49 protein-coding genes and 6 tRNA genes (1 of these 55 only partly in view) are annotated in these 57671 nt (G+C 48.4%); 29 read left to right on the top strand and 26 right to left on the bottom strand.

Going from position 1 to position 57671, the window contains the following annotated elements; genetic code table 11:
- Window positions 1-37 precede the first annotated feature (37 nt).
- On the top strand, window positions 38-943 hold the full coding sequence (locus tag NW199_RS01320) for a DMT family transporter (RefSeq protein WP_258333375.1): 906 nt from the start codon (window positions 38-40) through the stop codon (window positions 941-943).
- 61 nt (window positions 944-1004) lie between these two features.
- Here the strand turns inward: NW199_RS01320 and NW199_RS01315 are convergent, their stop codons facing one another.
- The gene (locus tag NW199_RS01315; protein ID WP_258333374.1) at window positions 1005-2303 is read right to left on the bottom strand and encodes a M20/M25/M40 family metallo-hydrolase; all 1299 of its coding nucleotides are present in this window, start codon (window positions 2301-2303) and stop codon (window positions 1005-1007) included.
- A 198-nt stretch (window positions 2304-2501) separates the two neighbouring features.
- On the opposite strand from NW199_RS01315, the gene NW199_RS01310 reads away from it, so the two are divergent.
- The 6 genes from NW199_RS01310 (at window position 2502) to gltX (ending at window position 8905) form a co-directional block, all read left to right on the top strand.
- On the top strand, window positions 2502-3644 hold the full coding sequence (locus NW199_RS01310; protein WP_258333373.1) for an iron-containing alcohol dehydrogenase: 1143 nt from the start codon (window positions 2502-2504) through the stop codon (window positions 3642-3644).
- Between the two features lie 242 nt (window positions 3645-3886).
- Window positions 3887-5800 carry a threonine--tRNA ligase gene (thrS, locus tag NW199_RS01305; protein ID WP_249091868.1) on the top strand — a complete coding sequence of 638 codons (1914 nt, stop codon included), beginning with the start codon at window positions 3887-3889 and terminating at the stop codon, window positions 5798-5800.
- 199 nt (window positions 5801-5999) lie between these two features.
- Window positions 6000-6521 carry a translation initiation factor IF-3 gene (infC, locus tag NW199_RS01300; protein WP_249092002.1) on the top strand — a complete coding sequence of 174 codons (522 nt, stop codon included), beginning with the start codon at window positions 6000-6002 and terminating at the stop codon, window positions 6519-6521.
- A 176-nt stretch (window positions 6522-6697) separates the two neighbouring features.
- A complete protein-coding gene (gene rpmI, locus NW199_RS01295) occupies window positions 6698-6895 on the top strand; it encodes a 50S ribosomal protein L35 (protein WP_022473627.1) in 198 nt (65 codons plus the stop codon).
- Window positions 6896-6911: 16 nt separating this feature from the next.
- Window positions 6912-7262, top strand: a complete 351-nt coding sequence (gene rplT, locus NW199_RS01290; RefSeq protein WP_022473626.1) for a 50S ribosomal protein L20 — start codon at window positions 6912-6914, stop codon at window positions 7260-7262.
- Window positions 7263-7495: 233 nt separating this feature from the next.
- A complete protein-coding gene (gene gltX, locus NW199_RS01285; RefSeq protein ID WP_022473625.1) occupies window positions 7496-8905 on the top strand; it encodes a glutamate--tRNA ligase in 1410 nt (469 codons plus the stop codon).
- Between the two features lie 57 nt (window positions 8906-8962).
- Here gltX and NW199_RS01280 read toward each other — a convergent pair whose 3' ends face one another.
- From NW199_RS01280 to NW199_RS01260, 5 genes are all read right to left on the bottom strand, one after another.
- The gene (locus tag NW199_RS01280; protein ID WP_258333372.1) at window positions 8963-9727 is read right to left on the bottom strand and encodes a DNA translocase FtsK; all 765 of its coding nucleotides are present in this window, start codon (window positions 9725-9727) and stop codon (window positions 8963-8965) included.
- Window positions 9728-9729: 2 nt separating this feature from the next.
- On the bottom strand, window positions 9730-13983 hold the full coding sequence (locus NW199_RS01275) for an acyl-CoA dehydratase activase-related protein (protein ID WP_258333371.1): 4254 nt from the start codon (window positions 13981-13983) through the stop codon (window positions 9730-9732).
- A gap of 246 nt (window positions 13984-14229) precedes the next feature.
- Window positions 14230-14727 carry a peptidylprolyl isomerase gene (locus NW199_RS01270; RefSeq protein WP_022472306.1) on the bottom strand — a complete coding sequence of 166 codons (498 nt, stop codon included), beginning with the start codon at window positions 14725-14727 and terminating at the stop codon, window positions 14230-14232.
- Window positions 14728-14729: 2 nt separating this feature from the next.
- Entirely contained in the window at window positions 14730-15311 is a 582-nt protein-coding gene (locus NW199_RS01265; RefSeq protein WP_258333370.1) for a peptidylprolyl isomerase, read from the bottom strand.
- 10 nt (window positions 15312-15321) lie between these two features.
- Window positions 15322-15900 carry a tetratricopeptide repeat protein gene (locus tag NW199_RS01260; RefSeq protein WP_258333369.1) on the bottom strand — a complete coding sequence of 193 codons (579 nt, stop codon included), beginning with the start codon at window positions 15898-15900 and terminating at the stop codon, window positions 15322-15324.
- A gap of 195 nt (window positions 15901-16095) precedes the next feature.
- Here NW199_RS01260 and cysS point away from each other — a divergent pair, with 195 nt between their 5' ends.
- Genes cysS through tilS form a run of 4 tightly spaced genes read left to right on the top strand, consistent with a single transcriptional unit; the run spans window position 16096 to window position 20773 of the window.
- Window positions 16096-17520 carry a cysteine--tRNA ligase gene (cysS, locus tag NW199_RS01255; protein ID WP_258333368.1) on the top strand — a complete coding sequence of 475 codons (1425 nt, stop codon included), beginning with the start codon at window positions 16096-16098 and terminating at the stop codon, window positions 17518-17520.
- A 4-nt stretch (window positions 17521-17524) separates the two neighbouring features.
- Window positions 17525-18199, top strand: coding sequence for a DNA-3-methyladenine glycosylase family protein (locus NW199_RS01250; RefSeq protein WP_258333367.1), 675 nt, complete (start codon window positions 17525-17527; stop codon window positions 18197-18199).
- Entirely contained in the window at window positions 18199-19305 is a 1107-nt protein-coding gene (locus NW199_RS01245) for an acetyl-CoA carboxylase carboxyltransferase subunit alpha (protein WP_249091859.1), read from the top strand. The genes NW199_RS01250 and NW199_RS01245 overlap by 1 nt, the downstream gene beginning before the upstream one ends.
- Complete coding sequence (gene tilS / locus NW199_RS01240; protein ID WP_258333366.1) at window positions 19271-20773, top strand: tRNA lysidine(34) synthetase TilS; 1503 nt, start codon at window positions 19271-19273, stop codon at window positions 20771-20773. Before NW199_RS01245 ends, tilS begins: the two co-directional genes overlap by 35 nt.
- Before the next feature lie 33 nt (window positions 20774-20806).
- Here the strand turns inward: tilS and NW199_RS01235 are convergent, their stop codons facing one another.
- From NW199_RS01235 to pepT, 6 genes are all read right to left on the bottom strand, one after another.
- Window positions 20807-21910, bottom strand: coding sequence for an amidohydrolase (locus NW199_RS01235; protein WP_258333365.1), 1104 nt, complete (start codon window positions 21908-21910; stop codon window positions 20807-20809).
- 127 nt (window positions 21911-22037) lie between these two features.
- Window positions 22038-22114 (bottom strand) — tRNA-Arg (locus NW199_RS01230).
- A 51-nt stretch (window positions 22115-22165) separates the two neighbouring features.
- Window positions 22166-22960 (bottom strand): SDR family NAD(P)-dependent oxidoreductase, encoded by a 795-nt coding sequence (locus NW199_RS01225; RefSeq protein ID WP_258333364.1) that lies wholly within the window; start codon window positions 22958-22960, stop codon window positions 22166-22168.
- Window positions 22951-23673, bottom strand: coding sequence for a hypothetical protein (locus NW199_RS01220; protein ID WP_258333363.1), 723 nt, complete (start codon window positions 23671-23673; stop codon window positions 22951-22953). Before NW199_RS01220 ends, NW199_RS01225 begins: the two co-directional genes overlap by 10 nt.
- Window positions 23674-23713: 40 nt before the next feature.
- The gene (locus NW199_RS01215) at window positions 23714-24490 is read right to left on the bottom strand and encodes a UDP-2,3-diacylglucosamine diphosphatase (protein ID WP_022472830.1); all 777 of its coding nucleotides are present in this window, start codon (window positions 24488-24490) and stop codon (window positions 23714-23716) included.
- A gap of 107 nt (window positions 24491-24597) precedes the next feature.
- A complete protein-coding gene (gene pepT, locus NW199_RS01210; protein WP_258333362.1) occupies window positions 24598-25884 on the bottom strand; it encodes a peptidase T in 1287 nt (428 codons plus the stop codon).
- Window positions 25885-26156: 272 nt separating this feature from the next.
- Here pepT and dcuC point away from each other — a divergent pair, with 272 nt between their 5' ends.
- Entirely contained in the window at window positions 26157-27422 is a 1266-nt protein-coding gene (gene dcuC, locus NW199_RS01205; RefSeq protein ID WP_022472828.1) for a C4-dicarboxylate transporter DcuC, read from the top strand.
- A gap of 88 nt (window positions 27423-27510) precedes the next feature.
- Here dcuC and thiC read toward each other — a convergent pair whose 3' ends face one another.
- From thiC to earP, 10 genes are all read right to left on the bottom strand, one after another.
- On the bottom strand, window positions 27511-29082 hold the full coding sequence (thiC, locus tag NW199_RS01200) for a phosphomethylpyrimidine synthase ThiC (RefSeq protein ID WP_258333361.1): 1572 nt from the start codon (window positions 29080-29082) through the stop codon (window positions 27511-27513).
- Between the two features lie 216 nt (window positions 29083-29298).
- Window positions 29299-31050, bottom strand: a complete 1752-nt coding sequence (locus NW199_RS01195; RefSeq protein ID WP_258333360.1) for a C69 family dipeptidase — start codon at window positions 31048-31050, stop codon at window positions 29299-29301.
- A gap of 157 nt (window positions 31051-31207) precedes the next feature.
- Window positions 31208-31561, bottom strand: a complete 354-nt coding sequence (locus NW199_RS01190; RefSeq protein WP_249091849.1) for a DMT family protein — start codon at window positions 31559-31561, stop codon at window positions 31208-31210.
- Window positions 31562-31671: 110 nt separating this feature from the next.
- Window positions 31672-31748, bottom strand: a tRNA-Arg gene (locus tag NW199_RS01185).
- Window positions 31749-31784: 36 nt separating this feature from the next.
- Window positions 31785-32723, bottom strand: coding sequence for a nitroreductase family protein (locus tag NW199_RS01180; RefSeq protein ID WP_249091848.1), 939 nt, complete (start codon window positions 32721-32723; stop codon window positions 31785-31787).
- Window positions 32724-32737: 14 nt separating this feature from the next.
- Window positions 32738-33136, bottom strand: coding sequence for a nitrous oxide-stimulated promoter family protein (locus tag NW199_RS01175; RefSeq protein WP_258333359.1), 399 nt, complete (start codon window positions 33134-33136; stop codon window positions 32738-32740).
- Between the two features lie 7 nt (window positions 33137-33143).
- On the bottom strand, window positions 33144-34082 hold the full coding sequence (gene uriH, locus NW199_RS01170; RefSeq protein WP_258333358.1) for a uridine-preferring nucleoside hydrolase UriH: 939 nt from the start codon (window positions 34080-34082) through the stop codon (window positions 33144-33146).
- 2 nt (window positions 34083-34084) lie between these two features.
- A complete protein-coding gene (locus tag NW199_RS01165; protein ID WP_258333357.1) occupies window positions 34085-35017 on the bottom strand; it encodes a ribokinase in 933 nt (310 codons plus the stop codon).
- 154 nt (window positions 35018-35171) lie between these two features.
- Window positions 35172-35729: an elongation factor P gene (gene efp, locus NW199_RS01160; RefSeq protein WP_022472813.1), complete on the bottom strand. Its 558-nt coding sequence runs from the start codon at window positions 35727-35729 to the stop codon at window positions 35172-35174.
- 149 nt (window positions 35730-35878) lie between these two features.
- Window positions 35879-36988, bottom strand: a complete 1110-nt coding sequence (gene earP / locus NW199_RS01155; protein WP_258333356.1) for an elongation factor P maturation arginine rhamnosyltransferase EarP — start codon at window positions 36986-36988, stop codon at window positions 35879-35881.
- 56 nt (window positions 36989-37044) lie between these two features.
- Between earP and uvrC the strand changes: the two genes are divergently transcribed.
- The 3 genes from uvrC (at window position 37045) to NW199_RS01140 (ending at window position 41231) form a co-directional block, all read left to right on the top strand.
- The gene (uvrC, locus tag NW199_RS01150) at window positions 37045-38913 is read left to right on the top strand and encodes an excinuclease ABC subunit UvrC (protein ID WP_258333355.1); all 1869 of its coding nucleotides are present in this window, start codon (window positions 37045-37047) and stop codon (window positions 38911-38913) included.
- Window positions 38903-39505 (top strand): CDP-diacylglycerol--glycerol-3-phosphate 3-phosphatidyltransferase, encoded by a 603-nt coding sequence (gene pgsA / locus NW199_RS01145; protein WP_258333354.1) that lies wholly within the window; start codon window positions 38903-38905, stop codon window positions 39503-39505. Before uvrC ends, pgsA begins: the two co-directional genes overlap by 11 nt.
- A gap of 187 nt (window positions 39506-39692) precedes the next feature.
- Window positions 39693-41231: a Na+/H+ antiporter NhaC family protein gene (locus tag NW199_RS01140; protein ID WP_258333353.1), complete on the top strand. Its 1539-nt coding sequence runs from the start codon at window positions 39693-39695 to the stop codon at window positions 41229-41231.
- A 75-nt stretch (window positions 41232-41306) separates the two neighbouring features.
- Here the strand turns inward: NW199_RS01140 and NW199_RS01135 are convergent, their stop codons facing one another.
- On the bottom strand, window positions 41307-41696 hold the full coding sequence (locus tag NW199_RS01135) for a NirD/YgiW/YdeI family stress tolerance protein (RefSeq protein ID WP_258333352.1): 390 nt from the start codon (window positions 41694-41696) through the stop codon (window positions 41307-41309).
- A gap of 417 nt (window positions 41697-42113) precedes the next feature.
- On the opposite strand from NW199_RS01135, the gene NW199_RS01130 reads away from it, so the two are divergent.
- The 4 genes from NW199_RS01130 (at window position 42114) to NW199_RS01115 (ending at window position 42527) form a co-directional block, all read left to right on the top strand.
- Window positions 42114-42189 (top strand) — tRNA-Gly (locus NW199_RS01130).
- Window positions 42190-42209: 20 nt separating this feature from the next.
- Window positions 42210-42283 (top strand) — tRNA-Cys (locus NW199_RS01125).
- A gap of 23 nt (window positions 42284-42306) precedes the next feature.
- Window positions 42307-42382: transfer RNA gene (locus tag NW199_RS01120), tRNA-Gly, on the top strand.
- 55 nt (window positions 42383-42437) lie between these two features.
- A tRNA-Leu gene (locus tag NW199_RS01115) sits at window positions 42438-42527 on the top strand.
- A gap of 77 nt (window positions 42528-42604) precedes the next feature.
- On the opposite strand, the gene NW199_RS01110 is transcribed toward NW199_RS01115, so the two are convergent.
- Window positions 42605-45196: an autotransporter outer membrane beta-barrel domain-containing protein gene (locus tag NW199_RS01110; protein ID WP_258333351.1), complete on the bottom strand. Its 2592-nt coding sequence runs from the start codon at window positions 45194-45196 to the stop codon at window positions 42605-42607.
- Between the two features lie 264 nt (window positions 45197-45460).
- Here NW199_RS01110 and NW199_RS01105 point away from each other — a divergent pair, with 264 nt between their 5' ends.
- Window positions 45461-46690, top strand: a complete 1230-nt coding sequence (locus NW199_RS01105; protein ID WP_258333350.1) for a DUF401 family protein — start codon at window positions 45461-45463, stop codon at window positions 46688-46690.
- A gap of 79 nt (window positions 46691-46769) precedes the next feature.
- Here NW199_RS01105 and ppsR read toward each other — a convergent pair whose 3' ends face one another.
- Window positions 46770-47639, bottom strand: coding sequence for a posphoenolpyruvate synthetase regulatory kinase/phosphorylase PpsR (gene ppsR / locus NW199_RS01100; RefSeq protein ID WP_249091837.1), 870 nt, complete (start codon window positions 47637-47639; stop codon window positions 46770-46772).
- A gap of 92 nt (window positions 47640-47731) precedes the next feature.
- Here ppsR and ppsA point away from each other — a divergent pair, with 92 nt between their 5' ends.
- From ppsA to NW199_RS01055, 9 genes are all read left to right on the top strand, one after another.
- Window positions 47732-50107: a phosphoenolpyruvate synthase gene (gene ppsA, locus NW199_RS01095; protein WP_258333349.1), complete on the top strand. Its 2376-nt coding sequence runs from the start codon at window positions 47732-47734 to the stop codon at window positions 50105-50107.
- A 118-nt stretch (window positions 50108-50225) separates the two neighbouring features.
- On the top strand, window positions 50226-51950 hold the full coding sequence (locus NW199_RS01090) for a cation:proton antiporter (protein ID WP_258333348.1): 1725 nt from the start codon (window positions 50226-50228) through the stop codon (window positions 51948-51950).
- A 100-nt stretch (window positions 51951-52050) separates the two neighbouring features.
- On the top strand, window positions 52051-53832 hold the full coding sequence (locus NW199_RS01085) for a cation:proton antiporter (protein WP_258333347.1): 1782 nt from the start codon (window positions 52051-52053) through the stop codon (window positions 53830-53832).
- A gap of 25 nt (window positions 53833-53857) precedes the next feature.
- On the top strand, window positions 53858-54289 hold the full coding sequence (locus tag NW199_RS01080) for an NfeD family protein (protein ID WP_258333346.1): 432 nt from the start codon (window positions 53858-53860) through the stop codon (window positions 54287-54289).
- Window positions 54290-54311: 22 nt separating this feature from the next.
- Window positions 54312-55292, top strand: a complete 981-nt coding sequence (locus tag NW199_RS01075; protein ID WP_258333345.1) for an SPFH domain-containing protein — start codon at window positions 54312-54314, stop codon at window positions 55290-55292.
- 73 nt (window positions 55293-55365) lie between these two features.
- A complete protein-coding gene (locus NW199_RS01070) occupies window positions 55366-55842 on the top strand; it encodes a hypothetical protein (RefSeq protein WP_258333344.1) in 477 nt (158 codons plus the stop codon).
- Window positions 55832-56344: a hypothetical protein gene (locus tag NW199_RS01065; RefSeq protein ID WP_258333343.1), complete on the top strand. Its 513-nt coding sequence runs from the start codon at window positions 55832-55834 to the stop codon at window positions 56342-56344. Before NW199_RS01070 ends, NW199_RS01065 begins: the two co-directional genes overlap by 11 nt.
- Before the next feature lie 10 nt (window positions 56345-56354).
- A complete protein-coding gene (locus tag NW199_RS01060) occupies window positions 56355-56861 on the top strand; it encodes a hypothetical protein (RefSeq protein ID WP_258333342.1) in 507 nt (168 codons plus the stop codon).
- Between the two features lie 3 nt (window positions 56862-56864).
- On the top strand, window positions 56865-57419 hold the full coding sequence (locus NW199_RS01055) for a hypothetical protein (RefSeq protein ID WP_249091829.1): 555 nt from the start codon (window positions 56865-56867) through the stop codon (window positions 57417-57419).
- A gap of 41 nt (window positions 57420-57460) precedes the next feature.
- Here NW199_RS01055 and smpB read toward each other — a convergent pair whose 3' ends face one another.
- A protein-coding gene (gene smpB / locus NW199_RS01050) for an SsrA-binding protein SmpB (RefSeq protein WP_022472191.1) crosses the window boundary here: on the bottom strand, window positions 57461-57671 show its 3' end. 239 nt of this gene lie beyond the right edge of the window; only the last 211 of its 450 coding nucleotides appear in the window; the start codon falls outside the window, past its right edge — the gene reads right to left on this strand; its stop codon occupies window positions 57461-57463.

The raw sequence follows: 57671 nt of genomic DNA, 5'->3' as shown, positions 1-57671 counted from the left end.
TCCGATCGTTTTTAAACGGTTTGATGTTGCCTTTGCCATGCTTTCATACGCTTTTGTGATTTTGCACCTTTCCATATTATTAGCCGGCTTCACCGGCGTGTTGGGCCGCTTGATTACACTCAATGAAGGCCTATTGGTGTGGTACCGTGTGATGTTTGCAAGCGGTTTCTTTCTGCTTTACCTGCTTGTCAAGCATGGGCAAATCCGCCTGCCTTTGAAAGATATCCTGCGTATTGCTTGGGTTGGGCTCTTGCTTTGCGTGCATTGGCTTCTTTTTTACGGCTCCATCAAATATTCCAATGTGTCCATCGGTGTTGTCTGCTTTGCTTCTCTCGGATTCTTTACTGCCATTATTGATCCCGTTTGGAGTAAGAGGGCTTTTTCTTTAAGAGAAATTGCTTTTAGTCTTCTCACGATTATCGGTATCGCGCTCATTTTCCATTTTGATACGCGCTATCAGGTTGGGATTGTTCTGGGGGTGCTCTCGGCTGTCGCCGCCGCGTTCCTGACGATCGAAAACCGCAGGGTGGGCTCCGACTATCCGCTCATGACGTTTCTTTTTTATGAAATCGCCGCCAGTTTCGTCATCATGAGTGCGCTTTTGCCGCTTTATTTGTCGTTTTTCCCGGTTGAGACGATAGTGCCTTCGACGTCCGATTTAATTTATCTTTTGATTTTGTCGTCGTTTTGTACGGTCGGTATGTTTTCGCTTCAGGTCGAGGCACTCAAACGACTTTCTGCCTTTACCGTCAACTTAAGCTACAACCTTGAACCCGTTTACAGCATTATTTTGGCCATGATTATCTTCAATGAAGCCAAGGATCTTAACTTTGCTTTCTACATTGGTTTGGCTTTGATCTGCGTCTCGGTTTTGCTTCAAAGTTATTTTCATTGGAAGACCTATCAAAAGGTTCAAAAGGCAGTCGCCAACCGCGCCCGTTAAACTAAAACGCCTGTCTAGGAATTTCCCAGACAGGCGTTTGTCACTTCAGGCTAATTACAAATTAGCGAGCGCGTTTTTTCAAAAAGCCCTTCGTGACACCGTCAACACCGCTCATGGCGCAAGCCATTAAGAACGCGAGTTGCGGGCCTTGATAGGCATCCACGTGTTCATAGACTTCATCGAGCGTATGCATCTTCCAGTTGCGGCCGCCTGCGCCCATCGCTAAGCTCGGAATGCCCATGCTCAAAGATACGTTGTGGTCGCCCGAAGTGGAGGCATACATGTGAAGGGGAAGACCCAAGGCGAGAAGACCCGCTCGGATAGCTTGGCAAACAGGACTTTCATAGGGTTGCTGGCCAGCGGGACGGTTGCCGATCGGGGTAACCGTAACTTTCACCTTATTGGCTTCGTCAGTGATGCCCCAGTGAGCGTTTTCTTCTTCACAGGCTTTTTCAAAGCAGGGAAGAATCTTGTCGCGCAAAGCTAAAAGCGAGGCGTTTTCCGTGCTGCGCATGTCAATATCCATTGAAGCGTGCGCGGCGATGGAATTGACCGTTGTGCCGCCTTTGACAACACCCACGGTGTAAGTGGTCTTGGGGTCTTTGGGCACTTCTAAATCACAAAGAACCTTGCCGGTACGCATCAAGGCGTGGATGGCGGAGGGCTGTCCGAAGCCCAAATAGCTGTGTCCGCCGGGGCCGTCAAAGCTCACGCGATAGCGCAAACTTCCCGTTGCGCCCACAATGGCTTCGCTCGGATCACACCAGTCAAGCGACATAAAGGCGTCCACATCCACGTTGGGATCACGGAAAAGATGCTTCACACCGCGCAAGTCACCTTCGCCTTCTTCACCGACCGTGGCGACAAAAATAATGTCGCCCAAGGTTTGGATGTTGAGCTCTTGGAACATGCGGATGACTTGCAAAAGACCGGCTAAGCCACGGGAGTCGTCACCAATGGAAGGCGCGTAAAAGCGGTTTCCTTCTTGGCGAACCTTGAAATTAGTGTCCTTGGCAAACACCGTATCCAAGTGAGCTGAAATGATGAGTTTGGTACGGGGTTCGGGACCCACACCCGGACGACGGCCGATCACATTGCCCACTTCGTCCATGTGTACATCTAAAAGACCGAGTTTGGTAAAACGTTCAACAAAATCTTTTCCGCGGATTTCTTCACCGAAGGGAGAGGAGGGGGTTTCGGTGATGGCAATTTGTTCTTGTAAGCAAAGATCGTCCTGATCCACAGCCAATTGAAGAGCCTTTTTGATTAGATCAGCGGCCATCAATGTATCCATTACCGTTTTGGTTTCAGGAAGAAGGGGCGGCAAGCCCGGTTCCAGATTTTTCTTTTCTGTGCTCATGGGAGTTTCCTTTAAGCAGTTAGTCAACCTACTCATTTTAACTCAGTCGGCTTTTTGAAATAGCGGAAAATGATCGGGATGCATTCGTATCACAGATAAAACTAATACCAACTTGATATTGTTTTGGACAAAATGTTCTTTTTGAGCTCTAAAATTTTGTGCTAGATTCTTCAGAGAAATTTCATTGTAGGTGTCTTTATGCTGAACTTTAATTACTGCAATCCCACCCGTATTCTTTTCGGTCGTGATGAACATAAGAAATTGGGTGAGGCACTCAAAAAAGAAAATATCGGCAAGGTGCTGATTGTCTACGGTGGCGGCAGCGCTTTGAAAAACGGAACTGTTTCCGCTGTCCAGACCTCTTTGGAAGAAGTCGGCATTGAGTATTTCACAATCGGTGGCGTGCGTGCCAATCCCACGTTGGATTTTGCGGCCAAGGTTAAAAAGATTGCGGTGGACTCTCAAGTGGATGCCCTTTTGGCGATCGGCGGCGGAAGCGTTATTGATACCTGCAAAGTGGCGGCGGCCTGGACAAAATACGATGGCGATGCCTGGGACTTTTTCACCAAAGGCGTGGCTATCACTGATGCTATCCCCGTGGCCTGTGTACTGACTATTCCTGCCGCCGGCAGTGAGCAGTCAATCCGCATGGTGATTAACCACAATGGGCTCAAGCTTGGAACCGCGAGCGAAAAAATTCGTCCGTTGATCTCAGTGGTTAATCCGGAACTTTTCTTTACGTTGCCTGAGAACCAGATTGCGGCCGGTGTCGTTGACATGATTAGCCACATCTTTGAGCGCTATTTCACCAATACGGAGCATGTTGAGTTTGTGAGCGGTCAGGCTGAAGCTGCCATTCGCACGGCCATGGAAATGGGACCGAAGTTGCTTGAAAACCACAATGACTACGACGCTTGGTGTCAGGTCGCCATGGTGGGCAGCTGGGCTCATAACGGCTACTACGGTTTGGGTCAGGTTGAAGATTGGGCTTGTCACGCGATGGAACACGAACTGTCGGCTTTTGATCCCACTATTACCCATGGAGCAGGACTTGCGGTGATTACACCTGCCTGGCTTCGTTATGTGGCAGAGGTGAATCCCGCCCGTATGCAACGTTTTGCAAAGAAAGTGATGGGCGTTGAGACGCTTGAAGAGGGGATTGCCAAACTGCAGGCCTTCTATGCGGCGATGAAGATGCCTACAAAACTCTCTGACTTCGGGTTAACTCAAGAGGCGCTTGAAGCATGTGCAAAGAGTGCTTGTGCCCGAACGGGTACGATCGGGCAATTTAAAAAATTGACCTCTGAAGACGTTTTGGCTATATACAAAAGTGTGTTTTAAGCAAAACTGCTCATTGCAGTGCTTTACAAAGCGCTTTTGCGAGGGCTAAAATAACCCCGTCAGTTTAATAGGAATTTTCAAGTGATTCTGAGTCGCAATACTCTCCGAACTACAACAACTCGTTAACAATTTGCTAACGAGCCCGCTTGTGTTGCTTGAAAATCATTCAAAATTAAAAGTGTGGCTTTTCGGTAAGCCACACTTTTTTTATAGATTTATACCGAAGAATAAGGAATGGAAAAATGCTATTCGTAACGCTTCCAGACGGTTCCAAACGAGAATTTGAATCGGCTGTGTCGGTCGCCGATGTAGCCAAGAGCATCAGCACGAGCCTTGGCAAAGCCGCAATTGCCGCACGTCTTGATGATAAGTTGGTGGATACCTCCACCGTCATTGACCACGACGCCACATTGGCCATCATCACAGAAAAGGATCCTGAAGCGCTCGAAATCGTTCGTCACTCTACCGCTCACTTGATGGCTCAGGCTGTCAAAGAGCTCTATCCCGATGCTCAGGTGACGATTGGACCGGCTATCGAAAACGGTTTTTACTATGACTTTTCCTACAAGCGTCCGTTTACGCCCGAAGATTTGACGGCCATCGAAAAGCGCATGGATGAGTTGGCCGCTAAAAATATCCCGATCGTTCGCAAGGAAATGAAGCGTGAAGACGCGATCAAATTCTTCCTCGGACTCGGTGAAAAATATAAGGCTGAGCTCATTGAAGCGATTCCGGAAGGTGAAACGATTTCGCTTTATGAACAAGGTGACTTCGTTGACCTTTGCCGCGGCCCTCACGTGCCGAGCACGGGTAAATTGAAGGTGCACAAGCTCATGAAAGTGGCCGGTGCCTACTGGAGGGGTGACTCCAAAAACGAAATGCTGCAACGCATTTACGGCACCGCTTGGCTGAAAAAAGATGACCTCAAAGCCTACCTCACGATGCTTGAAGAAGCGGAAAAACGTGACCACCGTCGCTTGGGCAAGGAATTGGATCTTTTCCACTTGCAGGAAGAAGCGCCGGGCATGATTTTCTGGCATGCCAAGGGCTGGGCTTTGTGGCAGCAAGTTGAAAAGTACATGCGTACGATTTATCAAGATAACGGCTACGACGAAGTTAAAGCGCCTCAAGTGCTTGACCGCTCGCTTTGGGAACGTTCCGGCCACTGGGCCAAGTATCGTGAAAATATGTTCACGACGGAGTCTGAAAACCGTTACTACGCCTTAAAGCCCATGAACTGCCCGGGTCACATTCAGATTTTCAACTCCGCTTTGCGCAGCTATCGCGATTTGCCGATGCGTATCGGTGAATTCGGTCAATGCCACCGCAATGAACCGTCGGGCTCTTTGCATGGTTTGATGCGCGTCAGAGGCTTCACGCAGGATGACGGCCATATTTTCTGTACCGAAGATCAGATTTTGGCCGAATGTGAAGCTTATTCCAAGTTGGTTAAAGAGGTGTATCACACCTTCGGTTTTGACAACATTGCCTACAAAGTGGCCACGCGTCCTGCGATGCGTATCGGTGAAGACGCCGCTTGGGACAAAGCTGAAGCCGCTTTGATGCAAAGCTTGGATGCGCTCGGTCTGAAGTATGACATTTTGCCCGGTGAAGGCGCTTTCTACGGTCCGAAGATTGAGTACCACTTAAAGGATTGCTTGGGTCGCTCTTGGCAGTGCGGCACGATTCAGGTCGACTTCCAAATGCCGGGTCGCTTGGGTGCTGAATACGTGGCCGAAGACAATACAAGAAAGACGCCTGTAATGTTGCACCGTGCCATCATTGGTTCTCTTGAACGTTGGATCGGTATGTTGATTGAACACTACGCGGGTGCTATGCCGGTATGGTTGGCCCCGGTTCAAGTGGCTATTGCCAACATCACTGAACATCAGGCCGATTACGTTGATGAAATCGCCGCCAAGATGAAGGCAGCCGGTCTTCGTGTTCAAAAAGACGTTCGCAATGAAAAGATCAACTACAAGATTCGCGAATTGAGCTTGCAGAAGATTCCTTACATTGTTGTTGTCGGTGAAAAGGAACGTGAAGCCGGAACGGTTGCCGTCCGCGCTCGCGGAGGCAAGGACTTGGGTGTCATGAAACTTGAAGATTTCATCGCTCGTGTGGTTGATGAAAACGCCCAAAAAGTCAATAACTGATTGAAGTGATTTTTTCAGTTTGACCAAACACCCGGCTCGTGAAGCATTCGCGGTCGGGTGTTTTGGTGTCGTGAAGTGAAAAAATTGCTTTTTTGTGTTGTTTTTTAAGTTTTTGCTCACCAAAAATCAAACAAAAAGTGGTAAAGTGAGCGCTTCGCGCTGTCTTGCGCGACAATGTAGAGTTTTTAGGAGAACGATCATAGCTCAAGAACGTACGCACCGAATCAATCGTGAGATTCGCGTGCCTGAAATTCGCTTGACGGGTGTCGATGGCACCCAAATCGGTATTGTGCGCACTTCCGAAGCTTTGGCCATGGCCGAAGAAGCGGGGGTGGATTTGGTGGAAGTGGCCGCTAAGGCTAATCCTCCTGTTTGCCGCTTGATGGACTACGGCAAGTTCCGTTATCAAGAACAAAAGCGCCAACAGGAAATGAAGGCCAAGCAAAAGGTCATTCAGGTCAAGGAAGTGAAGTTCCGTCCGGCCACCGATGAAAATGACTATCAAACGAAGCTTCGCGCGCTCATCCGCTTCTTGGGTGACGGCAACAAGGCAAAAGTGACGCTTCGTTACCGCGGTCGTGAAATGGCCCATCAGGATTTAGGCCAAGATGTGCTCACACGCATTCGCGAAGATCTGGCAGAAATTGCTCAAGTAGAACAATTCCCGAAACTTGAAGGCCGCCAGATGATTATGGTACTTGCGCCTAAACGCAAAAAGTAATATCATTCACAGTTTCGTAGCCGAGTCATTCTTTTTAGAATCCCTCGCGGACTTTTTTTTGTGCCGCGATAAGGCAAAATGGGACTCGGCCTATAACAAGTGAGATCCGGTTGACAAGTCTTTCGCAAGGTGTGAAAGCACCGGTGATCATCTAATAACAAAAGGAAATCGGTCAAATGCCGAAGATGAAAACGAAGAAGGCTGCCTCTAAGCGCTTTAAAGTGCGCTCCGGCGGCTCCATTAAGCGTGCTCACGCTACCAAGCGTCACATTCTTTCCCATCGTACGACGAAGAACAAGCGTCATTTGCGCGGAATGGTCACCATTCACGACTCTGACAGCAAGTCCATCCATCGTATGTTGCCCTACGCCTAATTAGGAGGAGAGAAAGATGCCCAGAGTAAAACGTGGTGTAACCGCTCGTGCACGTCATAAGAAGATTATGAAACTCTCCAAGGGTTTCATTCTTCGTCGCAATAATGTTTTCCGCGTTGCCAAGCAAGCGGTGATGAAGGCCGGTCAGTACGCTTACCGTGACCGTCGTAATAAGAAGCGCGTTTTCCGTCGCTTGTGGATCGCTCGTATCAATGCTGGCGCTCGCGCCAACGGCATGACCTACAGCGTTTTCATGAACGGCTTGAAGAAGGCTAACATCGCTTTGGACCGTAAGGTTCTTTCTGATATGGCTATCTTCGACAAGGCCGGCTTTGCCAGCCTCGTGGAAAAGGTGAAGAGCCTGTAATTCGTTCTGAACGAGTTTTATAAAAGGAAGAGCCGCAAGCCATTGAGCAAGCGGTTCTTTTTTTATTCGCCGCACCTTTTGCACACCTTTTTCCCCAAGAATTCCCAAAGTTGTCCACAATGTTGTTCACAAAAATTGTGGAAAAACACACCGAATGTTCTCACTTTTCTAGACGAAGCCTTTGCGATGGCTTAAAATCAACAAATTCTCTTAATCGTTTCTAATAAGACAAAATGAAAGAAATTCGCACGCGTATCGCACCGTCTCCGACCGGAATGATGCACTTGGGCACCGCCCGCACGGCTATTTACTGCTGGGCCTATGCACGCCACTTTGTAGGCGGCAAGTTCCTCCTTCGTATCGAAGATACGGACCAGGAACGCTCCACGCAAGAAGCCGTTGACGTGATCATCAATGGCATGAAGTGGTTGGAACTCGATTACGACGAAGGTCCTATCTACCAAATGGATCGTTTGAACCGCTATAAAGAAGTGGTCGATATGATGCTCGAAAAGGGTTTGGCTTATAAGTGCTACGCCACCAAGGAAGAGTTGGAAGCCTTGCGCGAAGAACAGATGGCCAAGAAGATTAAGCCCCGTTACGACGGTCGCTGGCGTCCTGAAAATTGTGTCGGCCGTCCGATTCCGGAAGGCATCACGCCTGTGATCCGCTTCCGCAATCCCGATACCGGCACGGTTACCTGGAATGACATGGTCTATGGTCCGATTTCTTTTGAAAATACCGAATTGGACGATTTGGTGATCATGCGCGGTGATGGTATCCCGACTTATAACTTCGCTGTTGTGGTCGACGATATCGATATGAAGGTTAGCCACGTTGTCCGCGGTGCTGACCACATCAATAACACCCCCCGACAGATCAATCTTTATAAGGCGTTGGGTGCGGAGGTGCCGGAATTTGCCCACCTGCCGCTTATCAATGGTCCGGATAATCGTAAGTTGAGTAAGCGCAACGGCGATGCGAGCGTAATGGATTACGAAAAGAAAGGCTATTTGCCTGAAGCGCTCGTTAACTACCTTGCACGTTTGGGTTGGGGCCACGGCAATGATGAAAAATTCACGAAGGCTCAATTGGCCGAGTGGTTTGATTTGCGTCATTGCTCCAAGTCTCCCGCTTGCTTGGATCCAAAGAAGCTCAATCACTTGAATCACCTCTATATCGCAGAGGCTGACAACGATCGTCTTGCCCGTTTGGTGCGTCCGCGTATCGAAGCTCGAGGCGGCGTGATTGACGGTCATGCCGATTTGGCCCGTGTGATGGAAATCACTAAGCAGCGTCCCGAAACGCTCGAAGCGCTTGCCGACAACTGCATGATTTTCTACCGCCCGTTGCAGCGCGATGAAGCGCTTGTGCGTGAGGTGCTTGCCAATGAACAAAGCTTGGCAGCTGTGAAGCTTTTCCTTGAACGCGCCCGCGGTGTTGAGAATTGGACCGCAGAAAACATCTACGGTGTTTTAAAGAGCATCATGGATGAAATGGGTATCAAGATGCCTGTGGTGGCAGTGCCTATTCGTGTGCTGGTCTTTGGTGAAAAGATTTCGCCTGTCTTTGATAAGACACTTGAATTGTTTGGTAAAGACACCGTCATTGCCAATATCGAAAGCGGCTTGAAGATGCTTTGATCGAGTATTGGTATTGCTCAAAGTCCCGTGCGCTTTTTTCAAGTTGCACGGGATTTTTTATTTCTTCAAAAAACGTCTTCCGTTCTCATCAGGTTGACTGATGAGACCTTCTTCCTGCATCGCTTCAAGCAACGCTTTAGCCCGAGACTCATCGATACGAAGTCGATTTTGCATTGCGACAATGGTGCGTTTTTCATCCAAAACGAGGAGCGCTTTGGCGGCTCCCAAAAGTGCATCACCATTGTCTTTGAGGTTAAATCCTGCTGCTTCGAATGTCTCTCGGACACTGGCACTCAGACTTCTGATGTAGTCGTCTGTGGTGTTTTTAGAGGGAGTCGGAAGAATCAGCATTTGCGCATGTTCAAATTTTTGCTCAAGCGCTTTTAGCCTCATGGTTGTGATTCTTCGTGGAGCGCCTTTTGCTTTACCGATCACTGCAGAAATCTTTTGAGATAAACCCTCTGTTGCCATTGCCTCGTAGAGATAGGCACTCAAAACAAGAATCACTTTCGGGCGGCACTTTTCGATGGCTTCGACGATGCGGTCGGCATGTTGGGCATAGTAGCGAACGGTCTGCGGGCCATGCAGATCGGCCGGAACCGTATCGCACCAGACAACTTCCGTTGTATGGGCTTCAAGCCAGGTCGGATTATGTGTGCTACCCGAAAGGGGAATGCCCCAAAGGGTAAACCACTTCACTAAAGCATCACGGATTTTTCCCTGCTTGGCTCGAGGATCAAAGTAGTGCGATGGCAGTGGCCCCACAGCTCCTTGATCAGCAAGCGTGATAATGAGTAGTCCGCCTTCGGTGAGATGATCCATCGTTACAGTCCTTTAGCGGCAGTACGCTTTGATTGGTTATCGCGAGCCTGGGCCATGAATAACTTCAAGCGGTTGCTGAAATTGGCGTGCGAAGTTCCCGCTTCAAAATCAATGGCGCACAAATTGGCGTTCGGATAAAGCTGCCTGAGAACTCGCATCACGCCTTTACCCGTAATGTGATTGGGCAGGCAAGCAAAAGGCTGCAGACAGAGTACGTTGGGAGCGCCTGTTTCCAAAAATTCCACCATTTCAGCGGTAAGAAGCCAACCTTCGCCGGCTTGTTGGGCCGGAGACATGAGGCTGTTAAGACGCGCCAGATGTTCTTTAAGTGTCGGCATCCCGTTGAAACCTGCTTGGCTTAAAGCTTGGTTGGCAATACTTCTGAGAGATTCAAAGTACCGCACAAATAGGCCAGAGGTGAAAGCCCGCATCTTGGGCCCCTTTAGCGCCTTAGCCTGGAAAATCGGATCGTAGAGACAATACAAAAGAAAGCTCGAAATATCGCCTAAACGCGGCTCAGCGCCTTCAGCAAAGAGTTCTTCCAAAATGTTGAGATTTGCCTGCGGGTGATACTTCAAAAGGATTTCGCCCACAATGCCGACCTGAGGTTTGGGCGTGTCAGTGCATTCAATAGCGGCAAATTCTTTGGCCATTTGTGAGGCATTGACTCGAAGCGCACTCTTACCTTTATCAATATCGCGGCAGGCAATCGCTTGCCATTTTTCTAAGAGCTTCTGAGCGCTGCCCGGTATTGTCTCGTAAGAGCGAGTTTTTAGATAAAGCTTTTGCAACAAATCACCATAAAGCACCCCCAAGGCTATTCGGTTAATGCCCTTGAGTCCCAGCGGAAGGTGTTCCGTTCCGCTCACCTTCTGTGTTGAGATGGTGATAACGGGAAGCTCTTGCATGTCAAGGTCTTTGAGTGCCCATTTCAAGAGGGTGGCGTAGTTCGTGGCCCGACACGGGCCGCATGTCTGCGCCAGCAAAAGCGCGCTCGTTTGCTGATCGAAGTCTTTTGATAAAACAGCGTCGAGCAACTGCCCGATGACAACAATGGCCGGATAACAGGCATCGTTATTAACGTAGCGCAACCCCAACTGGATCGCCTCGGGACGCACCTGAGGCAAGAGTTTGACATTAAAGCCTAAACTTTTCAGAGCGCTTTCAAGAATCGGGAAGTGGATCGGCGCCATTTGGGGCACGTAAATTGTCTTGACTGCCTTAAGATCCAAATTTTTCCTTTCCTTCGAACGGCCGTGCCAGACAATAGGTGACTCTTGAATGCCGGCGTGCAAATCCCGTCTGTCTTTGACAGCGGCAAAAAGCGAGCGCAAGCGGATCCGAGCCGCTCCCAGCGTATCGCCTTCGTCGATTTTGAGCATTGTATAAAGTTTGCCGGCGGGCTCCAGAATACGACGAACCTGCTCGGAGGTAATGGCATCGAGTCCGCAACCGAAACTGACCAAATGAACAAGTTCCGCCCACGGTTTATCACGTGTGAGCTCGGCTGCACGGTATAGGCGGCTATGGAATGTCCACTGGTCGATGACATCCAGTGAAGTCGTGTCGGGGGCCAAGTGCGCGATTGAATCCTCCGTGACAATCTCAGCGCCCATGGAGGCGATCAGTGTGCAAATGCCGTGGTTGACGAAGGGATCCATATGATAGGGGTGCGAGGCAATCACCACCAGGGGCGCTTTGGAGACTTCGTGCTCACGCCAACACTTTTCCCCCATCTGTCTGACTTGGCGCTGATAGGTTTGCTGCGCGGCTTCCGCACTCTGAACGGCCTCGCGAATTTGCGCGATCGGAATTTCCGGAAAGGCTTCACTGATGGCCCGTTGAACGGTTTTAGCCTCATTGAGATCAACAAAAGGCGTCAGAAGCTTCGCTTCAGGGTGCGTGCACTCAAAATTGAGTTTCAAAGCTTCAGGATAGCCTCCTACCACCGGACAGGCAAAGCGTCCCGGCACATTCGCAAAGTTCGTGCGTTCTTTCGGAATGCAGGGCAACCAAATACGCTTGAGGCCTTTTTTGGCCAGCCAAGTGACATGCCCGTGAGCAAGTTTTGCCGGCAGACAAAGGCTTTGAGAGGGAATACTTTCAATACCGAGCCCTGCGATGTAGTGATCCGAATAGGGGGAGAGCTCCACATGAAATCCGAGTTTCGTAAAAAGCTCAAACCAGTAGGGATAATGCTCATAGATATTGAGCACTCGCGCAATGCCGATTGTGCCTCGAGGGGCTTCGTTTTCGGGCAAGGGTTCTCGGTTAAAAAGAAGACTGCACTTTTTGTCAATGAAGTGCTCAGAGTTTTTACCTTCAATGCCTTTGAGAGCAAAATCACAACGGTTGCCGCTTACGTGTTTTTGCCCGCTCGCAAAACGATGCAAAGTTAACAGACAGTGGTTGTTGCAGCTCTTGCAGCGAAATTCAGTTGTTTTGACGCCGGAAAGATCGAGCGCCTTCGGGCTTAAATCCAAAAGGGGAGTATCCGCCTTTGTTCTTTCGCGGGCAATTAACGCGGCGCCATACGCGCCCATTAAACCGGCTATATCCGGTCGGATTACCTGTCGGCCGATGTAAAGCTCAAAGGCTCGCAGGATGGCGTCATTTAAGAACGTGCCGCCTTGCACCAAGACATGCTCGCCTAACTGTTTGGTATCGGCAATACGAAGCACTTTGTGTAAAGCATTTAAAACAATTGAGTGGCACAGCCCCGCGGCAATGTCGGCAACGGTTGCTCCCGAGCTTTGTGCTTGTTTTACCTTTGAATTCATGAACACAGTGCAGCGGGTGCCTAAATCACAGGGATTTTGCGCATGAAGCGCACTGTCAACAAATTCGTGAAGAGTAAGCCCTAATTGCTTAGCGTATGTTTCAATGAAAGAGCCGCACCCCGAAGAGCAAGCTTCATTTAATTTAACGTCGGCGATTGCGCCTCCCGTTACTTTCAGGCATTTCATGTCCTGGCCGCCGATGTCGATCACGTAGCTTGTTTGGGAATCAAAGGCGACTGCGGCGCGTTGGTGTGCCAGGGTTTCGACCTCATTGAATTGGCTGCCTAAGGCCGCCTGAGCAAGACTTGCGCCGTAACCTGTTGTGCAAATGGCGCGCACTCGGGCTTTATTCGGTAAAGCTGAGGTAAGTGCTAAAACTTGCGGAATCAGTTTAAGTAGGGGGTCACCCTCATTGTGGTTGTACCAGTCATAAAGGATGGCACCGTCTTGATCAATTAATGCGAGTTTGACCGTCGTACTGCCCAGGTCAATCCCTAAAAATAGGTCGCCAGAGGCATCTTGCAATTGCCCTCGTTTAACGCAATGCGCGGCGTGTCGTTTTTTGAAGTTATCAAGCTCTTCTTGATTCTTGAAGAAAGGAGCCAGATGAACAGATTCACCCGCGATAGTGTCAATTGGAGCGAGTTTTTCCAAAAATTCTTCAAGCGTTGTCTCTTCATCTTTGGTGTTTTCAAACGCATCAACGGCGGCCCCATAAGCAACAGCGTATTGAGAATTATCGAAATGCTCGAAGGTTGTTTTATCGGCTTTAAGTTTTCGCTCAAAGGCACTTGCCAGTTGCGGCAAAAAATGTAAAGGTCCGCCTAAAAAAGCCACCCGTCCTTCAATGGGTCGACCGCATGCCAAGCCGCTGATGGCCTGATCTGCGACGGCTTCAAAGATGCTTCGGGCGATTTCTGAGCGAGGAACGCCGCTATTTAAAAGAGCAACGACGTCTGTCTTCGCAAAAACACCGCAGCGCGAAGCAATCGGGTGGGACCGTTTGGCGTCTTCTGCCAGTTCATTGAGCCCGATGGGGTCAGTGTCCAAAAGCGAAGCCATCTGATCAATAAAGGCTCCGGTGCCGCCCGCGCAGGCTTCGTTCATGCGAAGTTCAACACCTTGTGTGAGGTAAATGATTTTGGCGTCTTCGCCGCCCAGTTCCACGGCAACATCCAAAAGGGGATCATTTTCATGCAGGTACGTCCCGGCCGCCACCACTTCCTGCACAAATCCGGTGCCCGTTGCACCGGCTAGGATCAAAGCGCCCGAGCCTGATAGCCGGACAAAGGCTTTTTGGCAATCATAGTGCGCAATCAAATCCGATAAAAGCCATTTGAGTGTTTGAACCACCGCACTTTTATGGCGTTCGTAACGGGCGGCGACGATTTTTTTATTGCCGTCAATGAGCGCGTATTTAATGGTTGTCGAACCAATGTCAATGCCTAAAGACAAACAGGCGTTTTGAGACTGCATATACCGAAACTGAAATAATTATCAATAAAAAAGGCCCTATCGACATCACCAAATGGCCGAATGGACTGGGTCTTACACATTCTTAAATTTTAACGGAGATGCTGCTGCTTGGATTGCCTAGTTTTTGGGCAAATTTGTTATTGGTTGGCAGGAATTGAAATGACGAAATTGGAACTTAGTCTTTCTGAAACAAAATCCGGGAAAACAAAAGATGCTTTCCCGGATCGTTAACGCTTAGGCTTAGCCTTAGCCTTCAATCACTTCGGCCTTTTCAATAATCACATTTTCTTTGGGAACATCATCATAGAAGCCCCAGCGGCCCGTCTTTACTGCGGCGATTTGATCGACCACGTTTTCACCGGCAACGACTTTGCCAAATACGGCATAGCCCCAGCCTTGCGGAGTGGGAGCCGTGTGATTGAGAAAGTCATTGTCTACGACATTGATGAAAAATTGAGCCGTAGCAGAGTGCGGATCACTCGTACGAGCCATGGCGATGGTGTACTTGTCGTTACGAAGACCGTTATCGGCTTCATTTTCGATCGGTTCGCGGGTTTGTTTTTGCTTCATCCCGGGCTCAAAGCCGCCGCCTTGAATCATGAAACCGGGAATAACACGGTGAAAGATCGTGTTGTTGTAGAAGCCATCGCGGACGTATTGTTCGAAATTTTTGCTCGTTGCCGGAGCATGTTCGTAATCGAGTTCGATATCAATGACGCCGTAGTTGGTAGTTAAACGAATCATTTCTACTTTCCTTTAATAACAGACATATTCTTAATGACCACATCGCGGATGGGCACGTCATCGTAGTAGCCTACGGAATGCGTTTTGACTCGGGCAATAGCATCAACCGTGGACATGCCGGAGACTACTTTGCCAAAAACCGCGTAGCCGTTACCGTCCTGAGCCTGATTGGCATCAAGGAAGCGGTTATCCCTTACATTGATAAAAAATTGGCTTGTGGCTGAATTCGGATCATTGGTGCGGGCCATGGCAATGGTACCTCGCACATTGGATAGACCGTTTCGCGATTCTAAAGCAATTGGGGCCCGAGTGTCCTTTTCTTCCATACCCATCACGAAACCACCGCCTTGGATCATGAAATTCGGAATCACGCGATGAAAGAGCGTGTTTTTATAAAAGCCGCTCCTGACATAGGCTAAAAAGTTTTCAACTGTCTTCGGGGCAGCCTTGGCGTTGAGCTCAATCACGAAAGCCCCCATGTTCGTATCCACTTTGACTTGAGTGGCTTGCGCAGCAAAAGCGGCAGGCGCGATGGCTACCATGGCTAGGGCAACAACGGCTGCGCGGCGAGTAAAAGAAGTCATATGAAATTCCTCAAGAGTTTTGATCCAAGTGTTTTTTAAACGCTTTGAGCTTTCTGGCTAGCACTTTGTCATCGGGGGCCAGAGAAGCGGCTTTTTCGTAGTATTGCAGAGCCTGAGCTGTGTCAGGATTTTTACCCTGCAGGGCCAGGTCGCCTAAATTTTCATAACCCATTGAAAAATTGGGATTGACGGTGACAGCCTGTAAAAGAAGTTCACGGGCTTTCACTAAGTTGCCCTCTGAAGCGTAGATTGCGGCCAGATTGTTATAGGGTTCAACAATCTCCGGATAGGACCGGATGAGTTCGTTAAAGTAGCGTTTGGCGGTTGGATTATCACCCATGCGGCTGTAAATGACCGCGCGCTTAAACTTCAATTGAACATTTTGGGGATTGTGTTTAAGCGCTTGGGCAATGTGCTTGAGCGCGTCACGCCACTGATTTTCAACAATAAGCCGGTCAATAAGTTCAATGCGTTCATTTTCTGTGCGGGGCTCGTCATACTCAAAAGCGGCCACTGCCGGCAGTGAAGCCGTGGCACTAAGCAAAATGGCGGCCATTGTATAGGGCAGCAGTTTCTTAAGTGTGAACATTTCAAGGCATCGATAGTAAAGTCACTTGCATTATATCGGCGAAGCGTTCTTTTCTTCTTAAACAAATGCAACGAAGCGTTTCGAAGCAAACATAATCAGGAGAGACCGTAAAGGTGAAAAGATGGCTCGCTCGTTCGCCGCTTCCTATATACTGTCATGAATCGATAACTTGATTTTGAAAAATAAAAAATTCCCATGGCTCTTGAACTTTATTCCACGTTATCTCGCCGCAAACAGGCTTTTGAACCGATCACTGCGGGGGAAGTAAAAATGTACGTCTGCGGCGTCACGGTATACGACTACACGCATATCGGTCATGGCCGCACCTTCATCTCCTTTGACATCATTCGCCGTTGGCTTGAAGCAATCGGTTATAAAGTGACATTTGTACGCAATATCACGGACGTCGATGACAAGATCATTCGCCGTGCTGCTGAACGTCACGTGAGCTGTGAAGCATTGACCGATGAGTTCGCACAAGCCATGCAGGAAGACATGATCGCTCTCGGCTGCTTGCCGCCTACCGTTGAGCCTCGCGCCACGCACTTCATCCCGCAAATGCTCAACATCATCGAAAAGTTGCAGCAAAAGGGACTGGCCTATCAAACAAAAAGCGGTGACATGGCCTATGCCGTTCGTCAATTTAAAGATTACGGCAAACTCTCCGGCAAATCGATTGATGATTTGATCAGCGGCGAGCGTGTGGCAACTGACGATACCAAGCGTGATCCGCTTGATTTTGTATTGTGGAAGAGCGCCAAGCCTGGTGAACCGCAATGGGATAGCCCCTGGGGTAAGGGTCGTCCGGGTTGGCACATTGAGTGCTCGGCGATGAGCTGCCACTATTTGGGCGAAACATTTGATATTCATGGCGGCGGTCCGGACTTGATTTTCCCGCACCACGAAAACGAAATCGCTCAAAGTGAAGGGGCAAACGGAAAGCGCTTTGCCAACTACTGGATGCACACGGGTCCTTTGCGTGTAATGAATAAAGAAGGCAAAGAAGAAAAGATGAGCAAGTCGCTCGGAAACTTCTGGACCGTGCGCGATGCCATCGCTGAAACCGATGATAAGTTCGGTGTCGGTAACGGCGCTCAGGTGCTTCGTTTCTTCTTAATGCGCACTCATTACAGAAGTCCGATTCTGTTTGGACCGGACTTAATTGTCGATGCGTACCAAAGCTTAAAGCGTCTTTATACGGCCTTAAAGGATGTTCCCGCTGACGATTTGCCGCTTGATTGGAACGAAGAATGCGCTAAGCGTTTTGCCGAGGCGATGAATGATGACTTCAATGTTCCGGTGGCGGTTGCTCAACTTTTCGAATTGGCCAATCGTGCGCAGGCTCAAAAGAGCGCTGCGATGAGTCGTCAGTTAAAGAAGCTCGGCGCCATTCTCAATATCCTGCAAGCGGATCCCGAAGTGTTCCTCAAGGGGTCTACGGCCGGTCTTGATGAAGCCGCCATTGAAGAAGCCATCGCTGCTCGCGCGGCCGCTAAAAAGGCCAAGGATTATGCGAAGGCCGATGAAATTCGCAAACATTTGGCTGAACAGGGTGTGATGCTTACGGATACACCGCAAGGGACGACTTGGCAACGTGTATTGGTTGAAAAATCACATTAACTAAATGACGGCTCATTTGTCCACAGAAAGCGCCTTTCCTGACTACTGGGAGGAGGCGCTTTTCTATCTTTCTGAGCGAGATCCGGTGATGAAGCGCCTTATTGAGCGTTACCGTCATATTGAATTTACCGCTCACGAAAGCGTCATCGCCTCAATTCTACGAGCCATTGTTGGCCAGCAAATTTCCAATAAAGCTGCCGCGACCCTTTGGGGCAGGCTTTGCCTACTAAAACACGGTCGTTGGGATTCTTTTATTGTGGTTACACCTACAAGTACGTTGCGCGGCCTTGGTTTTAATCCTCGAAAAATCGCGGCGATGAAAGAAGTGGCTTGGCGATTTGTTTGCGGTCAGTGGACTGAAGAGGGTTTTGCTCGAATGGATGACGCGGCGGTCAGCCGAGCAATTGAGAGCATTCGCGGGCTGGGGCCGTGGAGCGCGATGAGCGTTTTAATTTTTGCTCTGAAGCGCCCCGATATTTTTCCGTTGGACGATTTTGGCGTTCGACAAGCCCTCGTAAATCTCTATTTTTCCGATGAAAATGTCATTTCTGTGGGGCGCAGTGGGGCCAAAAGCCGTGTAAAATTACTCGCTAATGTTTGGGCGCCGTATCGTACCGTCGCCACTTGGTTTTTATGGCGTTCCTTAGAAAATACGCCCCTCGAAAAAGAGAGTGAATAATGGCAAAACAAGTTTTTTTAGATTTTGAAAAGCAAATTGAAGAGCTCCAAAGCAAAATCGACGAATTAAATGAAATGCAGGAAAAAGATGAGGGCAAAAAGATTGACCTGTCATCTGAAATTGAGCAGCTTCAGCACAAGACTGAAGAGCTTCTGAAAGAAACCTATGCTGAATTGACTCCGTGGCAGACGTCATTGGTTGCCCGCCATCCCCAGCGTCCCTACATGCTCGATTATGTGAACATGGTCTTCACGGATTTCCACGAATTGCATGGAGATCGTGCCTACGCTGACGATACCTCGATTGTGGGTGGTTTGGCTCGTTTGGCCGGTCAGCCCGTGGTGGTGATCGGTCATCAAAAGGGGCGTGACACAAAAGAGCGCATGATGCGCAACTTCGGTATGAGCCGTCCAGAAGGCTACCGTAAGGCTTTGCGCCTGATGCGTTTGGCTGAAAAGTTTTCGCTTCCGGTCTTTACGTTTATCGACACACCGGGGGCTTATCCGGGTATTGGCGCCGAAGAACGCGGTCAGTCCGAAGCCATCGGTCACAATCTCTATGAGATGAGTCACTTGAGAACGCCGATTATCGCAACGGTGATCGGTGAAGGCGGCTCGGGCGGAGCTTTGGCTATTGCTGTGGCCGACACCGTTAACATTTTGCAGTACTCCATTTACTCCGTAATCAGCCCCGAAGGCTGTGCTTCCATTTTATGGAAGGATGCCTCCCGTGCACCGGAAGCCGCTCAAGCCTTGGGTTTGACGGCCGATCGTTTGCGTGAACTGGGCCTCGTGGATCGGGTTTTGTCCGAACCCTTGGGCGGTGCTCACCGCGATCCGCAGCTGATGGGGGCAAGCTTAAAGAAGACGCTCACTGACCAAATGCGTCAATTCAATGCGATGAATTTGGATGACTTGGTATCGCGCCGTCTTGAACGCTTGCTTGCGTACGGTAAATTTGAAGAAAAAGAGCTCGATAAAGTGCTCGAACCGATTGCCGAGCACGAAAGCATTCACGAAGAGCAGCCCGTCAAAACGACTAAAAAACGTGTAACGCGCACGAAGAGCCACAATGCCGACAAGAAGTCTGAAGACACAGCCGCATAAAACCCGATCCGCTGCGACGCTCTCGCTTCGCACCGTAGAGGGAAAACTTCTTGCAGCCCTGCGCGAAGCGATCAGTGAAGCTTGCGGGCAGGGCTCTCAGGCGAATCTTTTTAGCGCTGCCCGAGACTTTTCCAAAAAGGTTCGTATCACCGTCGGATTTTCCGGCGGCCGAGACTCTGTTGCCTTGCTCAAAGCGCTCTGTGTCCTGCGCGATAAACGAAACAGCCCTATTGAAGATATTCTCGCAGTGCATGTGCACCACGCCTTAAGCCCTAATGCCAATAAATGGGCAAGGTTTTGCAGGCAGACTGCTGAGGCGCTCGGTGTTAATTTCAAAGTGGCCTATGTGCGCGTTAAGAGCAAAGGGGAAGGCGTAGAGGCTGCAGCCCGTAAAGCGCGTTACGAAGCGATTTTCAAAGCTGCCGAAGCATTTGATTCACACATGGTGATGACCGCTCATCATCAGGATGACCGCCTTGAAACGTTCCTCATTCAATGGATGCGAGGCGCGGGTGTGGACGGTTTGGCTACGTTCCCTGTAGCCCGTTCGGTGGGCGCAGTGAAGTTGGTGCGTCCCTTGATGCGCCTGCCTCGAGAACTTCTTGAGCGCTATCTTGAACTCAACAATCTGACTTGGGTTGAAGATGAGAGTAATGCCGATACGGCCTATCTTCGCAACGCCATTCGCCATGAAGTGCTGCCTTTGATGGAAACGATTCGTCCGGGTTTTAAGGAAGCCGCAGCCCGCTCTGTGGAGCTTATCGCTCAAAGTGCACAGGTTCTCAAAGAAGTAGCGCATGAAGACTTGCAAAGAATTCAAGACGCCGATCGTGCTCTTTCGATTGATGCGCTGCTAAAACTGTCGGACTCCCGTCAGGCATTGGTGCTGAGAGCCTGGATTGAAAGTTTTGGTCTCCTGCCGCCTTCTAAAGCAAAGCTTGATGAGGCTCTCAAACAGACGCGTCTCACGCACAACGACACCAAACTCGCGATCAAGGTTGGTACCAATCTTGAAATCAGGCGTCATGGGTCAAAGCTTGTGATGAGAGAGACGGCCGGTCAGAAAAAAGACCGTACGCAGTTTGAAACGCTCCATTGGACGGGCCCGGGCCGCTACTCTCTGCCTTCTTGGGGCGGAGAGCTTGTGATCAGCTTGGCCAAAGACGACGAACCCGGTATTGCAGAATCCTATTTCACAGACAGAGAACTGCAAGCCAGACCCCGTCAGGGCGGTGAAAAGTTAAAGCTTTTCAAAAACCGTCCCCGCAAACATCTCAAAGACCTTTATCAAAAGGCTGAGATTGCAGAGTTTGACCGCTCTAAACTTCCTTTATTGTGGAGTGGGGAGGATCTGATCTTTGCAGCAGGCCTCGGAATGGACGTGCGCTATCAGGGCGATGGCGATGAAACACGATACCGCATCGAGTGGCATGCGGATGCCACGCTGCTTTCCTTAATGCAAGGATAGAAAAAAGCCCGGTTTTCCCGGGCTTTTTGGTCATTAACCTAAGTACTTCAACGCAAAAGCTTCCATAACCTTCACGCCGTTGATAAGAGACTCAGGATTGAGTTTCATATCCGGGTGATGCAAGCCGGGCGTTGCACCGGCGCCGACACCGATATAAGCGGTGCGAAGGGACGGTTTCTTGATCTTAAAGAAGTGGAAGTCTTCACCGCCGCCGATACTCGTGGCACGAAGTTTATCCGCACCCAACGTTTCAGCGATGCAGTCGCTCATTTCTTTGACGAGTTCATCGTCATATTCACAGGCAGGAATCACATCGCCTAAAAGCGTCATCTTGGCTTTACCGCCAAAAGCAGCTGCCGTGCTTTGAGCGCTCTTCTCAAGCTTTTCAAGCATGTCCTTCATAAGCGGATTGGTTTGAGCGCGCACGTCATACATGCAGTAGCCCTTATCAGGAATGACGTTAATAGCCGCACCGCCCACATCAATCTTGGTGCATTTCATGGACCAGGTAAGCGTCGGCGCAAACTTCAGAAGGCCTGCATTTTGAACGATGGCCGCAAGCATTTCAGCGCAGTTCACACCCAAATGCGGACGGGAAGCATGAGAGGAAAGCCCCTCGACATCAATGCGGACAAAGATGCTTGCTGAGTGCATCAATGTGGCTGCTACGGTGCCATCCGGAATATCGGTAGCGGGACGGATATGAAGTCCTAAGGCGATATCAACGTCTTCAAGCACACCGTCATCGATAACGGACAAAGCGCCTTTGAGCGTTTCTTCACCGGGCTGAAAGAGCAACTTTAAGGTTCCGCGTTTAATCTTGCCCTGCAGGCGGGAGGCGATCGCTAAAAGCATTGCACAGTGAGAATCGTGACCGCAGGCATGAATAACCTTGTCTTCGCCGTTAACTTTAAAAGGCAGTGCGTCCATATCCGCACGAATCATGACGCACGGACCCGCTTCGGCGCCTTTTTCAATGGCGACAACACCGGTCTTACCGATGCCGGTTGTGACCTCATAGCCCATTTCTTTTAGCTTTTGGGCGATGTAAGCGCTGGTTTTAAATTCTTGGAAACCTAATTCAGGCGTTTTATGGAGGTCGTTATAAACCTCCACGACATTGAGTTCTTGAGCCATGGGTCGATTCTCCTTATTAAACATTTAATAGAACAATTTAAGCAGGAGCGAGGCCAAAGAACAATAAGCAAAACTGTGTATATTGAATGCAAAAAGGGAAGCTTTTTTGAAGCTTCCCTTTGAAATTTGGTGCGCCGGGTAGGATTCGAACCCGCGACCCCCTGGTTCGTAGCCAGGTACTCTATCCAACTGAGCTACCGGCGCGTAGGGTGGAATTATGCACGCTTTCCCATAAAGTTGCAAGGGCTATGGTGATTATTTTTTCACAGCCAATCTCAGCACTTCTTTTGCGATCAACCGCGTAAGACCTTTGGGGGCGAGCTGGGACGAAACCGTCAGGAGTTTATTTAATATTCCGTAAGTGGCTAAAGCTTTATTTTTGAAAAGAGCGCTCAATCCTCGCTCTGCCACAGAACGAGCATCGGTGATAGCAAATTCGAAACGATCACACTCGCTGACACCGGCCCGGTTCCAAAAATTGGTTTTAACCGGGCCCGGGCAAAGCGCCGTAACGTGTACGCCTTCGGTTTTGAGCTCTTCATGCAAGGCTTCAGAAAAACTCAATACATAGGCTTTGCTGGCTCCGTACACCGACAAATAAGGGCAGGGCATGAAAGCCGCAATTGATGCGACGTTGAGGATATAGCCTTTGCGTTTTGCCCTCATGCTTGGCGCCAATGCCAACGTCAGAGTGGTGAGAGCTCGGACGTTTAAGTCAACCAGATTGATGTTTTCAGCGCTATTTTGCTCAAGCGTTTCACCATACAGACCGAATCCTGCGTTATTGATCAGGACCTCAGGTTCAATATTTTCTCGTTTGAGATGATTGAGTAAGTTTTTCAGACACACGGGATCGGTCAGATCGCCGGCTAGGGCAAGTTGGGCCTGTGGAATCAGTTCACGCATTTCCGCCAGTCGGGCAGTATCGCGGGCTGTGATGACAAGACGATAACCCCAGGCGGCAAGCAACTCACAAAACTGCAATCCCAAGCCGCCCGTTGCCCCGGTAACGAGCGCCCAAGGGGCGTCCTTTTCAATAACTAACGACATACTTCAGAGACTTCAGGCAACTCAACCACTTTAACAGTGCCGTCTTGCGCATAAAGGTTATCAATGGCCGATTTCACCATGTAGGGCAAAATGTCGTCAATGCGGTTGCAGGTAGCCTCGTTTTTAACGATCGCCGTAAAGACGGTCGTTGCTCGCGAGCCCTTCATTTCAAGCAGTTTGACATCCAATTCACGCATATAAAGCTGTTGGTTGTAGACCCTGGTCGCAAAAGCCACTTGCGGACCAAATCCTGCGTAGGGACCATGCCAGTGTCTATGGTGTCCCCAGCCCCAACCAAAGCCACCGCCCAAGTAGGTTACAGGAACGCTTTCGGAGCGTTGGATAATACGGGAAGGTTTGACCGACCAGTCAATGCTCATGCGGTACTTTTCGCCGCTTCCGGCCTTAACCGTTTCAAGATGAGCTGCTGCCAAAACATTCTGCATGCTCGAGGCGATAGACCGGTAGGTGGCGTCATTTTGCTTAGATTTTGAGGCCGGAACAATGGCAATCTTGTCACCCCAATCAGGCATGGCATGGAGGCCCGGATTGAGATCGGGCGTCATGGACAGTTTCGACGAAATCGCTACATTGGTTTTCACTGTGGGTGAAGCGCAACCGGTAACAGCGACAAACGCAGCGGTAATGAGCGCTAATTTCAGAACTTTTTTGATCACTTTGCACCCCGGTTCAATATCTGTCTCACTATCCATTTTAGAGAAAGCTCGCACGGTCGGGAGCCTTTCTTGTAACTTACTGAAAGGTTTGTAAAACAGGCGTTGCGTTTATAAAGGTCAAGTAACCGCCTTTAAAACAGTTGGCTGCGCAAAATCGCCAGTCCGGCAGCACAAAACGTTTCAGCTCTTCGCTAAGCGCATATTCTCCGGGTTGATGAGTATGACCGTGGATGACAAACGAGCATTGCTTTTGTAGTGCAGCGTCGGCGACGGTTGGCGCGTCAACGTCCATCAACAAAGCTTCCTTCTTTACTTTGCTCTCCTTAGAACGCGTCCGCGCATCGTGGGCGATCTTGAGCCGTTTTGACAATGGCAGTCTTAAAACAAGCCATTGCCACCAAAAGCTTCTGACTTTTTGACGCACTTTTTGATAATCGTGATCATTAATACACCAAAGGTCGCCATGAGAGAGTAAAACATTTTGGGTGTTAATCCGCGCAACGCACGGATCGCGCAAAAGAGTAGCTCCCAACCGGCTCGCAAGTTTTTTCCCCATCATGAAGTCACGGTTGCCGTGCATGATAAAGAGCTTGTGACTCTGTCCCCACTTTTGCAGCGGCTCAAGAATGCGCGAAGCGCTTTCCCAGGCATCGTCACCCACCCAATAGTCGAAAAAGTCCCCTAGTATTATTAATTCGCTGTGCTTTTCTCCCACTTCGTGTAAAAAGCGGATAAAAAATTCGGCTTGAGCTTGAGATTCGGCGTTCAGATGTAAATCCGAAATAAAACAGGGATCGAACAATTCAATCCGATCAGTTTGAGTCTCGATGGTAGGGCAGGAAAAAAGTGACATAGCGTAAAAGTACAAACGGATGTCGACATTTTAACCAAGAAAAAAGAGACGAAAAAGCCGTCTGAAAAGTATGACTTCAGACGGCTGGCAGTCAGGTCTAACTAAAGCTAGTCAAGCGTTTTGACTTCCGCGGACATCTTACCGAGCATGATGCCGAGGTCCAAGGCTCTTTGAATGCCCGTTACGGAGAGACATTCATAGACACCGTGATAGTTCATGCCGCCGGTAAAGAGGTTCGGCGTGGGCAAGCCCTTGGCAGAAAGACGGGCGCCGTCAGTGCCGCCGCGCACAGGTTTTTCGTGGATTTCAACGGCAATGCGACGATAGGCTTCACGGGCAAGATTGCATACTGCCGGATGTTTATCAAGATAGTTTTTCAAGTTATGGTATTGAACCTTGATATCGGCGCTAACACGGTCTCCCCAGACCTTATTCATCTCTTCAACCATCTTGCGGACGTAGTTCATACGGTCTTCAAAACGAGTGTTGCTGTGGTCGCGAATGAGCATCTTGAGATCAACGCCGCGAACAGCGCCGGAAATGCCCATCGGATGGAAAAAGCCTTCATGACCTTCGGTTTTTTCAGGAGCGGACTCCGCCGGCAAACGAGCGATGAAGTCCATGGCCATGCGAATGGCATTGACCATCTTGTTTTTGGCCGAACCCGGATGCACATTCAAGCCTTCAAAGTGAACCTTCACCATGGCGGCGTTAAATGTTTCGGTTTCAAAACCGCCTAATTCATCACCGTCAAAGGTGTAGGCGTATTGAGCGCCGAATTCTTCAATGTCAAAATTTTCTGTACCGCGACCGACTTCTTCATCAGGGGTGACGGCAAAACAGAGTTTGGCATGGGGGATTTCGGGGTGTTCGACAAAATAGCGAGCCGTTTCAACGATGATGGCAATGCCCGCCTTGTCATCGGCGCCCAAAAGCGTGGTGCCGTCTGTGACGACAAGTTGTTCTCCGGCATATTTGGCCACACCGGGGAAGCGCTCAAGGCTCAAAACGATGTTTTTGTCCTTATTTAAAACGATGTCGCCGCCTTGATAGTCAAGCACTTGCCATTGAGCGGGATCGCCCGAGGCTTCGGGTGAGGTGTCCATGTGGGCAATAAGACCCATGGCGGGCAGCGTTTCAAGTCCTTCGGTCGCGGGCAGGTAGGCCATCACGATGCCTTTATCGGTGATCTTCACATCTTTAACGCCAACGCTTTCAAATTCGGCTTTCAGAAGTTGGGCGTAAGCCATCTGAGCTTGGGTCGAAGGGGCTGTCGTGCTGTTAGGGTCAGATGTGGTGTTGTATTGCGTATAGGACAAAAAGCGTTGCAAAACCAAGGGCAATTGGGCAAAACTTTCAGCCGTATAGTTGCCGTAATAGTTGTGTTTCAACATGGGATGTTCACCTCAAAAAATAGAGCGTCACCAATAAACCGCGCTCAAAATCGTCGATGATTTTATCGGGATAATGTTTTTGCCTTAAATTAAAAACTAAGGCATTTTGCCTAATCTCAAATTGGATTGAAATTTAGTGTGATCTAGGGGTTTTAACCTATTTTTCAGACTAGATAGTTTTACCTATAATCGCCCAATATTTTTGTCACCAAAGGCTATTTAGGCTCATTGGGGACAATCAAACTCTTTTTCCCCTTATTCTGGAGAACAACATGACTTGGACTATGTGGGCGGCCTTGATCGTGGTAGTAGGCACGGTCTGGGCGCTGATCAAGCGTTATGAAACACGCTTGGTGCTCTTGACATCAGGCTTGATCATGACCATCCTTTCTTTGGATCCGATGGCAGCGTTTGAGCAATTTGACAAATCGATGACCAACAACTCACTGATCATCGTGATCTGCTCGTCGATGGGTTTTGCCGCGACAATGAACTTGACCAAATGTGACTTGCATTTGGTCTCTCTTTTAACGAAGCCCTTAAATAAATTGGGCATTTTGCTTTTGCCCTGCTGCATGATCGTTACGGGTATTACTTCTCTTGCGATCTCCTCTCTTTCTGGTATGTGTGCCGCAATCGGTCCGACAATCGTTGCGTTGATGATTCGCGCCGGTTTCCGTCCGGCAATGGCTGCCGCCACCGTGATTGCTTCAACCCTGCCGTCATTCTGGTCTCCGGGTTCTTCTCATAACGGTTTCGTGGCCAAGCTCGCCGAATGGCCTGTGATGGACTTCATCACCTACACGGGCTTCCGTACGCTTTTGATTTCGATCGTTTGTATTGTTTTCTTGACGGTTGCCTGCTTTATTTTCGGCGACTTCAAGAAAGGCGGTTTTGAAAACGACGGCGTGCACAAGAGTAATGTTGAATTGCCCGAGCATCCCAATATCCTTTGGGCCTTTGCTCCGCTTCTTCCGGTTGTTCTTTTGTTCGTCATCGCTTTCTGGTTCCCGAATGTGAAGATGAGCGTTGCAACCGCTATGCTCTTCGGTTTCATCTATACCATGATTGTGACGCGTTCCAACCCCACGGAATTGATTAAAAAGTTCTTCGACGGTATGGGACACGGCTACGGCAGCATCATCGGTTTGATTATCGCGGCCGGTGTTTTTGCCGCCGGTTTGCGTACCTGTGGTGTGATTGATGTGTTTGTCGAATATCTGAAGAATTCTTCCGAAGTGGCCAAACTCGGTGCTGCTATCGGTCCGATGGCTTTGGGTATTATGACCGGTTCCGGTGACGCTGCGGGCTTCGCATTCAATGAAGCGGTAACGCCTCACGCTCCTGAATTCGGCATGACGATTCCTGACTTGGGTTACTTGGCAATTGTTTCGGCTACCTTAGGCCGTGTGTCTTCACCGATTGCCGCCGGTGTCATCATTATTGCCGGTATCGCCAATGTTTCGCCCTTGGAAGTGATTAAACGCTCGCTTCCTGTGAATGCGGCAGTCTTGGTGTTCCTGTACTTTATCAGTTAAAACATCAAGCTAGGCGCAAGCTTAAACTCTTGCGCACGAAAAGCATCCGCCCGCTGACTTTTTCCACAAAAGAGCGGGCGGTTCTTTTTTAACCGAACAGATCTCTGGCTATTTTCATTGGACAAAATTTTGGACCGCACATGGAACAAAAATGAGCTTCTTGGGCGCCACTTCCGGCAAGAGTCTCTGAGCGCATTTGTTCGGCTTTATCTGGACTTAATGACAGTGCGTATTGGTCTGTCCACCTGAATTCAAAACGAGCCATACTCATCAATGCATCCCACAATTGAGCACCTGCTACACCTCTTGCGACATCGGCGGCGTGAGCAGCGATGCGAAAAGCTGCCATACCCTCGCGAACGTCATCGGAGTCGGGAAGACCTAGATGCTCTTTGGGAGTGACGTAACAAAGCATGGAGGCTCCTTTTGAGGCGATTTCTGATGCCCCAATCGCCGCCGTGATGTGATCGAATCCTGCGCCAATATCACACACGAGAGGCCCTAAAGTATAAAAAGGAGCATCATCGCACCACGTTGATTCCAACAGAGCATTCATTTCAATTTCAGATTGACGGATATGTCCGGGACCTTCAATCATCACCTGAACATCAAAGTCAGAGGCACGGCGATTTAATTCTCCTAATGTTTGAAGCTCAGCCAATTGAGCCGCATCACTTCCATCTAAAATCGATCCAGGTCTTAACCCGTCTCCGAGCGAGAGAGTGATGTCATAGTGTCGTGCGATCTCAAGTATCTCGTCGAAGTGCTGATAGAGAAAATTTTCTTCCTTTTTTAAGTGCATCCATTGAGCCAAAATTCCGCCCCCGCGTGACACTATTCCGCAAAAACGGTTGCGAGTTAACCCAACATGGTGACGAAGAATGCCGGCATGAATGGTCATGTAATCGACTCCTTGCTCAGCTTGTTGCTGCATGACGTGAGCAAATAAGTCCCAAGAGATTTCAGAAACATCTCGTGCACGCTCCAGCACTTCGTACATCGGAACTGTGCCAATGGGAACGGGACTTGAACGAATGATGTTTTCTCGAATTTCTGAAATATGTTCCCCAACGGATAAATCCATTACGGTATCGGCACCGTTATTGATGGCTTCAGTCAATTTCACAATTTCTTCTTTTTTTGCATCCGCTCTGACTGCATCGGAGGTACCGATATTGGCATTGATTTTTGTTTTAAATTGTTTGCCGATGACCATCGGACGGGCTTCCGGATGCAAGAAATTCAATGGCAAAACCGCCCGGCGGGAAGCGATTTCTTTTCTCACTGTTTCACCGTTAATTTGATCACAACGATTAAGGATAGGGAGTAATTTCGCTTTTAATTGGGAATGGGCGCAACGATCTAATTGCTCCTTTAATTGGCTAACCGCGATGCTTTCACACAAGGCCGCATAATGCATTTCAGCGCTGATTTCTCCTTTTCTGGCTAAAGCTAGCTGAGTGGGAGAGCCCGGACGAGGTCTTTCTCGTTTGGTTAAAGGAAGTTCTGATAAATAGACCGCATGGTTGGGAATATAAAAGTTGGGATTCTTTCGAGCACCAAAAACAACAGCCGTATCCGACTGAATGATGCGTTTGAATGGAACTTTTTCGCCGCAGGCGGTTGTGAAAAATTCGAGTTTATCGAGTTGGTTTTGCATGGTTGTCTCCATAAATTAGGAGGACTTCCAATGCGGTCGGCACATTTTTCAATGTAGAAAATTAACGTTTTGCGCCGCAGGTTTTAACCTGATCCGCTAATGGGAGTATTTCTCAACGGCCGTTTTGACCGTACCTCCAACGTTTTTATTGCAAAACTGTAGCAAAAAAAAATCGGGCCGCGTGCGGCCCGAAAAAGTAAAGTGAACGTTTAAGTTTTAGTCGACAAACTTGACCGTATCCATTGCCACAAAGCGGATGCAGTTACAAAGACCACGGAGGTACGTATCGGTTACTGTGCCGGCGATGGCAAACTGCGCGACCTCATGGGCGTTAAAAGTCAAAACGCAATCGGTAAAGCCATCACCGTCAACATCTTCGAAGCGGTGTTTGATCGGACGCGCCGGCGCATTGACAGATTCTTTCTTTCCTGTAAAGCCCAGACTCCAATAGACCGTTTCCATATCCAGACCCGTCACGTCGAAATCGGCGCTACCATAAAGGACAACTTCCACTTCATGCTCTTGGCTGATGCTTACCGCTTCAGCTTCAACACTCATTGTGTGAAGGCTGATTTGTTTGAGCATAGTTTCCCATTTTTCATCAGCTTGAGCGCATTCTTTGGCTGTAAATTCCCCAAGATATTGCCTGGCTTGTTCACGGGGAAGCGTTTTTGCATGAGCCACTGCGGCTTCATAATCACTTTGAAGTTTTTCTGTGAACTGCTTCTTAGCACGTACGATGCCGGGCAAAAGACCACGGTTAAAGTTCGTCAATTCACCGACCGTGGCGTAGATAAAGAAACTCTTATCCAGATCGTAGTCCAAATAATGGGGTTCAAGATGGAAGTGATTCTTTCTCGCCTGTTCAATGCTCATCCACTGATAGCCTTCAGGGATAATGCCCGACATTGGGAACCAGGGAATATAAACGCCGGTATCCTGATAGCTCGAGCAGCGCCACATCGTGTTGTAAAGCGGATCTTCAGCTAAATCCATAACCCATGATTCACGTGTTTGAGAACGGGAAATGTCACGGGCCGAAACGTGGAACGCGTCTTCTTTGCCGTCTCCTCGCATCGCGTAGGATTCATAGCAGGTGAGCCCCAGGACATCGCGAACATCTTCGACACCCATGGCGTGAGCCGGAGAAAGCAATTCCGGGTAATGCAATTCATCACCGTAGTAATTTCCGGTAATAGCCCACCAGCCCAGGCGCATGCGGACGGATTTTGTCGGCGCGTGGCGGTTTTCATCGCTTTGATAAGCCATGGCGAAGTCAAAGTCACTGTAGTCACCAGGCACCTTCGGGGTATAGCGGCCTTTTTTAATGGCATATTCAATCAAGTCGGCCGGAGCGATGACGTTTTCATGGTCATTGATGTCAACGTGGCGGATGGCAAGCATATTGGAAATCAACATAACCTTGTCATCGGGAATGCGCTTGGCAACGTAATGGTGGCCCTTGACAACGTTTAAGCACCAGGCTTCATTTTTGTCGGCAACGGTATAGTTTCGGGCAGAGCCAAAATAGCCGTATTCATCCAGAAGTTTGGCGGCAATTTCCATGGCTTCACGGGCAGTTTTGGCGCGTTCTGCCATAATGCGGCGAAGCAGGAAACCGACGCCACCGTCTTTCAAACCGAGGGCGGCTTCATCGGGATCATCGCCATCAAAGGAAGAACCACCGCCGTTGGAGCAGATAACTAAGCCGGCTTCGTTCGCATACCCTTGGTCAAAGGAAGAACCGTCAATTTGCAACATATTGGACCAATAGGTGGCAAGCGTTTCTGCTGCTTGGGGAACTTTGGCACGGCCAGGTTCTGCGACGAGCAAATCACTATCGGCGTGCTTGCCGCCCGGCACATAGAACTGTTGATGGAAAACGCGGCCGCCCGCATCCTCGTTGTGACCGACAATAACTCGGCCGGTTTTTGAAACGGCTTTACCGACAATAACGGTGGTACACATGAATGGTTCTCCTTTCGGGTGTACGTCTAGAGGGTTGAAAAAGCCCGTTGGGCGGGCTCTGAAAAATAACTAAGCAATATTACCAAGGGCAAGTAAAAAAGAAACGGCCGTTAGTGTTTTTGCTAATGGCCGTTTGGATGAAATTTAAAAAAATCTGCTACCACTCATGGAATATGATGAACGCCGCCGCGACGATCAGGGCAAAGCCCAGTATGTAGTTCCACTTGAGCGGTTCACCCAAATAGAGAACAGAAAAGCCCATGAAAATCGTCAGCGAAATGATCTCCTGGATGGTTTTAAGCTCCGCGGCACTGAAGTAGCCGTAGCCTATGCGATTGGCCGGCACTTGAAAACAGTATTCAAAAAAAGCAATGAGCCAGCTGATAATGACAATGTGCCAGAGAGTGACTTTGGGGAAACGAAGATGTCCATACCAAGCAAAAGTCATAAACAGGTTGGAGCACAGCAAAAGTCCGATAGTCACAACCGGAACAGGCAAATGCGACAACATGGCAAAAATCCTTAAGATCAGTAGGTTAAATCGTGGAGGCGATTATAGGATCGCGATCCGTTTGTATGCAAAAAATAAGGGGGAGTTATTGAACTCCCCCTTACGAAATTTGGTGCGCCGGGTAGGATTCGAACCCGCGACCCCCTGGTTCGTAGCCAGGTACTCTATCCAACTGAGCTACCGGCGCGTGAGGACGTAATATTACGCAGCTATTCCCTTTTTGTCAAATTACATGATCAAAAATGGAAGCCGGATGTTCTCCGACCGAGCAAATTGCCATTATTTTTTCGTCCGGAGCTAATTTCATCAGTTCCCTTGCTTTTTGATCATCCACTAATAATCGGCAGGTACAACCCAGCCCCATGGCCACCGCGGCTAAATAAACCGCCTGTACCTTAACACCGACATTGATCGCGCGCGCTCTTTCATTGAGCTCGCCTTCAGAAAAATCGACTTTAAATGTTTTATCAAGGAGTTTTGTTGTAAAAGTCTCCGTTTTTCTCGCATCTGAAACAAAAACCAAATGTTGGCTGGCCAACTTCATCCAAGTTTTTATTTCACCAAAGTGTTCCCGTTGGTCTTTGCCTTCAATAAAAAGCAGGGCATGACGCTTGGGAAGGTATTTCCATATGCCGTTTGCCTGCACAACGTAGACACTGACATCTTGCCAATTCAAAGCTGACGGAGTTGTCCGTTTGAAATTTTTTCGATTAATACCGTTTGCAGCCCACAACAGTGCCGCGACCATTTCTTCGGCGATGGGTTCGCCGGAAAAATCTCTGCTCGAACGGCGTTTTTCTAATGCCTCCTGAAGGGTCATTTCTAATTTTCGAGGCGAGGGCAGTTGCCTTAAAACATCATTTTCACCGATCGTTTCCAACGGTTCATTTTCTTCTTTGTAGCGATCGAGCATTGCCTGCAGTTCGTCAATCTCAAAGCGATCAAGCCACTGATCCAGTTTTTCCCTTGAGCGTTCCTGCACATCATCCCACTCCAGGAAAAATTCATCCTGCTTCGTTTTGATTTCCCGAGTGAAGAGTTTTTGTCTGGCCTTTAAATCACGTTTGGCACTTTCCCAGTCTTTAATAAGTCGTTCTTGTCGTTCTTTTAATTCGGACTTCAGATTTTCAATTGAGTTTTTAAATTTCGCTTTAACAGGCATTTTGACCTTCCTTCTTAGTCGGCTTTTACTCGAACGCGCCGAGCTTTGGGATTGCGGGGCTTGTCAGGGGCATTTTTCATATTTTTAATGAGGTGTTCGGCAGTGAGAATCGGATGACGCCATAGCATCCTCGGTCCTTCTTCTCGCATAATGACCCGAGCTCTGTCTTTTTGTTCGGCTCGATAGCAGTGGATTGTGCATTTAAAGCAAGTTGGTTTTTTCTGACCAAAGGGACAGCAAGCCAGACGCGTTAATGCATACACGAGAAATTGTTTGCAATCGTCACATAACACTTCGCTTCCGTGGTGACGTTGGCAATAGTCCTTAACCATTGCCGTGAGTAATTTCGCTTCTCGCTTTAAAGCGCCGGCTTCAAGCCTTTCGGCATGAACAGTTGGTTTAAGCTCATCCATAGGAAACCTAAAGGTTTTTCACCGCATCGGTGATGAGATTCCAGAAGCGAGTTTGATCAAGCTTGATGGCTACCGATGTATGGCAATCCTCGGGAGCGGGTCTTCTGAGATCAGTAACGGTCATCCCGTTTGAATACCGGCCCCAGCATTCCACGTGCACGACGGCTTTTCGCGTTTGCATAACCATCGGATCAATAACGTAGGCAACGGCACAGGGATCGTGAACCGGCGGTTCGTCAAAACCTTTGGAGCGTTTGTAATTTTCGGAAAAGCGAGTCAACACTTGAGTAAGAAAATGAGCCGCTTGCGAATCAATGCCGGCAATTTCTTTTTTCACAGCTGCCGTTGCCAAAGCTTGATACGTCAGATCCAAACCGACCATGACAATCGGCCATTTTTCTTCGAAAACAATATGGGCCGCTTCCGGATCATTTTCAATGTTAAATTCCGCCATGGGTTTAACGTTGCCGATATGAAAGCCTCCGCCCATCAAAACGACTTCTTTGACACGGTCAACGATTTTCGGTTCAAGTCGAGCGGCCAATGCAATGTTGGTAAGCGGTCCGATCGGCACCAAAGTAACGCTTTTTTCCGGTTCGGCCATGATGGTCTCGACAATGAGCTCGGCCGCGTGACGGCAATCCACTCGATAGTCCGCTTCGGGCAAAGTCGTTCCATCTAAGCCTGATTCACCATGGATGTTGGCGGCAACGACAATTTGGTCACGTAAAAGGGGGCGAGCCGCGCCCGCAGCTATCGGGACGTGATCCAAATGAGCTAACTTGGCGATGCGAAGAGCATTGCGGGTGACTTTTTCAAGAGTTTGATTGCCGGCCACTGTGGTAATGGCTAGAACGTCGATTAAAGGGTTGCCTGCAGCAAGCAAAATGGCTACGGCGTCATCGTAACCCGGGTCACAGTCAATGATAATTTTCTTTTTCTGCATGGTTAGACCTTCATTTCTTTAAATTGAATGACTTCTTCAAAATGCGGAATAGACGGTACGGCTCCACATCTCGTCACGCTAATGGCTGCGGCAAGCATAGCTTCTTCAATAAGAGCTTTAAATTTTTCGATATCCTGTTGCGTCAAATACGCCATGATGGCTTTCATCGCGTAACCGACAAAAGTATCACCCGCACCGGTTGTGTCAACAGCGTTTACGCGGAAAGCATTAAAAGATTGACGAAGGCCGCCCTCAACAGGCAAATCACAAATCATTCCCTTGGCTCCTAGGGTTAAAAATAAGAGCGCCTGAGGGAAATGCTTTCTTAATTCATTCAGTAAAAACGCTTCATTGTCGCTATTTGTTCCCAGGATTCCTTGGGCTTCGGTTTCATTGACAATAAGCGCGTCAACTAAATGAAGCGGGTAGTTAAGTACCTCGGGGGAATAGGGGGCGGGATTAAAGATGGTATGAAGATTTTGCTTTTTGGCATTTTCCAGAGCAAAACCGACGTTGTTGACTTCATTTTGCAATAAGACAAAATCTCCTTCATCTAAGCTCTTAAAGGCCTTTAGTATGACCTCTTTATCAATGGCGTGATTGGTGCCCGCAAAATATAAGATGGCGTTTTCGCCGTCCGGGGTGACCTGAATGACTGTATGGCCGCTCGGGCTTGTTTCATCAATCGTGAGAAAACGGGTGTCTATTCCCGACTCTTTCATGAAGTCGGATAAAAATTGCCCGTCACGGCCTATCACACCGAGGTGCGTAACCGCTAGGCCGCTTCTGGCTGCCGCTATGCTTTGATTAAGACCTTTTCCTCCCATGAAAATGTCTCGGTGAGCGGCCTCAAGTGTTTCGCCTGCCCGCAAAAAATGAGGAACACGATAAACGTAGTCGATATTGATGGATCCGATATTTAAAAGCCGCTTCATAGTGACAAACAAAAAAGTTCGCTAACGGGCTTATTTTAACGGAAGGATTGGAGGACAAATATTTTCAAAGGAGAGAATTTTGTTAAGAAAAACAAAATGAAAAACCCTTGACCGAGGCCAAGGGTTTTTGCACTGAAAATTCAGTTCGTGTGAATTACTTCACGCGAGAACGGTATTCACCCGTGCGGGTGTCCACTTCAATCTTGTCGCCCGTTTCAACGAAAGCGGGAACTTGGAGCACGTAACCCGTGGTGAGGCGGGCAGGCTTCATCACCTTGCCGGAGGTATCACCCTTGACAGCCGGTTCCGTGTATTCGACTTCCCGAACGAGAATCGTGGGCAATTCAACGCTGATGGCGCGGCCTTCGTAGAACACCACTTCAGCGGGCATGCCGTCTTCGAGGTACTTCAAGGCGTCTTCCATAACGTCGGCTTCAACTTCGTATTGGTTGTAGTCGGCGTCCATCCAGACATAGTGCGGGTCAGCGAAGTAGCTGTAGGTCACTTCCTTGCGATCGAGCACGAGGTCTTCAAACTTGTCATCGGCACGATAGACGGTTTCAGTGCCGGCACCGGTGAGCAAGTTCTTCAACTTCATCTTCACCACGGAGGCGTTGCGGCCGCTCTTGGAATATTCAGCCTTCAACACAACCATCGGATCCTTGCCGATCATGACCACGTTGCCGGCGCGCAGTTCTTGTGCAATTTTCATCTTAAATTCTTCCTCTTTGAATCCTTTCACTCTAAATGGATTCGGGAGCGACCCGAACTTTTCAGACTGAAGGGTTCATTAAAAACAGATAGGGAATAAACTCCCAAAGAAACGTTTCTCTTTTCGCTCTTTAGCGAAAACGCAGTATTTTATATTTTTTTTATCTGTTCGGAAAGTTTTTCAGACAGAGAGCCTATCGCCTTTATTTTCTTACTGAAACACTCCGACGCTTTTTTCCATTGATCAAGTCCATCAATTAAGTCGGAAAAAAGTTCAGGGTTAAATTCGCCCTCATTCATCGCTTCTTGCAGTTCACACCACTTTTTAAAAAGTCCCTTATCTTCAAAACAACTTTCAAAACGACTCTCAAGAGCGCGCAACTTCAACATATGAACATCATCATCTTGATGATAAATGTGCCACAAAAAGGGGACTGCGGCGATCATCGCTCGGGCCGCACTGTCTTCACCTCGGATAAATACGATGTCCGATGACCAAAGTAAGGAATCAAATTCTTTTTGCGAGACAAAAGGCAGACAATTCACGGTGACGCGTGAGTTTGTTCGCTTGCTGAGAGCTTCTGCCAGCAATTTGCCGGCTTCGCATTGAGTGACCGATAACTCAATAGGGCGTTTTACGTCACACAATGCCTGCGCAATTTTTTCAATGGGGCCATAGGGGTAAGCAAAAAAGAGAACACGAAGCGCGTTTGGGTTTTTAAGTTGCTTGGACAGAAACAGATGCTTACTGTGTTCGTAGTCTTTTTCAATAATAAGTCCGCCTGATTTTTCTGTAACGCCTGGAAAATAATTGGTTTTAATCAACCCACTGGCCGGATCGATTGAGGGGACAAGATGGCAATCTTCAATCCAGTCTTCCGCGCTGAAATAATCAATGTTAAACCAGGCGGGAGAGGTTTTTGCCATTTTTGCCTGATAGTCTGGCGGCAGTCTGCAGGCAAAGCCTTCTATCACCACGCTAGCCGGAAGCAGGGGGCAGGAGGCCGTATCCCAGTCTTTTTTCCATAAACAGACTTCAATGGACTCATCGGAACCAATTTTTTCGGTCGGGGTCTGAGAAGCGCAGCCAGCCAATGCGCACAATGTGCTCGGATCGTCAATGATGAGTCTGACAGCATAGCCCTCGGCGCGAAGCGCCCGTGCCAACCGCCACATGACGCCGGCATCGCCGAAGTTATCTATAACGCGGCAGAAAATATCAACATCAAGGCAAGTGGCGGCTTTTTGCACGGCAGGCATAAACAATTACAATGTTTCAAAATTAAAAAAGACAGTGTAAGCGAAGCGAGAGAAAAATGGCGTTTGATGCCAAACCGATTCTTAAAAATCTTCCCGGTTTGCCCGGTGTTTACCGTTACTTTGATGAAGCGGGCCAGTGCCTGTATGTGGGAAAGGCCCGTGATTTGAAGAGACGGGTCTCAAGCTACTTTCAGAAAAACGATCTAAGTCCCCGTATTGCCATTATGGTCTCCCAAATCGCCCGGATGGAAACAACGGTTACCCGCTCCGAGGCCGAGGCCCTTTTACTTGAGAATAATTTAATCAAGACGCTTTCTCCTAAATACAACATTCTGTTTCGCGATGATAAGAGCTACCCTTACCTAAAAATCAGCGCCGAAGATTTCCCGAGAGTGTCGTATTACAGAGGAGGGGTGGATAAAAAAAGTCGTTTTTACGGCCCCTATCCCAATTCGCAAAGTGTGAAAGAAGCCATTCAAATACTGCAAAAGGTTTTTAAGCTTCGCACTTGTGAAGGCCCTGTTTTTAAAAACCGTTCCCGAGTTTGTCTGCTAGCGCAAATCGGCCGGTGCTCCGGACCTTGTGTGGGGGCGATCAGCCAAGAGGATTACGCCCGTGATGTAGCCCGCGCTGAACAATTTTTGGATGGAAAGTCCGAAGATCTTTTAAGTGAAATGCAAGGGCGCATGTTGCAGTTTTCCGAACGGTTGGAGTTTGAAAAAGCGGCTGTTGTGCGCGATCAAATCGCAGCTTTGTCAAATGTCTTGCACCGCCAAACGGTTGAAACAACAGGCTCAGACGTGGACGCAGACATTATTACAGTGGCCTCTCAAGGCTCGAATGTGTGCGTTAATTTGGCCATGGTTCGAGGCTCCAGACACTTGGGCGACAGGGCCTATTTCCCCAATATTCCGAAAGGTCAGTCTGTTGACAAGGTAGAAGTCTTCGAAGCCTTTGTGAGTCAACACTATGAGTCCATGCCGGTACCGACTCTGATCATTACGGATGTGCCGGGACAAAAAGAAGAATTGGAAAGCGTTTTGTCCGAGTTGTCCGAGCGTCGGGTGACCGTTGTTCACTCTCCAATCGGCGTCAGACGTGAGTGGCTCAATATGTGTAAGACAAACGCCGATATCGCTCTTGCAAGACATTTGGCATTGGAAGGCTCTCAGCTTTCACGCTTAAAAGAATTGTGTGAAGTGTTGGAGATCTCGGTTCCCAATGACGATTGGATGAAGGTCAGACTTGAATGCTTTGATATCAGCCACACATCAGGAGAGGCTACGCAAGCTTCCTGCGTTGTCTACGAAGGAGCGGGAATGGCGCACAATTTATATCGACGCTTCAACATCACCGGAATTGAGCCCGGAGATGATTATGCGGCGATGCGTCAGGTGATTGAAAGACGCTATTTGCCTGTTAGCCGAGGAGAGGCTCAACTACCTACGGTTGTGCTCATCGACGGTGGAAAAGGGCAGGTAAAAATGGCTAAAGACGTTTTTACCGAACTGGGGTTAGATACTTCGGTTATTGTCGGCGTGGCCAAAGGCGAGGGAAGAAAGGTCGGATTGGAAACACTGGTTTTTGCCGATGAATCCAGAGAGCCGCTCGAACTCGGTCGCCAATCCCAGGCATTAATGCTTGTAGCGGAAATTCGTGACGAGGCCCACCGTTTTGCCATCACCGGAATGAGGGCCAAGCGGGCCAAAACAAGAAACACTTCAAAATTAGAGGATTTTGAAGGCATCGGCCCTAAGAGACGTCAAAAATTATTGAGCCGTTTTGGGGGAATGCGCGGATTGAAGAACGCAAGTATCGAAGATATTGCTACAATCGAGGGGATTTCGCGAAAGCTTGCCGAGCGGATCTACCTTCAGTTGCATGGGCAAGCGCCTAAAGAGTTGTCAGAAAGCGATGAGTCGTAAACCACTACCGGTGAATGTGCCGATGATTTTGACGTGGGCGCGTATTGCGCTCATCCCGTTGATTATCGGGGTATTCTATATTCCAGATCATATTCTTTCGCCCTTCATGCAAAACGTGTGGGCGACCGTGATATTTACTGTGGCGGCGTTAACCGATGCCTTTGACGGTTATTTTGCCCGACGCTACAACATGGAAAGCGCTATCGGCGCTTTCTTGGACACTTCGGCCGATAAGCTGATGGTCTGTGCGGCGCTGATTATTTTGCTCGACTTTAATCGGGTCGATATGCTGGTGGCTTTGATCATCATCGGTCGTGAGATCACGGTGACAGCTCTTCGTGAATGGATGGCCAAGGTGGGGGCGGCCGCCCGAGTCAAAGTGAATTGGTATGGCAAGATCAAGGCCATAGCCCAAATGGTTGCGATCCCGATGCTGCTTTTTTACGAAACGATTTTCGGCATTTCCATGGCTTGGTTGGGAACGATCCTGATTTACATTGCGGCAATTTTGACGGTTTACTCCATGATTGTTTACCTGAGAGCCGCCGGTCCTTATTTGAGCTCAGAACCTAAGACCAAACAAGATAATTAAGATTGCTTGAGTGACGATAAAAGGCTTGGATAAAAATCTGAGCCTTTTTATTTTTTTATCATTGAAAAGTTATATTATTGCCGATAGAGTTTTTTTCATCGAATTTCAAAGGCTTAAGTCTTCCATCGGGATAATCTTTTGTTACAATTAATCACTTCACTTTAATTTTCTAAGAGGAATCCTCAGAATGGATCCGTTTAATGCAGGTTGGCTATCTATTTTGCCGCCGGTGATTGCCATTGTTTTGGCGCTCTGTACCAAGGAAGTGATCTCTTCTCTTTTGATTGGTATTTTATCCGGCACCTTCATTTATGCCGTTGGTATGGATCATACCAACCTTTTGATGGGGACGGTTCAAACGACTTTCAAACTGATGAGCACCAAAGTGGACTTCAATATTTTGATGTTCTGCACGATGTTGGGCGCTCTGGTTTATACCATCAGCATGGCAGGCGGAAGCCGTGCGTACGGTGATTGGGCTATTCGTCGAATTAAAAGTCGTAAAGCATCTCTTTTGGCTTCCGGCGGGTTAGGAGCCTTCATCTTTATTGATGACTATTTCAATTGTCTCACGGTCGGCACCGTTATGCGTCCGGTTACCGATACGTATGGCGTTTCCCGCGCTAAGCTTGCTTATATCATCGACTCCATGGCAGCTCCCGTTTGTATCATTGCGCCGATTTCTTCCTGGGCGGCGGCCGTTGGAAGCAGTCTGAAATCAACCGGTGCGTTTGAAAGTGATTTCTCGGCATTCATCTCAACGATTCCCTATAACTTCTACGCTCTTACCTGCATTGCCATGGTCTTTATCCTCTGTTTCTTCCAGTTGGACTTCGGACCGATGCGCCGCGCGGAAGAACGTGCCCAAAAGGGTGACGTAGGCAGCATGGATACTGCAACCGATCAAATGCGTGTGAGTGAAAAAGGCACGATTTGGGATATGGTAGTACCGATTGGCGCTTTGATTGTCTTTGCCGTCTTATGCTTAATGTACTCGGGTGGTTATTGGGGCGATGATCCGGCTTATCATTCCTTTGCCGCTTCTTTAGGTAACAGCTCTGCCTCTGAAGCATTGGTATGGTCTTCTTTCGGTGCCCTGGTGGTGGCTTTCCTGATGTTTGTGCCCCGCAAGGTTGTCTCTTTCCGTGATTTCATGGACGGTTCTGTGGAAGGTATGAAGATGATGCTGCCGGCCAATATCATTTTGGTGTTGGCTTGGACGATTTCCGGCGTGTGCCGTGACTTGCTTCAAACGCCGCTTTTTGTTGAATCGCTTGTGACAACGGGCGGGTTCTCCGCTATGTGGTTGCCCGCTGCAGTGTTTGCGTTGGCAGCGTTTCTGTCGTTCTCAACCGGTACCGCTTGGGGTACATTCGGTATCTTGATTCCGATTATTGTGCCGGTGGCTCAAGCTTTGGATCCCAACTTGGTTGTTGTCTCGTTGGCGGCTACTTTAGCCGGTTCAGTATTCGGAGACCACTGCTCGCCGATTTCGGATACGACCATTTTGTCATCGGCCGGCGCCGGCTGTTCGCACATTGAACACGTGGCCACGCAGTTACCCTACGCTTGGGTCTGCGCTATTGCTTCTTTTGCCGGTTACGTTGTGGCAGGCCTAACGGAAGCTAATGCTTACGCTAGTTTGGCAACCTCTTTCGTTACCTTAGTAGCCCTGATGGTGATCTTGCACCTCTTGGGGAACAAGCGAACAGCTCAGCTTGCATAGTACGGAAGTTTTGCTAATGCAGAAAAGGCCCTTTCGGGCCTTTTCTGTTAGCTGCTGTCGCCTTGGGTGAGGCTATTATTGAAGACGCTTGGCGTCAATCACATCCAATTCGATTGAGACAAAGTCTTTGTCCACTTCCGCCACGATTTCCATCAATGCGTCTTTGTGTACTTGAGACCAGTTTTGGTCATCATCGAGTTCAGCGACAATCTTGTCTCCCTTAACGTCGGTAAACTCAAATTTTTCTTTGCTCAATTGTTTGGTGAAGCGACCTTGTAAAGTGACGAGCTGATCGTCATGAGCTTCTTTTTTCAATTGTGCAATGGAATCCATCTTCTGAAGGGTAAAGCCTTGCGGGGCACCGGGGCGTTCCTGAGCACCGAAACCGGTCGGACCAGCTGCCAGAGCAGCAAACGGAACGGCTAACGCACAGAGGGCGGCGGCTAATGTGGCTTTCTTCAACATGGTGTATCTCCTATTGTTTTAATCTTCGTTTTTCTTGACTAGCAGTTTAGAGGTGCAAACTTAGAACAAAAATAGGAAAAACTTAGCGCTTCCTAAGTCAGTGCAAAAATTTGCAACAGAAACTGAAGATAAGATTTGATTGCGAGTGTAGGATCAATAAAAGTTCAGTATTTTTCAGGCCTAGACAATTCATTCACTGTACATGACTTGGCTTTTTCCGCTTATGCCTTTGAGCTGTTTGACAGAAACTCTTACTGGTAGGTTAGATGAAAAACCGGTAGACGTTGTGTACACAAAGTCCGGCATAAGCTGAAATAGCGTACGGGTTCGATTCCCGTCCCGCCATCCAACTTAGGAAAATTGTATTTTTCTCTTGACAAGGCAAGTCCCATCATTAAAATAACAAATCTCTTCGACGCGGGAATAGCTCAGTTGGTAGAGCGCAACCTTGCCAAGGTTGAGGTCGCGAGTTCGAGACTCGTTTCCCGCTCCATCCTCTTTTTAGAGTGTGATGGCGCGATAGCAAAGCGGTTATGCAGCGGATTGCAAATCCGTATAGAGCGGTTCGACTCCGCTTCGCGCCTCCAAACTTATGTAGGGGAGTCGAAATGCGGGAATAGCTCAGTTGGTAGAGCGCAACCTTGCCAAGGTTGAGGTCGCGAGTTCGAGACTCGTTTCCCGCTCCAGAATAATAAAAATAAGCCGACCCCACTTGGTTGGCTTATTTTTCACCGGTTGGTAGGCCGGGTGACGGAACTGGTAGACGTAGCGGACTTAAAATCCGCCGCCAATTAAAACGGCGTACGGGTTCGATTCCCGTCCCGGCCACCAAAAAGATAGAACCTGGGGTGTAAAAGCCCCAGGTTTTTTCTTATCTAATAATTTCTTTGCTCCAGTCAATAAATTGATTAATAGCGGTACTCCACTTGAGCTTTACCGCTTATGCCTTCGCGTTGGCCGACATAGCCTCTTATTTTCAAATCAACAACCCAGGGAGAATCCTCTGATTTGTATCGAAGACCTAAGGATCCAATACCCATGGAGCCACGCATTGAGGCTGCATCGGCAATTTTTTCTCCGTTCGCTTCAACGTGCACATCCGGCGTAAAGTCATATTGGTAGGCTAAACCTGTATAAGCCCAGAAAGAATTCTGAAGCGGGAAGTAGAGGCGCCCGCCCACACGGATACGAGAGCTTCCCACAGAATCGAAATCAAATTGATTATTGACGCCGTCAGCAAAAATATCCGTGCTGTCGCTTGGCAGATAGGTATAGAAGTACTTCATAAAGAAGTCGGCTTTCATATTTTCTCCGACATCAATAATGCGACCGGCACCGACATGAACACCGAAATAGTTACTGGAGAGATCGTAGCCGTGAGCTACGCCGTTGCCATCGACCAGGCCTCGGCTGACTTCTGTTTCGGTTTTACCGGCTCGCAACGAACCTTCCGCATACCATCCGGCCGTGTTTTTGATTCGCGCGGAGATTCCCGCGCCGTAATATTTCACTTCACCGCTAAAACGCCTATCAATATTGAGGTAGGACATTTCTTCTGTGTAGTCACCGTTACCGGTTTCTACAAAAAGGTTTAAAAGCAGGGGATTGCCGTTTAGCATGAGTGAATTAGCCCAACCTGCGGCAGCCGTAAAGCCGTGAACATCAATATGTCCGTGTGTGCTGTAATTACTTTGAACGCCGTCAATGGATGCGAAAGTTCTCAACCCCCAGTGATAATCACGGGCGGTTGCATCCAGATTATCCATAATCAATTCTGCTCCATGGTTAACAAAGAATAGGCTCATGTTTCGATTATTGGAGACAAGCTTTAATTGTTGACTGGGCGCTGTCCCCTGAAGTTTGAAATCGACAGATTTTTCATCTCGGTTATTCTCAATAATGCCGATTGAGTCTTGAGTAATTGTTGAGGGTATGGCCACTTCTTGCCCATTGTCGTAGAACGGATTGAATTGAATTGCGGTCTTACCTTTAATAAGAGACATTTGTTCTCCGAAATGATTTTCTAATCGATCATCAAAACGGATATTGTTTACATCAATTTTTAAGGAAGCAGAGGAGATATCAGTCTCTCCCCATACATTTAAAATACTTCCCCCATTCTTCCATTTGAAATCAGTAAATGCAATGGAGTCAAATTGCTCTAGCCCTCCGATATTACCCTTCCATTTACGGACAACCAAAGTATTGTTGTTTGCCTTTCCAAAAGTATTGTGACCTAAAAAGATTGCCTTAGTTAAGTCATTTTTATGAAAATCGTCTGATAAGGATTCAAGAATAATCGTGTTATTAACGACGGATACATCCGTGAATATGTCCGATCCGCCTGCTGAAATTGTAAGGGGACCTTCACTATCTTCGGCAATTTTTACATCAATGAGATGTATGGTATTGCCGCTCACAGTAGCGGATGACAACCATGAGTCTCCACCCAGAATGTAAGCTTCGTTATCAGGATGGAGCGTTGTATTTGAGATTAATATAGTGCCGTTGTGAATACTTCCGGTTGAATTGAAAGAGGTCGCTATTTTCTTGAAATGAATTTCAGAATTGTCAATGAAAACAGCATTACCATCTGCGTTAAATACTCGGTCTTCTTCAAAATCACTGAGATCCAGGTATCCGCCTAAAATTCTGCTCGCATAGAATTGACTGTCAACAATCTCGACGCGATTATCTGAAACATTGCCACTGGCCGCTTGCCCACCTACGATATTTTGAAAAACTGAAATGTTTTCATTCTCTGTCGAAGAACTTTCCCCAAACGAGTTAATTTTGACCCCATTGTGGTGGACATCGGCGGTATGCAATTTGGCTCCGTACAAGCTAGGAGCGATCAATGATTCTTTAACTACTTTACCTTTAAATGATAGTAATGAGTTACTGGTTCCTTCTACCACGACACGATTATAGGAAGCCACCTGATTTGTGTCAGACTGGTCATTTGAATAAGCGCCGATGATTTCCGTATAGGAGTGAAATACACCGCCTGTAACGACGACTTTGTTGCCATACATATTGGCGCTATCAGACTTCGCAGCGGCAATTTTTCCGGCACCCTCATTATCACTGTTTGATAATGCTTGAGGATAAAACTCACCGCCTTCCATATTCAGTGTGTTGTTATAGACATCAGAGTCGGCTGAAAAGGCGGCAAAAATATAGACATCGGTCGGATCTATTGATGTACCGATATCGCCATTCACCCATGTCAAAGTATTGTTGCCAACTTCAGCATTTTTATCTTTGGTATAGGCAAAGTACAAGTGAAGGGCGTGATCTATTGGCTCAGTAAGTTTAACTTCATATTGGTAACCCGAAAGATCTTCACTGAGCTGAAGCTCATCGTGGGTGCCCAGATCGACAATGTATTCTTTTTCTGATTTTTCAATATTAGTGAATGTCGTCTCGGCCGATACACATTGAAAACTAAGAGCTCCCCAGATACCGAGAAGAGCTTTAAATAAGAGTGTTTTTTTCAAATCAATTTTCCTTCAAGGGAAGATATTTATTAAAGTAGACACTTAAACGAGTTAATCACTAATAGGAAAATAGCTAAAAGGATATGACCGGTTGAAAATGTCAAGCTATTGGGTAATAGCTTTTTTTAGATATGGTGAAAGACAGAGTGGACGTGTTTTCAGAATATATCAAGCTGAATGTAGCACCTTTACGTTAAAAGCGAAAGTTTTTTCGTAAAAAGCGAGTACTATTTCCAAATTCAATGATTAACAATAACAAAGACTATGATTTTCCTCATCATCACTTTGGCGATGGTTATCACGCTCTTTTTGTTGCGTCGTCGCCAACCCATTGGTATCGCTATTTTGGTTGGCGGTATTTTCATCTGGTTGTGTACCGATCCGACTTTCAAAGAACTCAAAGACGCTGTTATTCAAATGGCGACAACTCCGAGAAGTTACGACTTGGTGGGAGCTCTTTATTTAGTGATCTGTTTGGAGATTGAATTAAGAAAGAGCGGTTGCTTAGCCGGCATGGTTGAGGCTCTTTCAAGGATGTTTTCCAGTCGCAGGTTTACGTTAGCTGTGATGCCGGCCTTTTTGGGGCTGTTGCCCTCCATTGGTGGGGCAAGATTCTCTGCCCCGATTGTGGAAGAAGCTTCAAAAGGTTTTGAAGCCAAACCGGAAGACAAAGCGGCCATCAATTTCTGGTTCCGTCATATTTTTGAATTTTCCAGCCCCTTGGTGCCGGGCATGATTTTGGCTTGCGGCATCGCCGGCGTCAAAATTGGTGATCTGATTGTGCACTTGGGTTGGCTTACCATCGTGGCTTTTATTCTCGGCTGGTTTGTCATGGTTCGGGGATTAAAGCAGACTGTAGCCACTCGCACGGAAGTTTCCAATGAAGAAGCCAAGCGTCACAACATGGACTTTGTTCTGTCTCTGACACCTGTGATTGCCAACGTGGTTTTGATGGTGGCCTTTGGTCTTCAGGCTTCTGTTTCCATGATTATCGTTGTCGTGGCCATGATTCCGCTTTTAATGTTCTTTAATCGCCATGTCAGTGTCAGGGAAGTTTTCATCGGCGCTTTGGACTACAAGATGTTTGCTAACGTCATTTGTATTTTGTTGTTCATTGCCCTTTTGGAAAGCACGGGTGTTTTGGCGCTTTTGGTTGCCGCTTTTGAATCGTCTCCGTTGCCGATTCCTGTGATCATTGGTTTCTTGAGTTTCATTATTGGGTTGCTCACGGGTATTTCTCAGGGGCACGTTGCGATTATGATGCCGATCGTTGCCGGCATTTCCATGGGAGATTTGGATTTGGTGGGCGTGGCCATGGTCTTTGGTGTGGCTGGGCAAATGGTAACACCGACACACTTGTGTCTGACCATTACGGTGGACTACTTTAAGAGTGATTTCTTTAAGACCTTAAAGCCTGTTTTGTGTGCTCAAATTCCGCTTGCCATCATCTTTATCGCGGTGTCTTACTTTACTTGGGGAACCGGTTGGTTCTAGCTTAAGCAGAAATTTTTCAGTTAAAAAAAGAGCACGCTTTACGGTTTTCGTAGCGTGCTCTTTTAGCTACCGGTGTGCCTTAATCAATTTTATGAGCATTGTGAAGGTTAAGTTCGGCCATGATGGTGGCGGAGATTTCTTCAATGGAACGGCTCGTGGAACTGAGCCACTTGATTCCTTCCCGGCGCATCATGTTTTCCGCTGCTTCAATTTCCTGTCGGCAGTTTTCCAAAGAGGCATAACGGCTGCCCGGACGGCGTTCGTTGCGGATTTGAGACAGACGCTCCGGTGAAATGGAAAGTCCGAAAAGCTTATCGCGCTTATCTTGGAGGACTTCAGGAAGTTCACCACGTTCGAAATCTTCGGGAATGAGCGGATAGTTGGCAGCCTTCACGCCAAACTGCATGGCTAAGAAAAGGCTTGTTGGTGTTTTACCTGAACGGCTCACACCGACCAAAATGACATCGGCTTCATTTAAGCCTTTGTTCATTTGTCCGTCATCGTGCGCGAGTGAATAGTTAATGGCTTCGATACGGCGGTTATACCGTTCTTCATCCTTGATCACATGGCTTCGGCCCATGGAGTGCGCGGATTTCAAACCCGTTTCCTGTTCAATTTCTTTAATGAAACTGCGGAAAAATTCGATGCGGAAACCCTGGCATTTTTCGGTGAACGTTTTGTGGATGTTCACATCGACAAAGGTTGAGAAGACCAAGGGACGGACACCTGAGCGGATGTACGCGTCATTGATCTTTTGGGCTGCCAAAACAGCCTTTTCGGGAGTATCGATAAATGGAATACGAACTTGATCGTATTGCAGATCGGTAAATTGGGTAAGCACCGAGTGCGCGAGCGTTTCAGCGGTAATGGCTGTGGCGTCCGAGACAATAAACACAGTGCGCTTCCCGCTTTTATGAGCGGTTTCGTCTTTTTCAAGAGTATTGAACATAAAGGGCCTGAGATTAAAAAATTACCCGAAATGAATCGGTTGTCGCTACAATTCAGATATTCTAACAATCCAATCCTTTTTGGGGGAAGAAAATGCCGCAAGGTCGTTATGTATTTCCGTTTAGCCAACTGCGTATGACCGACGTCGATCGCGTTGGTGGTAAAAACGCCTCTTTAGGTGAATTACTGAGCCAACTGACGAGCGCCGGAATCCGGGTTCCTGACGGTTTCGCCACGACTGCCGAAGCGTTCCGCTTGTTCCTGACAGAAAACAACCTCGAAGAACGCATCAATGATCGACTCAAAGATCTCAATGTTGAAGATGTGAAGGCTCTTGCACAGGCCGGTGCAGAAATCCGTAAGATGATTGAAGAAGCACCCTTCCCCGCAGAGCTGGAAAAGGAAATTCGTGAATTCTACGAATGGTTAAAGGACGGCCAAGAAGAAATCAGCGTGGCCGTTCGTTCTTCTGCGACCGCCGAAGACTTGCCGGATGCATCTTTTGCCGGTCAACAGGAGACCTATCTGAACGTGGTCGGTATTGATCAGGTCTTGAGCCGTATGCGTGAAGTTTTCGCTTCACTTTATAACGACCGCGCCATCAGCTACCGTGTCCACAAGGGCTTTACGCACTCTGAAGTGGCTTTGTCGGCCGGCGTGCAACGCATGTGCCGCTCCGACAAGGGCGCCGCCGGCGTGATGTTCACGCTTGACACCGAAAGCGGTTTTGATCAAGTGGTCTTTATCACGGCCAGCTACGGTTTAGGTGAAACAGTGGTTCAAGGCGCTGTGAACCCGGATGAATTCTATGTTCATAAGCCCATGCTTGCCGCGGGCAACTTCCCGATCATTCGCCGCACGTTAGGCAGCAAACTGATCAAGATGGAATTTGACACCGATGCCAAGAGTGGCCGCAGTGTTCGCACGGTTGATGTGAGCGCTGAAGACCGCCGCCACTTCGCCATCACGGATGACGATGTCATTGAATTGGCCAAGTTCGCCACGATTATTGAAAAGCACTATGGTCGTCCGATGGATATCGAATGGGGCAAGGACGGTATCGATGGCAAGATTTACATTTTGCAGGCTCGTCCTGAAACGGTTAAGAGCCGTCAGAATACGGCTGACGTCCAACAACGCTTTACCTTAAAGAGCAAAGGTCGTGTGTTGGTGACCGGCCGCGCTATCGGTCAAAAGATCGGTATGGGTCCGGTGCGTATCGTTGAAGATGCAAGCGAAATGGAACGTGTTCAGGCCGGTGATGTTCTGGTTACAGATATGACCGATCCGAACTGGGAACCGGTGATGAAGCGCGCCAGCGCTATTGTGACCAACCGCGGCGGTCGTACCTGCCACGCAGCCATTATTGCTCGTGAATTGGGTATTCCGGCTGTGGTCGGTTGCGGCGATGCAACCGAACGCCTGGCCGAAGATATGGAAGTGACCGTTTCTTGCGCCGAAGGCGATACCGGTAAGATCTACGAAGGCCGTCAAGAAGTTCAAATTGAAGAAGTCAAGCGCGGCGCCTTGCCTGATATTCCCGTGAAGATCATGATGAATGTCGGCAATCCGCAATTGGCTTTTGAATTCCAATCCATCCCCAATAAGGGTGTGGGTCTGGCTCGCTTGGAATTCATTATCAATAACAATATCGGTATCCATCCGAAGGTGGTTCTCGATTATCCGAACGTTGATGGTGAATTGCGTGACGCGGTTGAACGTTTGAGCGCCGGCTACAAGAGCCCGGTTGATTTCTTCGAAATGAAGATTGCCGAAGGTGTGGCTACGATTGCCGCTGCTTTCTGGCCGAAGAAGGTGATCGTTCGCTTGTCCGACTTCAAGAGCAACGAATATCGTAAGTTGATCGGCGGTGATCGTTACGAACCGGATGAAGAAAATCCGATGTTGGGCTTCCGCGGCGCCTCCCGCTACATCGCCAACAGCTTTGCCGAGTGCTTCCGTATGGAATGCCGCGCGATGAAGTTTGTCCGCGATACGATGGGCCTGACCAATGTTGAATTGATGGTGCCGTTTGTTCGTACGCTCGATGAAGCCCGTCAAACGATTGAAATCATGGAACGCAACGGTCTAAAGCGCGGTGAAAACGGTTTGCGCGTCAACATGATGTGTGAAATTCCGTCTAATGCGGTTTTGGCTGACAAGTTCCTTGACTACTTCGACGGTTTCTCGATCGGCTCCAACGATATGACTCAGTTGACATTGGGTCTGGACCGTGACTCCGGTCTCGTGGCAGCCAGCTTTGACGAACGTAACGAAGCCGTGAAGGTCCTGCTTTCAATGGCAATCCGTGCCTGCCGTGCTCGCGGCAAGTACGTTGGCATCTGCGGTCAAGGTCCTTCTGACCATGAAGATTTAGCTCAATGGCTCATGGACGAAGGCATTGAATCCGTCTCCTTGAATCCGGATACGGTGGTTGATACCTGGAGACGTTTGGCTGCCTCCAAGTAATCGATAAGACTGCTTGTTAATAGTCAAAAGACCGGTTCAAAAAACCGGTCTTTTTGTATGGTTGTCGGCTTAAAAGTTTTATACTCCGACGACAAATATTTTTGTGGAAATTGCGGACATGCCCGATCAAGTTGAACTAATCACTACACTGGCCTGGGGGTTGGGATTATCTTTGATTTTCGGATACTTAGTCAGTCTTATCCGTATGCCGGCCTTGGTCGGTTACCTGTTGGCCGGTGTTTGTATTGCTCCGACAACGCCCGGTTTCGTCGGGAATTTGGATTTAGCCGGTCAACTTTCTGAGGTCGGTGTCATTTTGTTGATGTTTGGCGTCGGTCTGCATTTTTCACTCAAGGATCTTTTGCAAGTAAAAGCGGTGGCGGTGCCGGGAGCCATCTTGCAGATGACGGCTACAACCGTGATCGGCACGATCATGGCCTATTTTGTTTGGGATTGGCCATTGACGGGGGCCTTTATTCTCGGAGTGGCGCTTGCCTGCGCTTCAACGGTTGTGATGACCAAGGCACTCGATGCTCGTGGAATCCTTCAGACCGTGCGCGGCCGTCTGGCCGTGGGCTGGCTTGTTGTACAAGATCTGGTGACCGTACTTTTGCTCGTTTTATTGCCGACCATCGGTACATTATCCGCTAATGAATCCATTTCTTTAACTCAGTTGTCGGGGCAGATTTTGGGCACGGCAACGCTCGTGGTGGGCTTTGTCGCTTCCATGGTGATTATCGGCAGGCGTGTCCTACCTTGGATTTTGATGCGTACGGTTAAGACCGGCTCCCAAGAACTTTTCACCCTGTGCGTGATCGCCATAGCCATTACGGTTGCTTACGCCTCTTCGACCATTTTCCATGTTTCGTTCGCATTGGGTGCCTTTTTTGCCGGCATGATGATGCGCGAGAGCGAATATTCACATCGTGCGGCTTTACAAACTTTACCCCTTCAGGACGCCTTCTCCGTCATCTTCTTTTTAGGTATCGGCATGTTGTTTGATCCCAAGGTATTGATTGAGCATCCCTTTGAGATCATTTTCGTTGTTTTATTGGTTGTCTTTGTTAACAGTACCGTGGCCGGTTTTTGGGTCCGTCGAAAGGGCTATCGTTTAATTGATGCGACCACTGTTGGTTTGGCGGTTTCTCAGGTCGGTGAATTCTCGTTTATTTTGTCGGGTCTGGCCGTTTCCATGGGTCTTGCGGGTCGTGAAGAGCTCTCGCTTATTGTGGCAGCGGGTCTAATTACCATTGCACTGAATTCCATTTCTTTTGCTGGGCTACGTCCGTTTATGAGACGCTTTTTCCCGGAATTGATCCAGCAAGCCGAGCAAGAAGATTTAGACGAAGATGGCGATGGCATCCGCAATCGTATCTTAATTGTCGGTGCGGGTATTACCGGACGGGAGCTCTATAAGAAGTTCGAGAATACAGATTTTGATACCTACATCATCGAAAAGCAGGCCGAACGATCCATGCAGCAGGAGTTGGGAGAACATTTTATTTTCGCTGATGCCTCTCACCCGTTGGTTTTATCCAAATTAAATTTGGAAAAGACTCGCTGGGTTTTGATTACAACGTCTGAAGCATTAATTGCCCGCAGTATCGCTGATCAAGTGGCAAAAATTGATCCTCAGGTCAAAGTGTTGGCTCTATCGGATAAAGAAGGCGACAGAGATTTCTTTATTTCTCGCTCCGGTCAGTTGGATCCCAACGTCAGTGCTTTAATTGAAACTCGTAAAGAAATTGCGGACAGTATTTTTGAGTGTGTCGAGCAAGACGACCAAGAGCAAAGAAAAAGCCGTCGAAACAGCAAAAAAAATATAAAAAAAATCCCCGAATAACACTCGTGAATGCGTACAATTAACCATTGGACGCCAAAAAATTCTAATGGGTGTCAATTCCCTTGATCGTTGATTTTTTTGCTTTTTTAGGACAAAACCCGTGCACCACGAATTTGCACTGATTGCGACCTTGGCCTGGGGGCTCGGTTTGGCTCTGGTTTTGGGGTTCGCAGCCACTAAAGTCAAACTTCCCGCTTTGGTCGGTTACCTTTTAGCCGGTGTTTGTATTGCACCGACTACACCGGGTTTTGTCGGTGATATGGACTTGGCCGCAGAACTTTCCGAAGTCGGTGTCATGCTCTTGATGTTCGGTGTCGGTCTGCATTTCTCTTTAACCGATTTGCTCCGAGTGAAAACGGTTGCCTTGCCCGGCGCCATTATTCAGATGGCTATTGCGACGGCTATCGGCATGGGGATGGCTCACTGGTGGGGCTGGAGCTGGGGGGAAGCTTTCATTCTCGGTTTGTCCCTGTCTTGCGCTTCAACGGTTGTTTTGATGAAGGGCTTGGAAGCCAAAGGGTGGTTGCAGCGATCAAGAGGTCAATTGGCTGTCGGTTGGCTTGTTGTTGAAGACTTGGTCACGGTTCTTCTTTTGGTGCTTTTGCCCTCCATTGCGACTTTCTTTAAAGGTGAAGCGCCCGGAGACGGATCACTTACCGTTGCCATTTTGGAAACGACCGTATTGATTATCGGTTTTATAGCATCCATGCTCGTGATCGGACGTCGTGTTTTGCCGTGGGTGCTTTTCCAAGCCGTCAAGACCGGTTCTCAAGAAGTCTTTACATTGTGCGTGATCGCCATTGCCATTGGTGTCGCATACGCTAGTGCGCAGATATTTAACGTTTCCTTCGCTTTGGGTGCTTTTTTTGCAGGCATGATGATGCGTGAGAGTGAATACTCTCATCGAGCCGCGTTGCAAACCCTACCCCTTCAGGACGCCTTCTCGGTGATCTTCTTCTTGGGCGTGGGAATGCTCTTTAACCCGATGATCATTATCGAAAATCCTTTGCATGTATTAGGGATTGTTTTGGTCATCATTGTCTGTAAGAGCATTACGGCCGCTGTGTGGGTGAAAGTGATGGGCCGAAGCTATAAAGACGCGCTCACAGTCGGCGCGGCTTTGGCTCAGGTTGGGGAATTCTCCTTTATTTTGGCTGGATTAGGTTTAAATCTTGGCTTATTGCCTGAAGAAGGAATGTCGCTGATTTTGGCCGGCGGGATTATCAGTATCGCTTTAAATCCCTTGTTGTTTGCGTTGGTTGAACCCGTTCATAAGCGCTTTTTCTTAAAAGAGAACCCGGCAACAGAAGAAGATGAGGAAGATCTTGAAGAAGAAAAAGCGGCCAAGCGTGATCGCGTTATCATCATTGGCGCCGGTGTGTTGGGGCGTGAGCTTGCCGAAGGGCTAATGGCTAAAAAAGTCGATGTGGTCATTATTGAAAAAAATATTGAGCGTTCGATGAAAGAAGAGTTAGGGGATCACTTCATTTTGGGTGACGCCATGCAAAAGCAGACGCTGGAGTTTGCCGGTATTGAGCGAGCAAGATGGGTGGTTGTGTCTACGACCGATCCGGTGATCGCGCGTAAAGTCGTTGACGTGGTCGGTGAAACCGATCCGGAAGTTCGAGTCGTTGCTATCGCTGATAAGACGGGCGAAGAAAAGCTCTTTTTGGATACAAATGGGGAATTGCCCTTGCATTTGGAGCATCTATTGCAGTTGCGCCATGAAGCGGCGAAAACGATTTTGAGTTACGTTTGCGGGCCTCGTGGTTTGAGGGCAGTTTCCAAGGTTAAACGTCCGCCCGAAAAAGACAGCAAAGAGACGAAAGAGCCTAAAAGCGCTAAAGTTATAAAGGAGCCTACTCAAGCTGAGGCACAATAGGGCTGAAGCAAGAAGGATAAAGACTATGACATTAAGTGCAGCGACCCTTTGGTTAATTTTGGCAGCTCTTTTAGGCATCATTGAGCTGATTGCCACGACGTTTTATTTGTTGGTTTTGGCGGCCGCTGCGCTAGTAGCCGCCGGTGCCGCATGGTTTGGAATGGAGCTTGAATGGCAGATTTCGCTTTTTGCCGTGATTGCTATCGTTGGCTCTATATGGGTGCGACGCATTCGTTCCATTCCAACTAAAAGCGACGCACAGGCCGAAGCTCTTCAAAATCTGGACCAAGGCCAAATTGTCTACGTTAATGCCTGGGATGAGGCAGGTTGCGCAACGGTTCAATATCGCGGTGCCGATTGGCAGGCCCGAGTCTTAGAAGGTGAACCCCGCACTCAGGGAGCGTACGTTATTGTGCGTGTTGAGGGTAGCGTTTTGTATTTAAAGAAATCATCTTGATAAAAGCAATGGAATAAAAAATATGAGCGGTTTCATGATTTTTACCCTGGTACTGGCTGTTTTGGCCATTGTATTTGCCTTTCAGGCTATTAAAGTTGTTCCGCAGCAATCCGCCTGGATTGTGGAACGTTTGGGGAAATTCCACGCCGTTTTATCCCCCGGACTTAATGTCGTGATTCCCTTTATTGATAGGGTCGCCTACAAGCATTCGCTCAAGGAAATTCCTTTGGATACACCGAGCCAAGTTTGTATCACCAAGGACAATACGCAGTTGTCTGTTGACGGTGTTCTCTTTTTCCAGGTCACCGATCCGATGCGCGCAAGCTATGGTACGAGCAACTATGTGATCGCCATTACTCAACTGGCTCAAACCACTTTAAGAAGTGTGATCGGTAAGATGGAATTGGATAAAACGTTTGAAGAACGCGATCTTATTAACCGTTCTGTTGTCAGCGCGATTGATGAAGCGGCTCTTAACTGGGGTGTGAAGGTTCTGCGTTATGAAATTAAGGATTTGACGCCGCCTGCTGTGATTTTGCAGGCTATGCAGCAACAGATTACGGCAGAGCGCGAAAAGCGCGCTGTGGTGGCGGCTTCTGAGGGTCGTAAGCAAGAACAGATTAACTTGGCAACCGGTGCCCGTGAAGCGGCTATTGCAGAATCGGAAGGTGAAAAACAAGCGGCGATCAATAAGGCTGAAGGTGAGGCGGCCGCAACCTTAGCGATTGCCAAGGCAACCGCTGAGGCGTTAAGACAGATTGCTGAAGCCACCCGTGCTCCGGGCGGCATGGATGCCGTTAACCTTAAAGTGGCTGAGCAGTACGTGCAAGCCTTTGCTCAACTTGCCAAAGAAGGCAACACAATCCTTTTGCCTTCAAATATGAATGATATGGGGAGCATGATTGCCTCGGCGATGAGCATTATGCGAAACACGGATCCGAAAACGGTCTCGACCGAAGTCACTAAGCCCGTTGTGCCCTCGATTTTAAATACCAAGTCGTAGTAAGATACGGCACGTTACATAGGGGAAGCATTTGGTAAGCTTTCCCTATTTCATTGTTTTTACAGGCCATCTCATGACCAATCAACTTGATGTCCGGCCCGAGGCTGTGCACTTGAGCAATCCGGCAGAGCTTTTTTCCTTTTTTGACGGCTATCTGGATTACACACTCGATTTTATGCAACAGGCCAAAGACGCAGAAGCTTTCAGTAACTCTATTTCAGAACATGCGTTGTTTCTGACGACAGCTTTCACTCAAAAAATTCCGATGTTTTTTGTTGATGAAAAAGACTTTGGGGATAATCTGAGCACGAGACTGAAAAAGTCACTTCAAAAAGACGATTTGGTTCTTGAAAACTCTGCAATCCTTTTGAAGGCCAAAACGGAAGATTTCGTTTTTTACGTGGCGACCTTAATGGTTCAGCAGTTCATGGAGTTAATAAAGGACTGTGAAGAAAAGCAAGACAGTCCTGCTGTTTTTGAACTCCGTCGAAACGCCTTTGTTCAAGATTGGGTAAACCGTTTTTTAGGTATGGAAAAATATGCCGAATAACCAAGAAACAAACACAGAAGTGCATCAAGAAAGCGCTCCACAATTTGATCTTTCTGATGTGTCGGTGCTCACCGAGTTATTCGAGGTTGTGCTCTACGATGTTGTCAGGCGATCCAATATGGTCTCATCTTCGCAATTAAAGCAAGAAGAGGCGGTGGCCATGGATAAGCAATCGGCGGCCTTCCTTTCGGCTGTTCTGGCTGGCAAAAACGAACAATTTATCGCAAAGCCCTATTGGACGGGAGATCCTTTGGCCGGTTACTTAAAGCTCTACATGAAAGAGCGTTTTGAGAAAGTGGGCGTCACGGAAAAGGAACTTGCCGATACACGTGCTATTTTGCAGGCGGCATGCTTTGAATTTATATGCGACGTTTATGCGTTAATGAAAAAATTTGCCCAATTGGAATCGGCTGAAGGTTTTCAATCTGAGGGAAAACGCTTGTGTCTGATGTGGGCCGAGCGGATGTTGGGTCTAAAAGAAACCGATCCGATTCAGATTTAAGAGGTAAGCCGTGTCCTGTCCATTGCGTTACGCAACAAAGCGCCAAGTGGCCCCTAACATTGCTTCTTATCCGGTCGCAAGAAGTGTTGTGGCTCAAGCCGTGCGCAATACTTGGGATCGAGCACTTAAGGTCAGCGCCGAAAAGATGACGATGCAGGAGCTCGAGCAAGCGAATTTGGATTTAGTGCTTTGGCTTCAGGACACCTTTAGCGGCGCCAATACGCATTTTTCCTGTGAAAGTGAATTTAACGAAAAACGTTTGCCTGAGCTTTTGCGCGAGTCGATGGCCGAGGAGATTATTCTTTTTAATCCGGCCGCCGATATCCACGAAAACGAATCGTTGATGTTTTCGGTCTTTGCATATTTCGTTTCCGAAATTTATGTTTTATTGAAAGAGGCTGATGTTGCGAATGCCGGATTGGACGGCAATCCGCGGGTAGAGGCCTTTATTGATTTATGGAGCTTGCGTTTGACGGGGGCGCCCGTGGCAAGTGATTTTAAAAAAGAGGAGTATTGATCAATGAGCTGCAGTGGAAATTGCTCTTCCTGCGGAAGTGATTGCCAAAAACAACCTTTGCGCCATCCGAATATCACCGGTGCCATTTTGGGACAATTTATGATGGAAATGGCTATGCGTTCACAGAAAAACGCTGCCGGTGAAATCACCGAGGATGTCATGGATGACATGGATCGCAAGACCATGAATTGGCTTGGCGCAACTTTCAGCGGAAAAAATGCCCAATTTGAAATTGATCCGCAGTGGTATCCGGTGGGTGTAGCCGGCAATCTAAGAATTAAGCTTGGAACAGAGCTTGCTCAGGCCGCTGGCGGCAAGTTGCCCGAGGATAATGCTACGTTGATTTATTCAGCCATGGCTGTTTTTATGGCGGAAGTTTACGACACGCTCGCCGTGGTGACGAAAAAGGGGGTAGAACCCTTGGGGGAAGTGCCGGCGCCGGAGATGCTTGCGCTACTTAAACGTTGGACAGAAATGTTGGTGGGCTATGAGCTTCAGTGGCGAGATCCCGCTCAAAAAACAGAAGACTCGGAAAAAGAGAATATAGAAAATAAATAAGCCGCCTCTTAGAGACGGCTCTGACAGAAGCTTCAAGGCGCTTACCTTGAAGCTTTTTTCATTAGACGTTCCCGATCGCGATCCCATTGTTTTTTGCTTTCATCAGCACGTTTTTCATACTGACGTTTGCCTTTAGCTAGCGCGACAGTCAGCTTCACCCGTCCGCGCGTAAAGTGCATATCCAGAGGAATGAGAGCGTAACCTGCCCGCTCTACCTTACCGATCAATTTATTGATTTCACGGGAATGCATC

This window comes from Parasutterella secunda (assembly GCF_024733725.1).
In the GTDB taxonomy this organism is placed as follows: domain Bacteria; phylum Pseudomonadota; class Gammaproteobacteria; order Burkholderiales; family Burkholderiaceae_F; genus Aphodousia; species Aphodousia faecalis.
Note: the sequence above shows the minus strand (reverse complement) of the source record. Positions and strands in the feature narration are given on the sequence as shown.

Coding starts and splice junctions, on each gene's coding strand:
- NW199_RS01250 (WP_258333367.1), top strand. CDS start 17,525: ATGACGGCTCATTTGTCCACAGAAAGCGCCTTTCCTGACTACTGGGAG.
- NW199_RS01080 (WP_258333346.1), top strand. CDS start 53,858: ATGACATTAAGTGCAGCGACCCTTTGGTTAATTTTGGCAGCTCTTTTA.
- NW199_RS01165 (WP_258333357.1), bottom strand. CDS start 35,017: ATGAAGCGGCTTTTAAATATCGGATCCATCAATATCGACTACGTTTAT.
- ppsA (WP_258333349.1), top strand. CDS start 47,732: ATGCCGCAAGGTCGTTATGTATTTCCGTTTAGCCAACTGCGTATGACC.
- rpmI (WP_022473627.1), top strand. CDS start 6,698: ATGCCGAAGATGAAAACGAAGAAGGCTGCCTCTAAGCGCTTTAAAGTG.
- NW199_RS01070 (WP_258333344.1), top strand. CDS start 55,366: ATGACCAATCAACTTGATGTCCGGCCCGAGGCTGTGCACTTGAGCAAT.
- NW199_RS01055 (WP_249091829.1), top strand. CDS start 56,865: ATGAGCTGCAGTGGAAATTGCTCTTCCTGCGGAAGTGATTGCCAAAAA.
- NW199_RS01195 (WP_258333360.1), bottom strand. CDS start 31,050: ATGTGTACCACCGTTATTGTCGGTAAAGCCGTTTCAAAAACCGGCCGA.
- NW199_RS01245 (WP_249091859.1), top strand. CDS start 18,199: ATGGCAAAACAAGTTTTTTTAGATTTTGAAAAGCAAATTGAAGAGCTC.
- ppsR (WP_249091837.1), bottom strand. CDS start 47,639: ATGTTCAATACTCTTGAAAAAGACGAAACCGCTCATAAAAGCGGGAAG.
- NW199_RS01065 (WP_258333343.1), top strand. CDS start 55,832: ATGCCGAATAACCAAGAAACAAACACAGAAGTGCATCAAGAAAGCGCT.
- tilS (WP_258333366.1), top strand. CDS start 19,271: ATGCCGACAAGAAGTCTGAAGACACAGCCGCATAAAACCCGATCCGCT.
- NW199_RS01315 (WP_258333374.1), bottom strand. CDS start 2,303: ATGAGCACAGAAAAGAAAAATCTGGAACCGGGCTTGCCGCCCCTTCTT.
- uriH (WP_258333358.1), bottom strand. CDS start 34,082: ATGCAGAAAAAGAAAATTATCATTGACTGTGACCCGGGTTACGATGAC.
- NW199_RS01225 (WP_258333364.1), bottom strand. CDS start 22,960: ATGTCGTTAGTTATTGAAAAGGACGCCCCTTGGGCGCTCGTTACCGGG.
- NW199_RS01075 (WP_258333345.1), top strand. CDS start 54,312: ATGAGCGGTTTCATGATTTTTACCCTGGTACTGGCTGTTTTGGCCATT.
- gltX (WP_022473625.1), top strand. CDS start 7,496: ATGAAAGAAATTCGCACGCGTATCGCACCGTCTCCGACCGGAATGATG.
- pgsA (WP_258333354.1), top strand. CDS start 38,903: ATGAGTCGTAAACCACTACCGGTGAATGTGCCGATGATTTTGACGTGG.
- efp (WP_022472813.1), bottom strand. CDS start 35,729: ATGAAAATTGCACAAGAACTGCGCGCCGGCAACGTGGTCATGATCGGC.
- NW199_RS01215 (WP_022472830.1), bottom strand. CDS start 24,490: ATGTCACTTTTTTCCTGCCCTACCATCGAGACTCAAACTGATCGGATT.
- NW199_RS01265 (WP_258333370.1), bottom strand. CDS start 15,311: ATGACTTCTTTTACTCGCCGCGCAGCCGTTGTTGCCCTAGCCATGGTA.
- NW199_RS01260 (WP_258333369.1), bottom strand. CDS start 15,900: ATGTTCACACTTAAGAAACTGCTGCCCTATACAATGGCCGCCATTTTG.
- NW199_RS01235 (WP_258333365.1), bottom strand. CDS start 21,910: ATGGCTCAAGAACTCAATGTCGTGGAGGTTTATAACGACCTCCATAAA.
- NW199_RS01310 (WP_258333373.1), top strand. CDS start 2,502: ATGCTGAACTTTAATTACTGCAATCCCACCCGTATTCTTTTCGGTCGT.
- NW199_RS01280 (WP_258333372.1), bottom strand. CDS start 9,727: ATGGATCATCTCACCGAAGGCGGACTACTCATTATCACGCTTGCTGAT.
- NW199_RS01105 (WP_258333350.1), top strand. CDS start 45,461: ATGATTTTCCTCATCATCACTTTGGCGATGGTTATCACGCTCTTTTTG.
- NW199_RS01190 (WP_249091849.1), bottom strand. CDS start 31,561: ATGTTGTCGCATTTGCCTGTTCCGGTTGTGACTATCGGACTTTTGCTG.
- NW199_RS01090 (WP_258333348.1), top strand. CDS start 50,226: ATGCCCGATCAAGTTGAACTAATCACTACACTGGCCTGGGGGTTGGGA.
- thrS (WP_249091868.1), top strand. CDS start 3,887: ATGCTATTCGTAACGCTTCCAGACGGTTCCAAACGAGAATTTGAATCG.
- NW199_RS01275 (WP_258333371.1), bottom strand. CDS start 13,983: ATGCAGTCTCAAAACGCCTGTTTGTCTTTAGGCATTGACATTGGTTCG.
- NW199_RS01320 (WP_258333375.1), top strand. CDS start 38: ATGCTTTCATACGCTTTTGTGATTTTGCACCTTTCCATATTATTAGCC.
- dcuC (WP_022472828.1), top strand. CDS start 26,157: ATGACTTGGACTATGTGGGCGGCCTTGATCGTGGTAGTAGGCACGGTC.
- NW199_RS01140 (WP_258333353.1), top strand. CDS start 39,693: ATGGATCCGTTTAATGCAGGTTGGCTATCTATTTTGCCGCCGGTGATT.
- rplT (WP_022473626.1), top strand. CDS start 6,912: ATGCCCAGAGTAAAACGTGGTGTAACCGCTCGTGCACGTCATAAGAAG.
- NW199_RS01270 (WP_022472306.1), bottom strand. CDS start 14,727: ATGATTCGTTTAACTACCAACTACGGCGTCATTGATATCGAACTCGAT.
- cysS (WP_258333368.1), top strand. CDS start 16,096: ATGGCTCTTGAACTTTATTCCACGTTATCTCGCCGCAAACAGGCTTTT.
- NW199_RS01220 (WP_258333363.1), bottom strand. CDS start 23,673: ATGGATAGTGAGACAGATATTGAACCGGGGTGCAAAGTGATCAAAAAA.
- NW199_RS01135 (WP_258333352.1), bottom strand. CDS start 41,696: ATGTTGAAGAAAGCCACATTAGCCGCCGCCCTCTGTGCGTTAGCCGTT.
- pepT (WP_258333362.1), bottom strand. CDS start 25,884: ATGTTGAAACACAACTATTACGGCAACTATACGGCTGAAAGTTTTGCC.
- NW199_RS01175 (WP_258333359.1), bottom strand. CDS start 33,136: ATGGATGAGCTTAAACCAACTGTTCATGCCGAAAGGCTTGAAGCCGGC.
- uvrC (WP_258333355.1), top strand. CDS start 37,045: ATGGCGTTTGATGCCAAACCGATTCTTAAAAATCTTCCCGGTTTGCCC.
- NW199_RS01180 (WP_249091848.1), bottom strand. CDS start 32,723: ATGCCTGTTAAAGCGAAATTTAAAAACTCAATTGAAAATCTGAAGTCC.
- earP (WP_258333356.1), bottom strand. CDS start 36,988: ATGCCTGCCGTGCAAAAAGCCGCCACTTGCCTTGATGTTGATATTTTC.
- thiC (WP_258333361.1), bottom strand. CDS start 29,082: ATGCAAAACCAACTCGATAAACTCGAATTTTTCACAACCGCCTGCGGC.